This is a genomic window from Enterococcus sp. DIV0970a (genome assembly GCF_051711265.1).
GTDB classification, from domain to species: Bacteria; Bacillota; Bacilli; order Lactobacillales; family Enterococcaceae; genus Enterococcus_D; species Enterococcus_D casseliflavus.
Genome location: NZ_JBIOMF010000001.1, coordinates 3,030,767 through 3,088,437, shown reverse-complemented (window position 1 = coordinate 3,088,437; position 57,671 = coordinate 3,030,767). Strand labels below are relative to the sequence as shown.

Genomic DNA, 57,671 nt, shown 5'->3' with positions numbered 1-57,671 from the left:
GTACTTGATCGTCGTTAACAGCGTTAGCGTCCAAAAGACGAGCGAGACGCTGCCTAAGATAAAATCGGGTGTTAAGGTGCGTAGTCCGCCATTGTCCTCCACCAGGGCTTTCATTACGTAAAGCGGGCTCGTACCGATATCACCGTAGACCACCCCCATGGCGACTAAAAGTCCGCCGGCGGTCACTTTTTTCATTTTACTTGAACTCATTGACTGTTTTCCCTCCATTTTAAACTGCAAAAAGACCTAAGCGGCCCCTTGCCACTTAGGTCTTGCAAGAAACATCTTAAACCAGCGGATTCCCGCTTGCTGTTGATCTAAGATCATGGAACGATCCATGTGCTACTCCCCTAAAGTGCTCTTATTATCTTTGTTTTTGCAGCTCCTGTCAATTGATTTGTTAAAAATGGCAATAAACATTTTTCATTTCCTGCTTTTCAGCGTAAGATAACAATAGGTATGGAATAAGGAGGCAGGAAAATGATTGAGATCAAGAATCTGACGAAACAGTATGGACCAAAAAAAGCGTTGTCTGATCTTTCCCTGACGATCCGTCAAGGGGAGATCTTTGGCTTTCTGGGACACAACGGAGCAGGGAAGTCGACCACGATCAAAAGCTTAGTGAGTATTTTGCAACCGACGAGTGGGGAAATCTATTTTGATGGCCAATCCCTCGTGGAACATCGCGAAGCGATAAAAAAACAAATTGCTTATGTGCCAGACACGCCAGATTTGTTTTTACAGCTAACGGCAGGGGAGTATTGGGACTTGATTGCCGCAGCGTATGAGGTGCCAGCAGCGGAAAAGGCCGAGCGTTTGCAAAAATTAGGGCGCTTGTTTGATATGCTGTCTCATGAAGAAGAGACCATCGCCAGCTTTTCCCATGGAATGCGGCAAAAAACGCTGCTGATTGGGGCATTGATCCCCGATCCAGACATTTGGATCTTGGATGAACCATTACAAGGCTTAGATCCCCAAGCGGCGTATGATTTAAAAGAAATGATGAAACAGCACGCTGCCAAGGGCAAGACCGTGATTTTTTCCACCCACGTCTTGGACACCGCCCAGCAGTTGTGCGATCAATTGGCGATTTTGAAAAAAGGTGAGCTGCTGTACAATGGCTCAGTGGCAGATTTGCTGGCACAGCATCCGTCGCTTTCTTTGGAAACGATCTATCTGCAAATGACTGGGAGAAGTCAAGAAGAAGCGATTCTTGCAGAAGCGGAGGAAGCGTAGATGCGAAAACAACAATTTCTGACTCTGACCTCCGTTAATTTGCGGTATGCCAATCCCCAACTGACAGATAAAGCCCGCAAAAAAGGCAAGGCTGGTTCGACTTTGACCAGTTATTTGTTGTTTCAATATGCGTTTTCTGGGGTAGTATTTCTGCTAGTCTATGGGTTGACGATGATTACATTGGATTTTAGTCAGATGCCAGGCTTTTTTACCTATTATGTCGCTTTGTTCGGGATCTTAGGCTTTTCCCAAGGGATTTCGTCCATTTACAATGTCTTTTTCGAGAGTCAAGATCTGCCAGCGTATTTGCCGCTGCCTTTTCGACAGAGTGAAATTTTTCTGGCAAAGATCGTGGTGGTGTTTCTCACCGTTGCGCCGTTTATTTTTCCTCTGTTGGTCTTATTTCTCCTGACAGGGATTCGGGCAAACGTCTTTTTCTTGTTGACGATCTTATGGGCGTTCTTGCTGTTCGGCTTGTTTTTAGTCTTGATCTTCAGCATTTGCAGCTTGATCGTCTTCAGCCTGACCCGCACCAAGTTTTTCTTGAAGCATAAAAAATTGGTCACTAGTTTATTGCTAGGCGTGACGATGCTGGTTGTTGTGATCGGGGTCTTAATGATGAATCAGGTGAATACTTATGAGACAGACGTGGTAGATCGGGGAGCGATCAGCTTTTTATTGCCCTTTTATTATGTGATGGTGGCACCGTTTCAAACGACTGGTTTGCTTAGCTTGCTAGGGATCATCGTCACAGCAGGCGTGTTGCTTTTTGCCCTCTATCGATTGATCTTGCCGAAGTTTTATGAGCAAGTGGCAGCCGCGGCGCCCAACCAAGGGAGTGTTCGTCGGAAGCATAAACCCAACCAAGGATTGGGCCAGCTGTTGTTTAATTACAATTCGCAGTTGATCCGAGATCCGAATTTGATCATGCAAGTCTTTTCTTCTTCATTGCTGATGCCCATCATTTTCTTAGTGTCCTTTGTGTTTACAGGAGCGATTCAGTTAAGTGAATTGGATGAGCGGTTTATCGGTGTCGTTTTTGTGGCGGGGATCGCCTTGGCAGCATTGATGGTCAACCCGACTTCTTTTATCAGTAATTTGATCTCACTGGATCAGGAGAATTTCTTGTTTGTCCGCTCCTTGCCGCTATCGATGAAGCGCTACTTGCGGGAAAAATTCCGCTTTGGCGTCGTATTGCAGCTGAGCTTAACGGCAGTCATCGTGCTGGCAGCAGTCCTTCTCTTCAAAATGCCACTGATTTTGGCTGTCTCTTTTCTAGTAGGGGCACTTTGGAGCAGTTTTCTTTTGTGCTTGAAATATTTTGCTCGTGATTATCGGCTGCTGCTTTTGGACTGGACCAACATCAGTCAATTGTTTACGAGAGGGGCGGGGAGTCTTGGGCTAGCCATTGGAACGATCGCAACGCTGTTTCTTTCCATCATTGTTATCATCCTTTACGGCTTTGCTGTGACTTCGCTTGATTTTTGGTTATTGAATGGTCCGGTTTTCTTTGTGATTCTCTTGACCAGCGGCCTCTGGATAGCCCATTATCACCATAGATTTTGGCGTCGTTTTTCCTAAGGGAAGCGACGCTTTGCTTTTTTTATTTAAGGATGGGTAAATTAACTATTTATTCAGAAAATTCAGAAAAACTCTTTACAATCAAGCGGAAACATGGTTAGATAGGAGTACCTATTACTTTGCTTTCATTTTTTGCTGTACAAGTTTGGATAACCGACTTGTCAAAGAGCTGTGACCAAAGTCAAAAAGACCAATGAGACCTGAGCGCTCGTTGCATCTTTTGCTTTTGTCGCGGCTTTTTTTGTACAAAAAAACCTGCCAAGCAGCGGCAGGTCGTCTCACTATTAAGCTTTCGTGTGGTCTTTTGCTGGGACTTTGTTTTCTAGGTCTGTCCGTACAACTAACACATCACAGCCGGCATGGCGAATGACATATTCAGAAACGGAACCGATAAAGATTCGTTCCACGGCATTTAAACCAGTGGCACCGATCATAATCAAATCGATGTCGTGATCTTCGGGCAATTGTTTGGCAATGATCGGTTTTGGCGAGCCGTATTCGATCACAGTTTTGACCGCAGTTACTTGATGCTTGCGGGCATAATCCTCATAGTCTTTCAAGGTTTGTTTGGCCATTTCGGTTGCTTGTTCAGCAAGCATGCCGTCAAAAGAAGAAACGGTTTGAAAGGCACGAGTGTCGATCACATGTGCTAAAACCAATTCAGAATCATTCCGCTGTGCCACGTTCACGGCTTTTTTGAAGGCTAATTCTGACTCGCTAGACCCATCGACGGCTACCATGATTCGTTGATATTGTTGTAACATAAGAAACACTCCCATCTGTTATCTTCTACTTTTATTGTAATGCTTTTTTCTGGAAAAAGAAAACCTAATCTTTCTTTTTTTTCATTTTTTGTGCCAGCAAGATGCTGAAAGATGCGGAAGAGAGCAGCAATAAAGCCAAATAAAACAAGGCAATCAGCTCCTTATCGACAAAGCCCACAACCAATGCCACCACGCCTAAAAGGAAATGAATGAGACTATAGGTTTTTAAGAAGACCTTATTCGCCTCGGTGGTAGGGATCAAAGTGAAAAAAATCGCTTGTTTGGCATAAAGCAAATAACTGGTGCCGAATAATACGAGTGCCACGATCGTAAATAATAGAAGAATCATAAACATACGCCATCCTGTCCTAAGTTGATAAGTTTAGTATAGCGAACCCTAGAAAGAATAGCAAAAGCCACCCTTACTCTGATGTCAGGCAAGGACGTTTCACTGTTGCTAGCGGTTAGAAAACGCAAAAAAGCCATCTGTTAAAAACAGATGGCACATTCTAAAAAGAATGGGTAATATCCGTTGATGCCGTTCTTTTTCCCATAGTATTGATCCCGCAAATTCTAGCAGGTGGGTTCCACGGTCTAAGCTTCGAACTACCAAAGGAAAAGGCATGTTACCAGCATTGACACAAGACGGATCCCAAGATATCAATAAAAATGTTCGGTCAACACACAAAAGGGACAACTCGTACATCACAGAATTCCCACCCTTATAGTAGCATAGGAATGACGAAGGTGCAATAAAGTTGTTTGAAAACGATACCAAAAAGTCACTATTTTTTCTTCTTTCGCTGCTGCAATTGTTGGTACCGTTGACCTAAGGCTTGCTCATATTTACCAGTGGCTTTTGGTTGGTAATAATGAGTATTTTTCAGCTTATCAGGTAAGTATTGCTGATCGACCCAGGCATCATCAAAATTATGCGGGTATTGATAGCCGACACCCCGATTCAAGCTTTCTGCACCCTTGTAATGACTGTCTCGTAAATGATCCGGGACATCGCCAGCTTTACCGCTGCGAATATCTGCGATCGCTGCATCCAATGCCATGTAGGCAGAGTTGGATTTTGGTGACAGACATAGATCGACCACTGTATCGGCTAACGGAATCCGAGCTTCTGGCAAGCCCAAACGTTCAGCGGCTAACACAGCATTGACGGTTCGAGCAGCGGCTGCTGGGTTAGCTAAACCAATGTCTTCATAGCCGATGACCATTAAGCGCCGACAAATGATCGCCAGATCGCCTGCCTCTACTAAACGACCTAAGTAATGCAGCGCACCATCCACATCGCTGCCGCGAATCGATTTTTGAAAAGCAGAGATCACATCATAGTGCGCATCCCCATCTTTATCGTGGGTCAATGCTTTACGCTGGACGCACTCTTCGATGATCGCTAAGGTCAAATGAATAATGCCGTCTGGTCCTTTTGGGGTGGAACGAGCAGCGAGCTCTAAGCCGTTTAGCGCACTTCGTAAATCACCGTTGGTCGCTCGCGAGAGATGCAAGCGGGCATCATCGGTCAATACGATGGTTTCTGATCCAAGTCCGCGAGTTTCATCTGCTAAGGCTTGATCAATGGCGGTCAAAATGTCTTCTTCTTGGAGCGGTTTGACTTCAAAAATCTGTGTCCGACTGCGAATCGCTGGATTGATCGTAATGTAGGGATTTTCCGTCGTGGCACCGATCATAATGATCTTTCCGCTTTCTAAATGGGACAGTAAAAAGTCTTGTTTTGTCTTGTCTAGTCGATGGACTTCATCAAGCAATAAAATGACAGTACCGCTCATTTTGGCTTCCTCTGCCACGATCTGCAGGTCTTTTTTTGTATCCGTGGCGGCGTTCAGCATGCGAAACGCATAGCGTGTCGAGCCGGCGATCGCACTGGCAATGCTGGTTTTTCCGGTTCCCGGCGGTCCGTATAGGATCATCGAAGAAAGCATTTTGGCTTCGACCATTCGGCGAATGATTTTCCCCGGGCCAACCAAATGCTGCTGTCCGACGACTTCATCTAAGTTCCGTGGCCGCATTCGATAAGCAAGTGGCTGCTGCATAAAACGATCCTCTCCTTTTCCTGTAAGTATAACATAAGAACGTATATTCTCATAAACAAGCTGATTTGCGTCTTTACAGAAACAAAAGGGCGCTTATTTTCCACTCAGTCAGCAAAAATCAGGTTCGTTGAAAAGAAATCGTTGAGATCGTCGTAACTCTGTAGTCAAAGATAGTAAGTTCGCCGAGAATTGTGTAGAATAAAGAGGGTGATGAGAATGGATGAATTAATGGCACTTTTTGCGACACAGCCGACAACGACCATCGCACGTGCCTTATTAGGAATGTATTTGGAACATGAGACCCCAGAAGGAACAGTAGGTGGGTATATCGTGGATTGTGAAGCGTATCTAGGTCCCGATGATCTGGCGGCTCATAGTGTGGGCATGCGAAACACACCAAGGGTTCGGGCGATGTATCAGGAACCAGGTACGATTTATTTATATACGATGCATACGCATCGAATCGTCAACTTTATTACGCAGCCAAAAGGCATCCCGCAAGGAATCATGATTCGCGGGCTAGAACCGGTGGATGGGATCGCCTTGATGGAACAACAACGACAAAAAACAGGACCGGATGTAGCCAACGGCCCCGGGAAACTGGTACAGGCACTGCAGATCCCCGCTGAGCTTTATGGCGAATCGATTTTTACAAGCCCACTGCATTTGGTTCCTGAGCGCCGACGTACCCCAAAAGAAATTTTGGCATTGCCTCGGATCGGTATCCCAAATAAAGGGGAATGGACCCAGATGCCGCTTCGTTTTGCGGTGGCTGGCAATCCGTATTTGACAAATATACGAAAAACCGCTGTTCAGCAAGACCATGGATGGTGTTAAGAAAGAAGGAATAGTGATGGCGAAAGAAACGATATTGACTTACTTAGATCAGCGATTAACGAAAAAAATCACCGACTATGATGTGGCGATCGATTGGGATGCCAAAAATCATACGATCGAATTGGTGCTGCGCTTGTTTGCTGAAAATCCTCACCACGTGCAGATCGACGATGCACAAGGTGTGGCATCAGAAGAAGCGATCATTGAATTTGAAGATGGGATTTTGCTGTATGATCCACAAAAATCAACGTTTGATGAAGAAGATTATTTAGCGACGATCCCTTATGCAGGGAAAAAAGGGATCCAAAAAGCCTTGTTAGACGGATTGGTTGATTACATTCAAGAAATTTTAGAAGAAGGCCAAAGCGATCTGCTTGATTTCTTGAACGATGACAGTGAAGAAGCGATCTTTGAATTGCGATTCAACGAAGAAGAATTTGTGGAGAAAATGACGAACTATCAAGCGGGAGCTGGGGAAACCATGATCCCGTACCCTAGTTACTAAGGAGAACGAACATGAAATGGAATGAAGTAACCGTAGCGACAGCTAGCGAAGCAGTGGAAGCAGTCGCCAATATTTTAATGGAACACGGAGCAAGTGGGGTAGCGATCGAGGACGTTTTAGATATCGAAAATTTTAAAAGCGATGCGTATGGCGAAATTTTGGATAAAGAAACCTATACGACCTTAGAAGAAGGCGCCCAAGTCAGTGCCTATTTCCCAGAGACGATCTTTTTACCAGAAGTGCTGCCGACGATCAAAGCAGCCATCGACCGTCTGCCAGAATATGGTTTGGCGATCGGCAAAAACACCATCACAACGAGCGAGGTCGTGGAAGAAGCATGGGCGACGGCCTGGAAAAAATATTACCATCCAGTCCGTATCTCCCGCTATCTGACGATCGTGCCGAGCTGGGAAAACTATCAACCGCTGCAAGAAGATGAAAAGATCATCACCCTTGATCCGGGGATGGCTTTTGGAACCGGCACGCATCCTACGACACGCTTGACATTACAAGCCCTAGAAGTCTACTTGCGAGGCGGTGAAACCGTCTTAGATGTCGGGACGGGCTCAGGCGTGTTGAGTATCGCCAGTAAATATTTAGGTGCCAAAGACGTGTTCGCTTATGATCTAGATGAAGTCGCTGTGAGGTCCGCCCAAGAAAATATGGCGATGAACCCTATTGCTCACGATGTGACCGTGCAGGCCAATGATCTCTTGCAAGGAGTGACGGTCCCTGCTGATCTTATCGTTGCCAATATTTTAGCGGACATCATTCTATTGATGATCCCTGATGCGTGGCGTCTATTGAAGCAAGAAGGGACCTTGATCGTTTCTGGGATCATTGAGACGAAAAAACAATTAGTGATCGATGCCATGATCGCACAAGGCTTTGAGATCGATCAATTGTTCAATCAAAAAGACTGGTATGCGATCGCCTTTAAAAAACCAGAGGTAGAGTAAGATGCAGCGATATTTTTTACAGGAGCCTTATGAAGCAAAAGCGGTGTTTGCCGTTTCGGGAGAACCCTTCCACCATATGATCCGAGTGATGCGCATGACTCCCGGGGCAAAAGTCGGTTTAGTGTTTGAGGATCATTTGGCGATCATTGCCAAGATCAAAGAAGCCGATGAAGAAACGGTGTACTTAGAGGAAGTCGAAAAAGAACAGCAGGACAAGGAATTGCCGCTGCAGGTCACGATCGCTAGCGGCTACCCGAAAGGCGACAAGCTGGAATTGATCGTTCAAAAAGGAACGGAGCTGGGGGCGGCAGCCTTTATCGGTTTTCCTGCACAAACTTCGGTCGTGAAATGGGATCAAAAGAAATTACAGAAAAAGCAGCAACGGCTGCAAAAAATCGCCCAAGAAGCGGCGGAGCAGTCCCAACGGCAGATCGTACCAGCCATCACGCTGCTGGATAACGCCAAAGCATTTTGGCAAAGCCTCAGTCAGTATGATGCGGTCCTAGTGGCTTATGAAGAATCAGCCAAGCAAGGAGAAGCGGCGATGCTGCTGCAAGTGATCACCGCATTGCCTGTTGGCAGCAAAGTTTTAGCGATCTTTGGTCCAGAAGGCGGTCTGACCCCCTCCGAAATCGAAGAAGCCCAGCAAAACAATGCCAAATTATGCGGGTTAGGCCCTCGAATTTTACGAACAGAAACAGCCCCGTTTTATTTTTTAAGTGCTGTCAGTGTGCTAACGGAATTAAAGAGGATGTGAGTTGATGAATAAGAACCAAGAAGCAATCAGTGTCCGTTTGTTGACGGCCGATCTGACCGACTGGGTCTTGAAGGATTTTATCAATCAATATAAGACGACCTTAAAGGAAGTCGTCGTTTTGCCTAGTGCCATTCGGCGAGCGAAAATCTTGGCACAAGGCTCTTCCCTACAAATCGGCGCAGTGATCGATTACCCCCTTGCCCAAGGAACACTGGCAAAGGTGGCGTTTGAAATTGGTCGGGCGTTTATGGAAGGCGCCGATTTTTTGGAAGTCTGGCTGCCAGCTTCTTCCTTCATGGAAAATGATCGTGGCTTTGCGGAGCTGACTGAAACGATCCGCTCCTTGACCTTGACAGGAGGAGAGATCCGCTTAGCTGTGCAAACCGAGATCATGAATGAATTGACGAAGATCCAAGTAGCACAACGCTTGAAAGAAGAAGCTTGGCCAAAGATTGTGTTAGGGCAAAAACAACCACTAGCAGAAGCATTGCATGACGTGAGCTTGTTTTCCTTAGATGGCGGCAGTCAACTGTCGATCCAGATCAATCCTGACACAGTCGATGAACAAGCGCTGCAATCACTACAGGCTGCTGGCGCTGAGAAAATCGGGCTCTCGTATCATGTTTTTGAAGAATTGCTTAAGGACCAGCCGTCGCCCGATGTGCTTTGAACAACAGCGATTGAAAAATAGCTGAAAAATTTGTATAATAATACTACTAAATAAGAACTGCAGGTTAGACAGGAGTCCCATGCTTAGAACGTTTGTCCGCAAGGCTTTGGGTGCGTGACGAAACGTTAACAGCGACTTCTGTCTGCCTTTTTGATAGCACAAAAAAGAAAAGCAGGAGGCGGAATGAATGGCAAAAGAAGTTATATTGACCGGGCCCAATGTCATCAAATTGGTCGCTCATTATATGAGTGAAGAACATGTTGCCTTTGTCCAAAAAGCATTAGATTACGCGACAGAAGCCCATAAAGAACAATTCCGTAAATCCGGCGAGCCTTACATTATTCATCCAATCCAAGTTGCGGGGATCTTGGCAGAATTGCAGATGGACCCTCATACCGTTGCAACTGGTTTTTTGCATGATGTCGTCGAAGATACCGATGTGACGTTAGCCGATCTGAAAGAAGAATTCGGTGCCGATGTAGCGATGCTAGTGGATGGCGTGACCAAGCTGGGTAAGATCAAGTACAAATCTCATGAAGAACAATTAGCAGAAAATCATCGGAAAATGTTGATCGCCATGGCGCAAGATTTACGGGTCATCATGGTCAAACTGGCTGACCGTTTACATAATATGCGTACGTTGAAACATCTGCGGGAAGACAAACAACGCCGCATCGCCCAAGAAACGATGGAAATCTATGCCCCATTGGCTCATCGTTTAGGGATCAGCCGCATCAAATGGGAATTAGAAGATATTTCTTTGCGTTATTTGAATCCACAGCAATATTACCGAATCGTGCATTTGATGCAGACAAAGCGAGAAGAACGGGAATCCTACGTTTCTGAAACCGTAGAAGAGATTCGAATCGCCACCGAGGAACTAGATATCTATGCTGAGATCTATGGCCGACCAAAGCATATTTACTCAATCTATCGCAAGATGAAAGACCAAAAGAAACAGTTCAATGAAATCTATGATTTGTTGGCGATCCGAGTGATCGTTGACTCCATCAAAGATTGTTATGCGGTTTTGGGAACGATCCATACAAAATGGAAACCAATGCCTGGGCGGTTCAAGGATTATATCGCGATGCCAAAAGCCAACATGTACCAATCGCTGCATACGACGGTCATTGGTCCCAAAGGCAATCCTGTCGAGATCCAAATTCGGACCCATGAAATGCATGAGATCGCTGAATTTGGGGTTGCTGCGCACTGGGCCTATAAAGAAGGCAAGACCGAAAAAGTCAGAGCCGACAAGATGACCCAACAAGTTGGCTGGTTCCGCGAAATCTTGGAACTACAAGATGAAAGCTATGATGCTTCTGAATTTATGGAAGGTGTCAAAGGCGATATTTTCAGCGACAAAGTCTATGTATTTACGCCAAAAGGTGATGTGACGGAGTTGCCTCAAGGCTCCAGTCCCCTGGATTTTGCCTATAGCATCCATACCGACATCGGTAACAAAACCACCGGCGCCAAGGTCAACGGCAAGATGGTCCAATTGGACTACAAGCTAAAAAATGGGGACATTATCGAGATCTTGACCTCACCAAATTCCTTTGGCCCAAGCCGCGACTGGGTCAAACTAGTGGCTACCAGCAAAGCGAAGAACAAAATCAAACGATTTTTTAAAGCCCAAGATCGTGATGAAAACATCATCAAAGGGCATGAGGCAGTGGTTCGTACCTTACAAGATATGGGCTTTGTGCCGAAAGAATTTTTGACGAAAAGCAAAATGGCGGAAGCTTGCGAACGGTTCAACTACCAAACAGAAGATGATCTATTTGCCTCTGTCGGCTATGGGGAAGTTAGTCCCACGACTTTAGCCAACCGTTTGACCGAAGAAGAACGGCGCGAGAAACAAATCGAGAAGCAAAAGCAGCAAGTCCAAGAGATGATCAATCAACCAGCGAAAAAAGAACCAGAAAAAATGAAGGTTCGTCACGAAGGCGGCATTGTCATTGAAGGGGTCGATAACTTGTTGATCCGCATCTCCCGCTGCTGCAATCCGGTCCCTGGGGATTCGATCGTCGGCTACATTACCAAAGGCCGAGGAATCTCGATCCACCGCAGCGATTGTCCCAATGTTCAAAACAAAGACGCCGCGAACCGTTTGATCGATGTTGAGTGGGAAGATGCCACCGACATCAACAAAGAATACGATGCCGATCTTGAGATCTACGGCTATGATCGTTCTGGGTTGCTCAATGATGTCTTACAGACAGTCAACACTGTCACGAAGCGCTTAGTGAGTGTCGAAGCCAAAACCAACAAAGACAAAATGGCAACGATCCGCATCACGGTGGCGATTCAGAATTTGACTCATTTGAAATCGATCGTTGATAAAATCAAGCAGATTCCAGATGTTTACAGCGTCAGACGTACGAAGGGATGAGAAAGAATGCGGGCAGTGATCCAGCGAGTCAGTCAAGCAAGTGTGTCGATTGAGGAGAATATCGTCGGTGCGATCCAACAAGGGTTTATGGTTTTATTGGGGATCACCCATGAGGATACAGGCGACGATGTGGCTTATCTCGTAAGAAAAATCAAAAATCTGCGGGTTTTTGAAGACGAAGAAGGTAAAATGAATCGGTCACTGGAAAGTATAAATGGCGCCGTCTTGAGTATTTCACAGTTCACCCTCTATGGGGAGACCAAGAAAGGCAATCGCCCTAGCTTCATTCAAGCGGCACCGCCAAGTATTGCGATCCCGCTTTACGAAGCCTTTAATGAAGGTTTACAAGCCGAAGGCATCACTGTTGCTACTGGAAAATTTGGTGCAGATATGCAAGTCGCCTTGGTCAATGATGGCCCGGTGACGATCGTGATCGATACGAAAGAAAAATAAGTGATACAAAACGAAGGATTTTCTCGCTGGGAAAGAGTGAGAGAATTCCTTCGTTTTTTTATACTCTCGAAAGCGCCAAGCATTTTTGATGGAATTCAAGTAAAATTTAAGTTGAAATCGGGAAATCTTACAAAACTGTTAGCAAAAATACCATTCTTTTATTTGTTATTTAACATCTTTTTCTTGTTCTTTTATAAGGGTTTTTAAATGGAAATATCGTTTGTACTCGTTTTTTAATATTTAAAATTCGAAAAACGATCCTTTATTGCGATTGTTCTTGAGGGAGAAGTATGGAATAATTGTTAAAAAATAATGTCACTGGAGGAAAAAACAATGAACTTTTGGCAGCGTGCATTAAAAAGTATCACCAGAAGAAAAGGGAAATCATTTATTTTATTTTTAGTTCTATTTATTCTAGGCAATGTGATCGCTGGTGCTGTAGCAATTCAACAATCCACTGCCAACGTGGAGCGAGAGACGAAACGCAAAATGGGGAACGTAGCTACGGTGGAAATGGATTGGGAAGGTTTTGAAAAAGAGCATGCAGATGCTTCGGACGAAGAGCGGTCTCAAGAAGATTTTTATCCGAAACCACCAGCGCTGGATGTTTATGAGCAAATCGGTCAGTTAAGCTATGTGAAATATTTTGATTACCAAAATCAAGCTTGGTTAGAAACAACAAAATTGAAAGCCTATACGCCGGAGGATGGCTCGGTTGGCATGGGTGGCAACTATTTCTCTTTGAAGGGCGGAAATTTGGTTGAGCCATTAGACATGCAAGAAGGCTTGATTCGCTTGGAGGAAGGCGAGGGATTAACAGAAAAAGATGTCAGTGAGTTGACGAATGCGGTATTGATCAGTAAAGAGATCGCAGAATTGAACAACCTGAGTGTCGGTGATCAATTGGTATGGGATACACGGGCAGAAGTCATGATGGAAGGTGGTTCAAGCGAGGGAGTGAGTGACGATAGTGAGGATGCGACGGACGAAACGGCTGAAAGTGGCAATCGTGTCGCAACCTTTGATTATCCTGTGACCATTGCAGGGATCTTTTCTGTCGTTAAAAAGGATCAAAGCAATCAAGGCAGTTCATCAGATCAAAGCAATTCTCAAAATAGTGATCAGATATGGCAAGTGATGGATCAAATCAACACCTTTTATGCTAGCAATAATTTAGTGCAAGATTTTAACAAATTGCAGTCTGAAAAGCTTTGGGGTCAAGAAGTGATCGAAGAAGAGTCAGACGCCTATTATCAACCGATCTTTGTCCTAAATTCAACGGATGACGTCGAAGCCTTTAAACAAGAAGCCGGTGCGTTATTGCCGCAATACTACCGCGTCATTGCCAATACGGATCAATACGAGCAGATCGCCGGTGGTTTTACTCGTTTAGGGGTGATCGCAAATTACATCGTAATCATTGCATCGATCGCAACCATCTTTATCATTTCCTTAGTGGTCCTACTTTTCTTACGAGATCGGAAACAAGAATTAGGCATCTATCTCTCCTTGGGGGAAAGCCGTGGGAAAGTCATTGGTCAGATCGTGATTGAAGTCTTGCTGGTTAGTTTAGCCGCACTGCTATTGTCCTTAGTGACCGGGAACTTATTAGGTGGGGCCGTTTCAAATACTTTGATGCAAAACGATTGGATGAGCAATCAAAATGAGATGGGCGGTGTTTATTCTGGCGGTTTGATGGCAGCTAATATTGATTACATGGATATCAAGAATGCTTATCAAGTGTCCTTCTCAGCCGGCTACATCATCACGTATCTGCTGTTAGGTTTAGGAACTGTCTTACTCTCAGCGATTTTACCGCTATTGTATATTTTACGCTTGAATCCAAAGAAAATCATGATGTAGGAGGAACCACCGATGACTTTATTAGAAACCAAAGCAGTCGATTACTATTACCAAGACGGCGATCAGCGTCGCTATATACTGAAAGAGACTTCTGTTTCTTTTGAAAAAGGCCGATTTTATGCCATCTTAGGTCAATCTGGTTCGGGAAAAACGACGTTTTTGTCCTTGATCAGTGCACTGGATAGTCCGAAAAGTGGGCAAGTATTATATGAAGGCACCGATATCGAAAAAATTGGGCATGAGAATTACCGCCGCGACGACATCAGTATCATTTTCCAAAGCTATAATCTGATTCCCTATTTGAGTGCAGTCGAAAATGTCTTAGTGCCGATGGCGATTACGAAAAATCAGCTGCCAGACAATCAACGAGAAGTGGCGTACAATTTGCTGGATTATATAGGCATCACTAAAGAAAAAGCCGATCGTCTCGTCAATCAATTATCTGGTGGGGAACAACAGCGGGTAGCGATCGCCCGGGCGTTAGCCACCAATGTCGATATCATTTTAGCGGACGAACCAACCGGGAATTTGGATGAAGAAATGGAACAAGAAATCATCGATATCTTTAAAGAGCTGGCACACGTCCACAACAAATGTGTGATCGTCGTGACCCACGCCAACGAGATCGCTCAACAAGCGGATGAAGTCTTGTATTTACGTAAAGGTGTGTTGAGCAAACATGAGTGATTTTTTATCAAATTTTAGCCCGGACAACTATGATGGCAAAAAGAAACCCACGCCCGATCGCGAGAAAAAAACCAGCGAACCTGTCGGAGATCAAAACGCAAGTGGCGCGGAGCAAGCGGGCAAACCAGCAGAGCCGACGACGGTTCACCAATCAGAAGAGTCGACCGCTAGTGAGCCACTGAGTCGTTCGGCAGCCCGTCAACAAACACAGACGACTGAAGCAAAAGCGGCGAGTTCTTCGACGGAGAAGGTAGCATCAAAGGAACCAGTCAGCCGGTTTGGGAAAGAAGAAACGGAATTTGATCCGACCTACAAAAAGCGTAAGCAGAAAAAAATCTTGCTGATTGCCCTACTGACCGCCTTGGCGGTTGCCGTGATTGGGATCGTCTACTATCAAATGACCCATGTGAAGGTGCCAGATTTCACTGCCCAAGATCTGTCAGAAGCGCGGACGTGGGGCATGGAAGAAGGCGTCGCTATCAAAGTAGAGCAAGAATATGATTTTGACAAAGACGTCAACCAAGTGATTGACCAAAGTGTTGACCCTGACAAAAAGATCAAGAAGGGTGCCACATTGACACTGACGGCGAGTCTCGGGCCTGATCCTGAAGAACGCTTAGAGCTGCCAGATTTTTCAGCGATGCAAGTGACCGAAGCAAAAGAATGGATCGCCAGCAATAAAGCCGAGAACCTCTCTTTGATCGAACAATTTGACGACAATGTAGCAGCAGAAGCCTTTATTAAACAAGAGGCGGCCAACAAAGAGCTTGATTTGGCGGAATACAAACGCAAAGACCGTTTGAGTGTCTATTATTCAAAAGGGAAAGAAGTCTTTGAAAAAAATATTGAAGTACCTGATTTTACGGGCAAAGCCAAGAGTGAAGCTTCTGAATGGGCGAAAAAGAATGACTTGAAATACAAAGAAGAAACCGTCTTTTCTGACAGTGTCGCCCTGGATCTGGTGGTTTCACAAGAACCAGTCAAAGGCAGCAAACTCGCGAAAAAAGATGAATTTGTGGTGAAGGTCTCAAAAGGCCAAGCATTGACCGTTCCAGATTTTTCACAATACACGATCGAAGAAGCCCAAGGACTAGAATCGAAAATCCCGCTGCAAGTCAGCACAGTCTATTCCGATCAAGTGGCGTATGGTAGTTTCTTGAGCCAGTCGGAAGAAGCAGGCAAAGAATACAGCGAAAGCGATACTTTGCCAACCGTCAAAGTCGTCTACTCATTAGGCCGACCATATTTAAAAGACATCCGTTTTCAAGCAACGGAAGGCGACTTGCCAAAACTATTCTTTGATGAATACAAATCAAAAGGCGCCAACGTCTATTATGAAATCTACTATATCGATTCGGCGGAACCAAAAGGAACCGTTGTTGAAATGAGCCGCTACGGCGAGTTTATTCCCCTAGAAACGTGGATCACCATCGGGATCAGCCGCGGCAATCTGCAAGGCAGTACCCAAACACCGCCGGCAGATGATGGCGGTGACGATGTCGATGAACCGATCAGTACCGCTGGTTCAAACGCTACCGAATAATCCTTACTAAGTGCTTTTTCAAACCGCATCAAAAAAGCAAGCACCCTTCTTTTTGGAAGGGTGCTTTTTACTTACTAATTGTAAAAAAAACACAAGCGAGCCGCTTGAAATCGCTGGGTCGATAAAGTAAACTTGATGGTAACGATAAAAAATGGCTCCGCAGTGCCATCTATAGAAGGGACGAAACAAATGATAAAAAAATTACTCGCGAATGTTGGCAGCTATAAGAAGGACAGCTTGCTGACCCCTGTGTATGTAGCAGGAGAGGTTGCCTTAGATGTCATTATGCCCCTGATCATGGCCATGATGATCGACCAAGGGATCGAAAAAGGAGACGCCGGTGTGATTCTAAGAGATGGCGGCTTGCTTTTTTTATGTTCCTTGATCGCATTACTTTTAGGAACGCTTGGCGGACGAATGGCAGCGATCGCTTCGGCTGGTTTTGCCCGCAACCTGCGGCACAATCTGTTTCGCCGAATCCAAGATTTTTCCTTTTCAAACATTGACCGCTTTTCTTCCTCCAGTTTGATCACCCGCTTGACCACTGACGTGACCAACGTCCAAAATGCTTACCAAATGATTATTCGTATTCTGGTCCGTAGTCCGTTAGTTCTGATTTTTTCACTTGCAATGGTTAGCACCATCAGTCCAGAACTTATGACGATCTATCTGGTTGTTTTACCGATCTTAGCGATTGGTCTGGCTTTAGTTATACGTTTTGCCCACCCGCTGTTTCTAAAAGTATTCCGCATTTATGACCGCCTGAATAATGTGGTGCAAGAAAATTTACAAGGGGTTCGCGTCGTGAAATCGTATGTTCGGGAAGAACAGCAAGAAGAACTGTTTGGCGAAGTGTCCACCGATGTTTATCGGAATTTCACGCTTGCGCAACGAATCGTCTCTTTCAACATGCCATTGATGCAATTTTCTGTCTATACGTGTATGCTGCTCCTGTCATGGTTTGGTGCTCAGCTGATCGTGGAACAAAGCAGCCTGACCACTGGGGAGTTAGTCAGCATGTTCAACTACACGATGCAGATTTTGATGAGCTTGATGATGATGTCGATGGCTTTCGTGCAGATTTTGATCGCACGAACGTCGGCAGAACGGGTCGTAGAAGTATTAGATGAAGAAAGTGACTTGAAAAATCCCGCCGATCCAGTCAAAGAGATCAAAGACGGCTCCATCGTTTTTGAGAATGTCGGCTTTAGTTACGCCAATGACAAAAACAAGCTGGCGCTGACGGATGCAAATCTGCGTATCGAATCCGGGGAAGTCATTGGAGTCATTGGCGGGACCGGGAGCGGGAAATCCACCCTCGTCCAGCTGATCCCCCGCTTATATGATGTGATCGAAGGGCGTGTCATCGTCGGCGGTCATGATGTTCGCGACTATGATTTAGAAGCATTGCGGGACCAAGTAAGTATGGTCTTGCAAAACAATGTACTCTTTAGCGGCACTATCAACGACAATTTGCGTTGGGGCAATGAAGAGGCATCGGATGAAGAGATCCAGCGCGTGGCAACGATCGCACAAGCCGATCCTTTTATTCAAGAGTTTCCTGACAAGTATGAAACACAGATTTCGCAAGGAGGAAACAATGTTTCCGGTGGGCAAAAACAACGGTTGACGATTGCTCGCGCCTTGCTGAAGAAACCGAAAATCTTGATTCTCGATGATTCTACTAGTGCCGTCGACACCAAAACCGATCGCAGTATCCGCGAAGGCTTGAAACGAGAAATTCCGGGAACGACGACGATCATTATTTCTCAACGGATCAACTCGATCGAAGACGCCGACCGGATCATCGTAATGGATGATGGCAAAATCAATGGCATCGGTACCCACGAAGAATTGTTGGCAAACAATGCCATCTATCAAGAAGTGTACCATTCGCAGCAGAAAGGATTTGGTGAAGGTGAAGAATAGACAAGCAGCAAATCCCAAGCGCACATTGAAACGTTTATTGCGAACGATGTTTGGCGACTACAAAGGACAACTCCTGTTCGTCGTGGTCATGATCTTGTTAAGTGCCTTTGCCAACGTACGCGGTTCGTTGTTTTTACAAGTCGTGATCGACGATCATATCACACCCCTCTTAGGGCAAGCCAATCCTGATTTTGGCGGCTTGTTTCGGGCGATCGTTCAAATGGCGATCATCTACCTGATTGGAATCTTGGCCGCACTGACCTATAACTTTATGATGGTCAAAATCAGTGAAGGGACACAGAAAAAAATCCATGACCAAATGTTTACGCATATGCAGTCTCTACCCGTCGGTTACTTTGATGCCCGCTCAGATGGCGACATCATGAGTCACTTTACCAACGATACGGATACGTTGCGCCAAATGATCTCCCAAAGTATTCCAAACTTGATGATGGCGGCGGTAACCTTTTGTTCTGTCTTTATCGCCATGTTCTCCATCAGTGTCCCATTGACTTTGTTCGTGATGCTGTCGATTATTTTGATGCTGAATGTGATCCGCATCATTTCTCGCCGCAGCGGCCGCTTCTTTGGCGCACAGCAACGAGATTTAGGCGCTGTCAACGGGTATATCGAAGAAATGATGCACGGGCAAAAAGTCGTCAAGATCTTCAATCATGAAAAAATCGTCATGGAAGAATTTGATGCCTTAAATGACCAACTACAAGAAAGTGCCACTAAAGCCAATGTCAATGCCAATACCTTGATGCCGATCATGATGAACTTACTGAATGTCCAATATGTCTTGATCGCCATCATTGGGGGCTTGTTTGCCATCAATGGTGTTTCTGGCCTAACGGTCGGGATGATCGCTTCTTTCTTGCAGCTGAGCCGTTCATTAAATGGTCCTATCAGCCAGGTGTCACAACAAATCAACTTTGTGATCATGGCGTTAGCTGGTGCCGAGCGGATCTTCCATCTATTAGATGAAACGCCAGAAATCGATCATGGCTACGTCACACTGGTCAATGCCAAATGGTCGCAAGGTCAGCTAGTTGAAACCAAAGAACGAACAGGCACGTGGGCGTGGAAACATCCCCACGAGGATGGAACCATTACCTATACGGAAGTGACGGGAGACGTGCGATTTGAAGATGTTGATTTCGGCTATGTCGACAATCAACTGGTCTTACATGATATCAATCTGTATGCAGAGCCTGGGCAAAAAGTTGCTTTTGTCGGTGCCACAGGTGCTGGTAAGACAACGATCACCAATTTGATCAATCGGTTCTACAACATCCAAGACGGGAAGATTCGTTATGATGGCATCAATATTGAAAAAATCCATCTTGAATCCCTGCGCCGCTCCTTAGGGATCGTGTTGCAAGACACCCATTTGTTTACTGGAACGATTCGCGAGAATATTCGCTTCGGAAAACTGGATGCTAGTGATGAAGAAGTGCTGGCAGCTGCGAAATTAGCCAATGCCGACATGTTTATCAACCACTTGCCAGAAAAATACGACACCGTGATCACGGGCGATGGCGAAGGGCTTTCCCAAGGGCAACGTCAGCTGTTGGCAATTGCGCGGGCAGCGATCGCTGATCCGCCAGTGATGATCTTAGACGAAGCCACCTCAAGCATCGATACCCGTACAGAGCGGATCGTCCAATCAGGGATGGACCGTTTGATGTCTGGACGGACCGTGTTTGTGATCGCCCATCGATTATCTACGATCCAAAACTCCGATGCCATCATGGTGATGGATCATGGCCGTATCATTGAGCGGGGAACCCATGAAACGCTATTGGCGGAAAAAGGTACTTATTATCAGCTCTATACTGGAAAAATCGAATTGGATTGATCCTGCCATAGCTACGGCTTGAAGCTGCAGCGACTGGCGATCTGCCTATTTTTTCCCTTGTTTGCAACGACCGATTGGCAGTAAGCCAGTCGGTTTTTTTGCACAGCTCGAAAAAATGGTATACTGTCACTGAGACAGCCGCACAACGGCGGCAGCACATAAGCAGTTGTGCTGCGAAAAATGGATTCCATGAGGTGAAAACATGAAACTAGCATTGGCAAAGATCGTTTTAGATGATGAGTGGTATGAAGTGGTCCAATCGGAAAAAGGGCTAGTTTATTTTGGTCGGCAACAGGATCATCATGAATTACTCAAGTTCTTTCCATTGGCTAAAATCAGTAGTACAGCTGACCTTGATCCAGTAATTGAAGCGCAGCTGCAAGCTTATTTTGCAGGGGAACCAGTGACATTTACTTTTGCGTTTGATTTTGTCGGGACACCATTTCAACAAAACGTTTGGCAAGCACTGACCCAAATTCCTTATGGGCAAACCACTACGTATAGTGACTTGGCGCTGCGCATTCAACGACCGACTGCTGTCCGCGCTGTCGCAAATGCAGTGGGGCGTAACCCGATGATGATCGTGGTTCCTTGTCATCGGGTGTTAGGAAAAAACGGCCGCTTGACGGGGTACCGGGGCGGGTTAGCAACCAAACGCCGACTACTGCAACTGGAAGGGATTCCGTTTAAAGAGTAAGGGAAGCAAACTATTTATAGTAAAAAATACTAAAAAGCAATTTCATTTCCTTTTTTCTCTGGTATAATAAAATTGATTCCGGTTACAAGAAGGGGTGGAGGAAATGAACATCGTTGATTTGCAAAATGGTTCTGATATTCGAGGAATTGCGATCGCAACAGAAAAAGAGCAGGTGACACTGACAGAGCAAGCGGTTCGGCAAGTTGCTTCGGGCTTGCGCAACTGGTTGGCAACAAAGGGCAGCGGTCCTTTTCGCGTGGCAGTCGGTCGTGACAGTCGCTTGAGTGGCGAAGCACTGCAAGAAGTGTTGATGGCACAGCTGCAGCAAGAAGGTGTGGCAGTGATCGATTGCGGCTTGGCAACGACACCTGCCATGTTTATGAGTACACAGTTTGCGGATTTCGACTGTGATGCTGGTGTGATGCTGACAGCGAGTCATTTGCCTTATTACTTTAATGGAATAAAAATTTTCAGCCGCCAAGGCGGTGCCGAAAAAACGGATATCCACTATATTTTGTCCCACACTACCGTTCATGAGGCAGCGGAAAAAGGAAGCTATCAGCAAAAAGACTTGCTGACGCCTTATGCCCAAGATCTACTGCAAAAAATTCGCCAAGGGATGGGAACCAATGAGGAAAAACCTTTGGCTGGATTAAAGATCATTGTTGATGCAGGCAATGGTGCCGGCGGCTTTTTTGCTGAAAAAGTGTTGCTGCCGCTGGGAGCAGATACGAATGGCTCGCAATTTTTAGAACCGGATGGGCATTTTCCCAATCATATCCCGAATCCAGACAATAAAGAGGCAATGGCAAGTATTCGCGAAGCCGTCTTGCGGGAACAAACTGATTTAGGCATTATTTTCGATACCGATGTCGACCGCTCGGCGGTCGTGACCAAAAGCGGTGAGCCCTTGAACCGCAACAATATGATCGCTGTATTAAGCAAGATCATCTTAGCGGAACACCCTGGCACGCGTATCGTCACCAATTCGCCAACCTCTAATCATTTAAAAACCTTTATCGAAGCACTGGGAGGGCAGCAAGTACGCTATATTTCTGGCTACCGCAATGTGATCAACAAAGCGATCGAATTGAATGAAGCAGGACTGGACACACAGTTAGCCATCGAAACCAGCGGGCATGCCGCGTTTAAAGAAAATTTCTTTTTGGATGACGGGGCGTACGTGATCGCCAAGCTCTTGATGATGCTGCCTCAATTGCAACAGCAAGGCACGACACTGGATGAGCTGATCGCGGCGTTGCAACAACCCGCCGAGACCCAAGAATTGCGCTTTGCGATCCAAAAAGACGACTATCAAGACTATGGTCGCCAAGTGATCAAGGCGCTAGCCAATCATTTGCTGCCAGGATGGCAGATCGATCCAGAAAATGAGGAAGGCATTCGCATCAACTTGACAGCGCCTTATGGCCAAGGCTGGTTCTTGCTGCGAATGAGCCTGCACGAACCACTGCTGGTGCTGCAGATCGAAAATGATGAAGCGGGTCATCTACCGGCAGTCGTTCAAGCGATCGGTCGCTTTCTATCGCAGTATGAAGCCATCGATCAAAGCAAACTGACACAGTTTTTAGCACAGCAACCAAAAATTTGAAGAAAAGCAGGGAACTAAAATGGTGATCTTGATGCTGCTGATCATGGCAGTGACGTATGGTGTGAATTTTTTCTTGTTTCGTTACTTGAATAAACGACCAAAAATCGATGTCGTTGAACGGTTATCGATGTTATTAGGTGTCAACATGAGTGTGCTTTTTTTCGATGGGATCTTATTGTTTATCGGTAAATTACTGATCGAGACGGTAGAGATCATCGAATAACCCAATAGACATTTTTGCTTTGCCTCGCCACTGGCTTCTACCGTCAGTGGCGAGGTTTTTTAGGGTTTGCTAAAAACGGCGATTAATATTCGCATTCGTTTTTGATATTTGATAAAGTAAAGAGGAGAAAATTACACAAAGTGAGGGAATTCACGGATATGGCAAAAATAATGGTAGTAGAAGATGAAGCGGTGATTCGCCAACTGATTATCGAAGAACTAGAAAAATGGCAGTTTGAGACCTTTGGCACGACGGATTTCCATCATGTGTTGACTGACTTTGAAGAACAAGAGCCCCAACTGATTTTACTGGATATTAATTTGCCGGTTTTTGATGGCTACTATTGGTGTCAAAAAATCCGCGAAGCTTCCAAAGTACCAATCATTTTTATTTCTAGCCGCAACACCAATATGGATATGATCATGGCCATGAATATGGGAGCGGACGATTTTGTGACAAAACCTTTTGAGATCGACGTTCTGATTGCAAAAATCAATGCGCTGCTGCGCCGTTCCTACAACTATGTAGAAAGCAGCAGTGAAACGTTAGTGCATAACGGTTTGACCCTCAATATCGACAACAGCAGCATGTATATCAATGGCGAAAGCATCGATCTTAGCAAAAACGAATACCGCCTGCTGTATATTTTGATGAAAAATCACGGCAAGATTTTAAGTCGGGAAAAACTCTTGCGAGCCTTATGGGATGACGAGCGATTTGTAGACGACAATACCTTGACGGTCAATATCAATCGTTTGCGACGAAAAATCGAACAAGCGGGGATGAACGGCTACATTGAGACCAAGGTTGGTCAAGGGTATATCGTACCATGACAAAGTGGCGAGTTTTGCGCAGTTTTTTGAAAGATCGTTGGCTGCTGTTTATCGGTTGGCTAGTCTTTTTCGTGTTGACGGTCTTAGTTTTTTGGCTGACTCCTCATTCCCCGATGGATTGGGGCACAGTCGGCTATCTCTTTTTAATGCAAAGTGTCTTGATGGTATTCTTTTTAGCAGTCAGCTACTTATCTAAGCGGCGTTTTTGGCAAAAAATCACCCCCAAGCCTGGAGACAGCTTGCTGCAAAACTACTTGCAAGGAGCACGCTCGGCGGAAGAAGAACGGATCGAATCCTACATCAATCAGTTGATCCGAGAGCACCAAGAATTGATGCAGCAAGTCGTCAGCAATCAAGAAGAACAAAAGGAATACATCGATTCGTGGGTCCATGAGATCAAAGTCCCTTTAGCTGCATCACGATTGCTTTTGCATTCGATCGAATTTGATATTCCCGATGAAAAATTCATCTTACTAGAAAATGAATTGAACCGCATGAACGAATACGTCGAGCAAGTCTTATACGTCGCCCGCTTGGACAGCTTTTCAAAAGATTATCTGGTCCAAGAAATTTCATTGAAAGCCGTCATCCAGCCAGTTTTACGCAGTCAGGCCAATTATTTTATCCAAAAGAACCTGCACTATGCCGTTGAAGGCGAGGATCAGCAAGTGTTGACCGATGAAAAATGGCTCGGCTTTATCTTTCGACAGCTGGTCAGCAATGCCGTGAAGTACACACCACAAAATGGGCAGCTGACGATTCGGATCGAAAAAGATGCCCAAGGGACCTATCTCCACTTGCAAGATAGTGGGATCGGCATTCCTAAAGAAGACATGCGGCGCATTTTTGATAAAGGCTTTACGGGCGAAAATGGGCGCCAAACGGACACCCACTCGACGGGATTGGGGCTCTTTTTAGCGAAAAGTTTAGCGAAGGAATTAGGCATCGAGCTAACGGCTTCGTCGACAGTTGGAAAAGGAACCACCATGACGCTGTTCTTTCCGTTGTTGAGTTATTATGAGGAAAAACGCTAATCTGCTTTTTTTCGAGTATCTTTTTGTGTTTTTTGACAAAAATCACTTGTCCCTAGAACGTTTTCACTGATACACTAAAGCCTGTGTTTAAAATTGAATGGTAAGGATGAATGAAATGGAGATACTCGTTGCATTAGTACCAATGTTTGCGTGGGGCAGCATTGGTTTAGTAAGTGCCAAACTTGGCGGGGATGCGAACCAGCAAACGCTAGGAATGACGATTGGTGCCTTTTTCTTTTCTCTGGTCGTATTTTTTGTGACGATGCCAGTGATTGATGGAAAGGTGATTTTGATCGGTCTTTTGTCTGGTCTTTTTTGGTCCATCGGTCAAAACGGTCAATTCCATGGCATGAAATATTTAGGTGTGTCTGTTGGACTGCCGCTTTCAACCGGCATGCAGCTGATTTTAAATACAATCGCAGGTGCATTGTTTTTTGCAGAATGGACACAGACCCGCGATTATGCACTAGGTGTTAGCGCATTGATCTTGTTGGTGATCGGGGCGTATCTGACCGCTCGTCAAGATGGCGAAAGTCCGGTAGAAGCTGGCAGCAAGATGCTTGATTTTCCTAAAGGATTTCGGGCATTGATCTCATCAACGATCGGTTACGGTGCCTATACGATTTTGATTACTTGGGCAGGATTGGACCCCTTGGCGATCATTTTGCCACAAAGTGTCGGGATGCTGATCGGTGCCAGCCTATTTGCTTTAAGGAAGACGAAGGTCGACCGTTTTGTAGGGAAAAATACCTTGTCAGGATTGTTATGGGGCATCGGCAATGTCTGCATGCTGATCACGGTTCAGCAAGTCGGACTAGCGGTGGGCTTCTCATTGTCGCAGATGGGAATCATCATTTCAACGCTAGGCGGGATTTTTATTCTCGGCGAAAAGAAAACCAAAAAAGAACTGCGGTATGTGGTGATTGGTTGTCTGCTGGTGATTATCGGCGGTGTTTTGCTGGGGTATATGAAAGCAACATAAACTTATATTTTTGAGGAGGAGTTATGGATTTATTTCGAAAAAAAGTCATACAACGGGAAAGTGTGACGAATTTAAAAAAAGAGTTGAAGTTAAAAGATTTGATTATGTTGGGGATCGGCGCCATTATCGGCACAGGTATCTTTGTTGTTACAGGGACTGCTTCTGCTGAGTATGCCGGACCGGCATTGATTCTTTCCTTTGTTGTAGCTGGTATCGTTGTTGTGTTATCAGGGCTTTCTTTTGCGGAATTTGCTTCTCGGATCCCCGTTTTAGGGGGCGCCTATTCGTATCTGTATGTCGTTTTTGGTGAATTTACCGCGTGGCTGGCAGGCTGGTTTTTGATTTGCGAGTTCTTATTGGCCGTTTCTTCGGTGGCATCTGGCTGGTCAGGCTATGTGCAAGGCTTTTTGGCCAGTGCGGATATCCATTTACCAACCGCTTTGACGGGCGGTTATGACCCAAGCAAGGGGACCTACATTGATTTGATTGCTGGTTTAGTCATTATTTTTGTAACCTTGTGGGTCAGCCAAGAAGCGAAAAAAGCGTTACGTTTGAACAATGCTATGGTATGGGTCAAATTCGGCGTGATCCTCTTGTTTATCGTCTTTGGTGCCTTTTTCGTGGAACCAGACAACTGGCAGCCCTTTATGCCCTTTGGTTTTTCAGGCGTCTTTAATGGTGCAGCGTTAGTCTTCTTTGCTTTTCTTGGCTTTGATGCCGTCGCAATGGCGGCGGAAGAAGTTGAAGATGCAAAGAAAAATGTCCCTCGGGGGATCATTGGTTCCATTGCGATCGCAACAGTCCTTTATATCATTGTCACACTGATCATGACGGGAATCGTGCCGTTTACTGAATTAGGAGTCAATGATCCGGTGGCTTTTGCGATGCGTTATGTCGGTCATGGAGTGGTCGGATCAATCATTTCCGTAGGGGCGATCTTGACCTTATTAACAGTGACGATCGCTATGATGTACTCTTTGGCGCGTCTGTTATATGCCATCAGTAAAGATGGGTTATTGCCAAAAGCCATGCAAGCCATCGATCCTAAGCATAAAACACCAAAGAAAGCGACCTACATCGCTGGTGTTTTTGCCTTCTTTTTTGCGGCAGCTTTCCCGTTGAATATCTTGGCAGAATTGACCAACATTGCGGCATTGTCGTATATGATCTTAATGTCCTTAGGGATCATCAAGCTGCGGAAGATGATGGGGCCACCTGCTAAAGGTGAATTTAAAGTACCCCTGGTACCGTTATTGCCTTTGTTGTCCGTTGCCAGCTGTCTCTTCTTGATGACCCGTCTACAAACGGCGACCTGGATCGTTTTTGGGATCTCCTTAGTGATCGGAATCGCGATCTATTTTGTATATGGCTATCGTAACAGCGAATTAAATGAGAAAATTGACGAATAGGATTGTGAAAAGGCAAAGACCCAGATGTGGTCTTTGTCTTTTTTTGTTAACTATAGCAAAGCCTCCCAAAGAAATCTTTTGGGAGGTATGTTCTTTTGTCATTCACATTCTGATGATTGCTGGAGTCGATCATTGAAACAACAGTCTTTTTTATCAAACGTTCCCTAGGATTCTGCTTTTTTTGAAAAAATTTGCAAATGACAGATTCACTAAAGGTTCATCCAGTATGCTTTTGTTAGAGAAAAAAAGAGAGGATGTTGGCAAGTGAATTATATGAAACGAGCATGGCTGAGTGTGACGAGAAAGCGAGGGAAATCTGCGATATTGTTTGCTGTTATTCTGATATTAGGAAATGTGATCGCTGGCGCAATTGCGGTCAATCAATCGACTCAAAATGTCGAAAAGCAGATCAAAAATCAATTAGGCTCACTGGCCACGATTGAGATCGATTATGAAAAGTTGGCAAATAGTGATGGTGGTGCGAGTATGGAGGAGATTCAGCCGCTGTCAGAGGACCTGATCAAGCAGATCGGTGAACGGTCCGAAGTCAAACAGTATGACTATTTACGAGAAACAGCGATTGCTGTTGAAAACTTCAAACCTTATCGTTTCAGTCCTGAAGAGGACGACGACAATGTCATGATTGTCGGAGGAATATCTCCTTGGGTTTATTTAACAGGAACCAATCTCTTAAAGCCGTTGGATTTTGAAGAAGATACGGTGGATTTAACACAGGGACGCTTTTTTACTGAAGAGGAACAGCGTACCGGAAAACGTGTGGGCTTGATATCGGAAGAGATGGCTCAGGAAAACGGCTTGACCGTGGGAGACACTATGGTCTTAGATGGTCAGTTTGTCGATTATTCGTCAGGGATGGACCCTGAAAAGCAAAAAGGCAATGATTACTCCATCGAAATCGTCGGGATATTTAAAAATACCAGCTTAGAAAAAGCAAATAATCAAGGACAAGATGGCATGGCCAGCTCGTTTGCATTTGATGATCGGCCCTTCAATCGTATCTATATGCCGAATGATGCCGTGAAAACGATTGTTGAAGAGGAACGTGCGGGACAGCAAGCGGCGTTTCCAGCGACAGATTTCGGTTCTGATGAGGAGTTCTTCACTCCACAATTCATTTTGAACCAACCAGAAGATGCAGAGCAATTCAAACAAGAGGTGACACCGCTCTTGCCAAATGGCTATAAGGTCAATGCCTCTACGGATGAGTATGACCGTGTGGGGACCAGCATGAATCGCTTATCACAGATTTCCTCATATGTCGTAGTGATTGCGGTGATTGCTTCCTTGATTATTATCTCCTTGATCATTGTGCTGTTTACCCGAGATCGTAAATATGAGTTAGGTATCTACCTTTCGTTAGGAGAACGACGGAAATACGTGTTTGCACAGATCGTGCTCGAACTCCTGTTGATTGGTGTCAGTGCAATGTTGATCTCCTTGGTCACAGGGAATATGCTGGGCAAGATGGTTTCTGAATCTTTGTTATCCAGTAGTATGCTAGAGGCAAATCAAGCAGGGGTGGAGCAATTCTTTGTGGGTGTACCGAAAATCGATCAAGCAACGATCAACGAAGCGTTTCGCGTTCAATACACCCTGTCTTATATCATTGCCTTTTTAGCGACCGGGATCGTGACGATCTTGCTTTCGGCAGTGGTGCCGCTGTTATATATTTTACGTTTGAATCCGAAAAAAATCATGCTGTAAGGAGCGAAGAACATGGCAATTTTAGAAACCAAAGATATGACGTATTACTACCAAGATGGTGAGAATCGTCGGAAGATTTTAGATAAAACCAATATCTCCTTTGAAAAAGGTAAATTTTACACGATTTTAGGGAAATCAGGCTCAGGAAAGACCACCTTTCTTTCCTTGATCAGCGCATTGGATCAACCAACCGATGGGGAAGTATTTTTTGAAGGAAAAAATATCAAAACGATCGGCTATGAAGAGTATCGCCGCAACAAGATCAGTTTGATTTTTCAAAGTTACAACTTGATTCCTTATTTGACGGCATTAGAAAATGTCCTTGTTTCGATGGCGATCTCAGACAACAAGCTCCCCGATCAACATGATCAAATTGCGTATCGCTTGCTGGATTATATCGGAATCACCTCCACGAAAGCCGATCGTTTCGTCAATCAGCTCTCCGGCGGGGAACAACAGCGGGTCGCCATCGCTCGCGCCTTAGCGACCAATGTTGATATCATTTTAGCCGATGAGCCGACGGGAAATTTAGATGAAGGCATGGAGCAAGAAATCGTGGATATTTTTAAAGATTTAGCTACTTTACACAACAAGTGCATCATCGTAGTGACGCATTCGACTGAAATTGCCAAGCAGTCGGATCAGACCTTTTATTTGAAAAACGGCGAGTTGACGGCCTATGAGTGATTTTTTATCGAAGTTTGAAGAAGAACCGAAAGAGCCAGACAAGGAATCAGCTACAGCTAAAGCACCTTCTTCCCGTGTTTCCCGCAAAGAAAAAGGTTCAGCTTCTTTAGAAGAGGGGATCGAACACGATCCCTCCTTTAAAAAGAAACGGCGGAAAAAACGACTGCTAGGGCTTGGTGCGTTACTCGGACTACTTCTACTCAGCGGCTTTTTATTTTTCCAATTGGCGTACGTCCGACTGGATAACTTTGTGGACAAAGAGATCTCTGAAGTCAGGGAATGGGCGGCGGAACATGATCTTGCGATCGATGTGACGCCTGCCTATGATGAAGCCCCAGCCAATCAAGTGATCGCCCAAGAAGAAGCCGCCAGAAGTCGAGTCAGAAAAAGAAGCACCCTGCATCTAACGGTGAGCCAAGGCCCAGATCCAGAAGAGAAATTGGCATTGCCAGACTTTATGGAAATGACGAGGGACGAGGCAGCAGAGTGGATCGAAAAAAATCAAGCCAGCAATTTGACGATCGTCGATGAATACCACGATGAGATCGAGGAAAAAGCACCGATTCGAGTAGAATTTACCAATAAAGAAGTCTCGCAAGAAAACTATCATCGTCGAGATGTCGGACGAGTCTTTTATTCCAAAGGCGAAGAAACCTTTGAAAAAGATATTGAAGTACCAGACTTTCGTGATAAAACCCGTGCAGAGGTAGAAACATGGGGGAAAGCCCATGAGCTGGAGCTTGAAATCAAAGAACAGGCTTCGGATACTGTGGAAGAAGGCAAAGTCATTGAACAAAGCGTGGCACCAAAAGAAAAAATCGCGAAACGGGATGCGTTTCAAGTAACGATTTCTCTAGGGAAAGGGGTCACCGTACCAGACTTTTCAACGATTTTACCAGATGATGCCCAGGCCGCTGTTGAGGGTGTCACTGTGCGGATGCGGATGCAGTTTACTCAGAGTCTGCCTTACGGACAATTGATCTCGCAAAGTGAGACCGCCGGGACCGTTTTAACCAGCAAAGATGACCAAGGCATTGAAGTCGTCTATTCGGCAGGTCAACCGTATATCAAAGATTACCGTCGAAGCGAGCTCCTTGAAGGGGATCTGCAAAAACTCTTCTTTGATGAATTCCGTTCAAAAGGGGCGAACATCAGCTATCAAGTCCGTTATGTCAATTCAGCAGAACCCTACGGGACAATCGTGGGGATGAGCAAGTTCAATCAGTTTTTACCGTTAGAAGATACGATCACCTTCGATATCAGCTTAGGCAATCAGACAGCCCCAGCGGCTACTGATCCAGAATAACCGAGCGGATTTATCGATGACCTGCAAAAAGGAGGAAACCCATGCGTCATCAAGAGAATTTTCAAGACCTTAGGAAAAAGCTGTTTGTCTTTTTGTTAAGCGGTATGGTAGCATTGTTGCTACACATGTGGATTCATCAATCCAGCGAACACGTGCGGATCGTTTCAACAGAACGGTTTATTGGAGAACAATTGGAATGATCCTACAGGAATGATTGTGCTGACCGAAAAGTGATTGAAAAAAAGAAATGATGAGTGTAAAAGGGGGACTGACCGATGCGGATCTTATTTGTAGAAGATGAGCCATCGATCGCAGAAGCGATTGCCAGCTTATTGAAAAAACAGCATTATTCCGTTGATTTGGCGTATGATGGCGAGACTGGGTTGGACTACGCAGCAAGTGGGGTGTATGACCTTCTCGTTTTGGATATCATGCTGCCAAAAATCGATGGGATCACATTACTAAAGACGTTACGCAAGCAAAATATTCGCACGCCGATTATTATGTTGACGGCCAAAAGCGAAGTCGATGACAAAGTACTCGGCTTAGATGCAGGGGCAGATGATTATTTGACGAAACCCTTTCAAATGAAAGCGCTGCTGGCACGGATTCGTTCATTAAGTAGAAGAAAAGACTTGGATTATCAAGAAGACCAGTTAGCCTTTGGCAACGTGGTCTTGGCGCGTAATGAGCTGCAGTTGACTACAACGACCAATCAAGTGGTGCTGTCACCAAAAGAAATGAAACTGATGGAGCTATTTTTAGCCAGACCTAAAGTGATTTTATCAAAAGAAACTATCATCAATAAGATTTGGGGCTTTGATCCCGATGTGGAAGAAAACCGTGTTGAGATCTATGTATCTTTGCTGCGAAAAAAACTGACGCTGCTAGAAGCGGATATCGGCATTCGTACGATCCGCAATGCGGGGTATATTTTGCAGAGCAAGGAGCCGCCATGTTAAAAAAATTACGGAATAAAATGCTGTGGTTCAATATGGTGTTGATCTCAATCATTGTCTTAGGTGCTTTTACCTTTATCTATATTTTGAATGCCACCCAAATTGAAAACGAGATCCAATCATTGATCTCGCAAGAAGCCAACACCTTAGCTGCGGTACCGTTGGATGAGGAGGAGGCCCGACAGTCACTGACAGACCCAGAGTATCCAATGATATTGACCATCACGAATAGTACCAGTGAGTTCAGAGAGATCGCTCTAGTCGACGTGGATCAAATGGATGTCGTGATCCAAAGTATTGATGAGGGTGTCGATGAGAGTGATCTTTATGAAGCCTTGGTCGATGCCGCAACGAAACAAGAGGAGATTCCCAATGAAGTGAAGGTAAATGACCGAGACTGGCGGTATGCGCTCTTTTTGGTGACTTCCATTAGTCATTATTCGATCAATCATGATTCGACGGGGGAATATTCCACCAGTATCAATAATTACGAGCCATTTTATCAAGTGCTGTTCTTTGATGTCACCGACTATAAAACTAGTCTAAGCAACTTAAGAACCACGCTTTTGCTCATCGGGGTCTTAGCCTTAGTCAGTATTTATATCGCTAGCTTTTATGTCGCCAATCGGGCATTGCGACCAGTTGAGCTGGCTTGGCGCAAACAAAAAGAGTTTGTCTCTAACGCTTCCCATGAGTTGAAAACACCACTGGCGATCATTCAAGTCAATGCTGAGGTATTAGCTGGCAGTCCAGAAGAAACCTTGGAAAGCCAAATGAAATGGCTGGAAAACATCCAGTTAGGTTCCGAACGGATGGATGAGCTAGTAAATAGCTTATTGATGCTGACCAAATTCGAAAGTGCCGAGCAAGAAGTCGTGCGTTCGGTGATCGATGCCAGCCAAGTCGTGCAAAGTGTTTATCAAAGCATGGAGGCCATTGCGCTGGAAAAAGGGATCCACTATCAGGAACAGATCGCTAAACAGGTGAGTCTTGAAAGCAATGAGCAAGCCTTACGGCAATTGACCATGATTTTGGTAGACAATGCCTTGAAATATACACCTACTGGAGAAATCGTCACAGTGGCTCTCGTGGAACGCCAACGAAAAACGGTGCTGCAAGTGTCCAACAGTGGTTGCCCGATCCCTGAAGAAAAAATTCCCTATGTCTTTGATCGCTTCTACCGCGGGGATCCTTCTCGCAACCATCAAGACGGTGGCTATGGGTTAGGTTTAGCCATCGCCAAAGCCATCACAGAAATGCTGCAGGCGCAAATCAGTTTGACGGTGGATCAAGACGGCGTCAATCACTTTGAAGTTTCATTTCATTGAGATTTGATCGCTGCTTTCACTTAAATAAAATTTTTCAAAAAAAGAGGACTCCGTGAATGGAAGTCCTCTTTTGATAGGTGAAATTTACTTGTTGCTGGTTAAATCCAATAAGCGGTCTTTCAAGTCTTCTTCTAGATGACCCAATTCCACTTCGGCAGCACGACGTTTTTCTTTTCCTTCTTTTTGGATCCGTAATGTTTCTTGGATCGTTTCCACAAGGTCGTTTTGTGTTTTTTGTAATGTTTCGATATCGACGATGCCGCGCTCGTTTTCTTTCGCTGTTTCAATAGCAGAAACTTTCAACATTTCTGAGTTTTTCTTCAATAGATCATTGGTGGTCTCAGAAACTTGGCGTTGTGCCGTAACTGCATCTTTTTGACGCAATAAAGTCAAGGCAATGACCACTTGGTTTTTCCATAGTGGGATCGCTGTATTGACAGAAGCTTGGATTTTTTCTGCTAACGCTTGGTTCGTGTTTTGGATCAGGCGAATTTGCGGTGCCTGTTGGATCGTGATTTGACGTGCCAAGCGCAAGTCATGAGTCCGTTTGTCTAAACGATCAAGAAATTGCGTGTAATCGTTGGCGATCTGTACGTCCATTTGATCATTCGTTTCTTCTGCTTTTTTCATGGCTTCAGGAATGATTTTGGTTTGCAATTCTTGCATCTTCAACTCGCCAGCGGCAATGTAGATGTTCAATGCATCAAAGTAATCTTTGTTCTTTTGATACAACTGTTCCAACATCATGTTGTCTTTTAGTAAACCGTCTTTTTCTTTATCCAATTTGACGGCGATCTTGTCGATTTGGGCACCGATTTTTTGGTATTTAGCGGTGATTTCAAAAATGGATTGTTTTACTTTACCAAACATCCGCTTGAATAAGTTGCCTTCCCCTGCACGCAGTTCGTCTGGATTGGCTTCTTGCAAGCGATACATCAACTCCGTCAATGAGTCGCCCACAGGGCCGATATCAGCTGCTTGGACATGGTTCAACATGGATTGGGAAAACTCTCCAAGTTTGGTTTGGGCAGCTGCACCATAGGTGATGACCGCTTGCTGGTCGGTCGCATCGATCTTGCTGGCTAATTCTTGGGCCTGTGCTTGACGCTCTGGCGGTAATTTATCAATCAAACGCGGTGCCGTTTGCTGTTCTTTCAGCTGACTGATTTCCGCTTGTTGAGTGGTGGTCAAAGTGTCGACAGGGGTTGAAAATGGGTTGTTCAATAAATCGTCAAGCGTATCCGTTACGGGTTTTACTTGATTTGGTGTTTCACTCATAATAACTCCTCCTAATAATTGTCTGCTTTCGAAAAAAATCTAGCCTGGGCTAGATTTTTTTTTAGATTCTTTTCTTGTTGCCAATCAGAATCTATCCCTATTCATTATCTCGTTTTATGCTTTGTTTGGCAATGGATAACTCAACATCCATGTCATCAAGATCGTCTGCTACAAATTGGGAGTAGTCTTTGGCGATCAAGGAAGCCATTTGCTCGATGATTTGGGTGCTTTCCTCGATTTTATCATAGGTCTCACGACTTTTGATCTCATGGCTATTGATTTCAATGAACTTATCGGTCAAATCGACCATGTTGGGCAAGTGGGTATAAAGGAAATGACTTGCCAAAGGCAGTTTGGTCGGTTCTTTCACGAGTTCTTTGAAAAGAGCTTTTGAGGCACGCAAGGCATCGTGACGCAAGTCAATGGCTTTTAACTTGTTATTGCTAGTGATATTTTTTTGGTATTTATCGATTTGGTGTTTCGTCTGATTCATCGTTTCACGGAACAATTCGATCTCACGAGCAGTCATTCCGCTTTTCAAGTAATGGGCTTCTCGTTCTCTAGTTAAAGAAGGCAAAACTTGTGGATCGGCTGCTGGAACTTTACGCCCTCTAATACCGACGTAGACTAAAATTGCACCGACGATTAATAATAGGCTCGCAAATGAATCGCCTACTACGTTAAAAATAATACTGATGAGGACGATCGCACCAACGATCAGCCAGATGTTTTTTTTCATTTTTCCTCCTCCTAAAAATCTCTTGGACAAGTAGATTGGGTTATTCGACATCTTTATTTTAGCATGTTCACTAAAAGAAAAATATCAGACTTGGGGTGGATTTTCCGATTTTTAGTAAATTCATAAGCTTTCTTGCTATTTCTTAAGAAGATATTTTTTCTAAATTATGCTAAAGTGTTTGATAGATAAGACGTATGAGGAAAGTTAGGTGTCGATAGATGTTAGAATTTAAAGATTTTGAAGAAAAAACGATCCAACGGAATGAAATTTTCCATGGCAAGATCATTGATGTGGTCGTTGATGATGTCTCCTTGCCAAATGGCGGGACCAGTAAACGCGAACTAGTCTTTCACCCTGGTGGTGTTGCCGTGATCGCCTTGACAAGTGAGAACAAAATGCTGTTCGTTCGCCAATTCAGAAAACCGTTAGAGCGAGTGATTTTAGAGATACCAGCAGGAAAAATCGATCCAGGAGAAGGCGCTCGTCCAGATTTGACTGGCGCCCGGGAATTAGAAGAAGAGACCGGCTATCGTGCAAAAACGCTGGAGCACGTTTCTTCTATGTACCTTTCACCAGGCTTTGCTAATGAGCTCTTGCACGTCTATTATGCCAAAGAGCTGGAAAAAGTGACAAATCCCTTACCGCAAGACGAAGATGAAGTGCTGGAAGTCTATGAATTGACCTTAGAGCAAGCACAAGCCGCTATCGCTGATGGAACGATCTGTGATGCGAAGACCGTGTTTGCGATCCAATTTTGGGAGTTGCTGGAATTGAAACGGAGGAACGGACTTGCCTAAAGAACCATTGATCACCCGCAGTGAGCTTCGACGCAGACGCGAAGAAGAACAAGCGGCAGCTGAACGCAATCAGCAAATCGTAGAAAAGCAAAGCAAGAAAGAATGGAAACAAAAAGAAAAACAAATTGATAACCACTACCGAAAAGTGCGCAAGAAAAACAAAGAAATCACGAAGACCCGTGCCGGTGAGAACCAAAAATCTCGGGATCTGAACCGTTTTTTAATGAAAGCCATTGTGATCGTCACTTTATTGTTAGTCGTCGTCGGTTTGGCGATCTTTTTGTTGTGATTCTTCTAGTACTAAGAAAAAGCCGCCCCTGCATCTTCTGCAAGTGCGGCTTTTTTTGTTATTCGGTCGGCTTTTTCAAAATAGCTAAAAACATGGCCGCTGGCTGATTCATGAACAAATGATCCGCTTCATGAAAAACGGTAAAGGAAGTGGCAGTAAACCCAGTCGTCTCTGCCAGTTGAGTCAATGCGGCAGGATCGAACCCATTATGAACCAGCGGGTGAGACACGGCGGGATTTTTGAGGAAATCCACTAGATAAAGGGTTCCTCCTGGCTGTAGCAAGGCGTATAGTTTTTCCATCATAGCGGCTGTGTCAGGAATATGCAGCAAGACGAGAGATAGCAGCACCGCGTCTGCTTTTGCTTGTAAGGATTCTTGCAGCAGATCGTGGACAGTTGCAGAAGCATTGGCCAGCTGCAGTTGGTTGATTTTTTTTTCAGAAACCTCGATCATGTTAGGGGCAGTATCCCAGATGGCTAAGTGCTGGATATAAGCTGCTAAGGGCAGACTTACTAGGCCGGTACCGCCGCCGATATCGATCAGAGTTTGATGCTGGTTGTCTTTAAAATAAGGTTCAAGGGTTTGGGTGACTAATTGTGCTAACGCGATCCGTTCAGGGGTATCGTATTTTGCTGCCATGGCGTTGAAAATTTCAGACATAAGTGCCTCCTTTTATAATGACAAAAAACTGTTCGTTTCGTCAAAACTAGTTTATCATGAAAGGAGAAAAACACGTCAGTAGATACGTGGGAATTTCTGTTGTTTTTCATTTTAAAGGATGAAAAATAAACGAGAAGTAGGAGGCAAACACATGAAAATTGGTATTATTGGTGCAATGGAGGAAGAAATCAAGGCGTTGCGGGAACAGTTGATTTCACCGCTTTCTTGGGAACGCGGCGGCGCACTATTTATTTCAGGAAGTATCGGCAATCATGAAGTGATCGTCGTTCGTTCAGGTATCGGCAAAGTTCTGGCATCGATCACCACTAGTCTATTGATCCAACAATACGGGGTCAATATGGTGATCAATACTGGATCAGCTGGTGGGATCGGTGCCGGCTTACAAGTAGGGGATTTAGTGATTTCAGATAAAGTGGCCTATTTTGATGTCGATGTGACGGGCTTTGGATATGATTATGGCCAGCTGCCTGGCGGGATGCCTTTGTATTATGAAGCCAGCCGCTATTTGATCAGTGAGATGACGAAAGCCGCAGAAGCGACTCATCATACCGTGAAAAAGGGACTGATCGTTACCGGTGACAGCTTCATTCATGACCCGCAAAAAGTACAAGAGATTTTAGGACATTTTCCAGATGCCTTGGCTTGTGAGATGGAAGGCGCCGCGATCGCACAGACCGCGCAGCAATTCAATATTCCTTTCTTGATCGTGCGCGCGATCAGCGACACCGCCGACCACGCAGCAACCGTCTCTTTTGATGAGTTTATCTTAGAAGCTGGCAAGCGTTCCGCTGAAATGGTCTTGGCATTCGTTGAAACATTAAAGTAACTTAAAAAACAGGAGAGCCGATCCGTAAGAGGAGGAAGGAAGCATGAGAGCATTACTATCCATTGATTATACGTTTGATTTTGTTGCAGATGAGGGACGATTGACCACGGGTGCTGCTGGGCAAGCGATTGAAGCTGCCTTAGTGGCTCGGACGCAAGCCTTTATCGAAGCTGGTGAATTTGTCGTTTTTGCCATCGATCGTCATGAGGAAACAGACAACTATCATCCTGAAAACCGCTTGTTCCCACCCCACAATCTTGCGGGCAGTGCGGGGCGACATCTTTATGGTCGTTTAGCCCCGCTATATGAAAACTATCAGGAAGCGCCAAATGTCTATTGGATCGACAAGCGCCATTACTCAGCCTTTAGCGGTACCGACTTGGACATCCGACTGCGGGAAAGAGGGATCACGGAATTGTACCTGACCGGCGTTTGTACCGACATCTGTGTCTTGCATACAGCAGTGGATGCCTATAATTTAGGCTACCAACTGGTGATCGATGCAGATACCGTTGCCAGCTTTGACGCGGTCGGACATGAATGGGCACTACGCCATTTTGAAAATACCCTGGGCGCGAAAATCATTTCTGCGAAGGAGGAAGCATAAATGGGATGGATGGATCAATTAAAAGAAAATTTCAGTTTCAGTGAACTGACTAGCCTTTATCAAGCGTATCAAAAAGGGGATCTTGATGTAAAGGCGTTGTTGAACAATGACTTCTTACAAAAGTATACGGATTTTCAGAACTTGGATGAGTTTATGGCTAAATTAGGCATCCAGAATGAAAACCAAATCTTTGACTTTCTAAAAGACCGCCCCAATCGACAAAAAGCCGATCAAGTCGTCAATGAGCATTCCCAATTCGACTCTGTGATCAGTATGATGAAAAAAGCTTTGCAGAAATAAACAATTGGCTAAGAAAAAGCGCAAGCAGAAAAATCTGCTTGCGCTTTTGTTTACCAGATCTGCACACGATCTTCTGGTGCACGATACATAGGGTCACCAGGTTTGATATCAAAGGTTGTATAGAATTCATCGATGTTTTGGACTTGGATATTGGCACGTAGTTTCGCTGGTCCGTGGACATCGATCGACAGTAAGAGCTGTTGGTATTGTTCTTTGGCTTTTGTACGCCAGATCTTTGCCCAATTGGTGAAGAAGTCTGCTAAAGAAACGTCGCTTTCTTTTTGCGCTGCTTCTAGCGCACAGCTTAGTCCGCCTGCATCGGCGATGTTTTCAGAAACAGTCAACGTTCCATTTACGGTACCGCCGGCAAAGGGCAGGCCATCAAACTCGTCGATCATCGCTTGAGCTAAGCGTTCAAAGTGGGCCAAATCTTCTTCTGTCCACCAATTGTTTAAATTACCATATTCATCAAATTTTGCCCCGTTGTTGTCAAAGGCGTGGGAGATCTCATGAGCAATGACCGCGCCGATCCCCCCATAATTTGCGCTGGTGGATTGCTCCAAACTATAAAAGGGCGCTTGTAAGATTGCCGCTGGGAAAACGATCACGTTTTTAAATGGGTGATAGTAGGCATTCACGGTAGCGGCGGACATTTCCCATTCCTCGCGATCCACGGGCTGCTGCCATTTTTTGAAGGCATCTTCTCGGAACAAACGATTGAAATGCAGGGCATTTGCCAGCAGACTTTTCTCTTCATCGGTATGCAATTGGTCATAAATGGCAGGAACTTGATCAGGGTACCCGATATGGATGCCTAAACGATTCAATTTGATGATCGCTTTTTGGCGGGTTTCTTCACTTAACCACGTGTTGTTGCGCAAACGATCTTGGTAGACAGCAATCATTGTTTCCACCATGTGTTTGACGTCTTTTTTCGCCGTTTCCCCAAAGTACTTGCGTCCATAATAATCACCGATCACTTGACTAAAATGACCCATCGTTAAGTAATAAGCCGCTTTTTGTTGGGGAGCCGCTTCATCGATCCCTGATAAGTAGCGGCTGTAGGTTCCGCCTAACTGACGCAATTCTTCACTCAGATAGCTAGTATAGCGCAAGCTTTGGTTGACGATCATCCAGCCTTTCAAGAGTTCAAAATGGCTATCAGAAACAATAATGTCAAAGGCTTCAAAGTAAGCGGGTTCCGTTACGATCAGCTCTTCTGGTGTCCCTGGTAAAAGGGCCGTCAAGAGTTGTGTAAAATCGATCTTGCTGGCTTGCTTTGCAAATTCTTCCAAGGAGCGAGGATTGTAATTTTTGCTATAATCCGCACTTTCTTCCGCACTGCGGACGTGAGGGGCGATCAATTTATCAAAAGCGATCGCTTGCTCTACCAGCGATTCCGCTTCTGCTTGGTCTTTTCCATAAGCAACTAAAACGTTGACGGCCATCTCAAAGTAGACTTGCAGCATTTCGCTTGCTTGGGGATTTTCTGTGTAATAAGTTTTATCCGGTAAAATAGTAGCAGGCGGATAGACCGACAAAGTATTCATTTGCGCATTTTTCATGTCTGCATCGACATCTAGTTGGAAAGGCAAGGCAATGCCATCTAAAACGAAACTTGCCAGTTGCTGATTCAATTCCTCATAAGAACGCAACGCTTCGATTTTTGCTAATAGTGCATTTGCTTCAGTAGCGCCAGCTGCCTCTCGTTGGGCAAAATCGCTGGCTAAGCGGTAAAAAGCCACAGCATCCCTCATGCGGCCTTTTGGCGTAGCATGGGGATCGTGTGCCATATTTTCAAATTCTGCGATCATTAAGGAATCGATTCCGTCAACGAGATCTTGGAATCCACCCGTAGCGGGTTTATCTGCTGGAATAACAGCGGTCTCCAGCCACTCGCCATTTACATAGTCATAAAAATCATCTTTTAACAAGGTTGTCATGTCTTTCGCTCCTCTCGCTTTCTACTATTATGAAACAAAATCTGTAAGGACGCAAAGAAAAGTTTTCTAGACGAAAAAGGGTTTTGATCCAAGTAGGAGGAGAATCTAAGGTATAATAAGAAAAAAGGCAGGTGAACGAGATGGAACAAGTAGAGTGGAAAGGGATCGCCGAAGAGCGGTTTCGTCCGTATAAGCAGTGGGTCACTCCTTCAGGGTATTTATGCGGCACCTATGCGGCAGCCGTCTTTTTGGCCTACTATCAAGATTATATCGATGAAACGATCATCCCGAAAGCGTTTCGCCGAAAAAAACAGCGGGATCTGACAGTAGTGACGGAAATGCTGCGGGTGCTGATTCAGCCTCATGGGTTGCCGACGATCGCTTGGCAAGTCAGTCATGGTTTGACTCGGTTTTTCGATCAATTCCAATTGCCTTACCGCGGACGTGCGACCGTTGTTGGCGGTTGGCATCGAGCGTGCAAACGAATCGACGAAGGCAAACCGGTTATCATCGGTATTTTGAAGCCTTTTGGTAGCACATATGGCAATCATTGGGTCGTGGCTTACGCCTACGCTGAAACCGCCAGCGGAGAACGTTATTTTAAAGTTCATGACAACTGGGGCAACTACAAAAAAGTGATTCCCGCCAGTTGGGTAAACGGTACCGTCACACTTCCTTGAACGAGACGGTTAAAAAAACAGTCACTTTGTGCTAGAATAGAAGAAAACAACCACATTCATTGGAGGCAATCATGGGCGAAAGTTATAAAGATAGTTCGTTGAAAATTTTTAGTTTAAATGGAAATTTACCATTAGCAGAAAACATTGCGAAAGTTTTCGGTACAGAACTAGGGAAGTCAAAAGTGACACAGTTTAGTGATGGAGAGATTGCCATCAATATCGAAGAAAGTGTGCGGGGCGACCATATTTATATCATTCAATCGACGAATGAACCCGTCAATGATCACTATTTAGAGCTATTGATCATGATCGATGCGATGAAACGGGCTAGTGCGAAGACCATCAATGTCGTTTTGCCTTATTATGCATATGCACGGCAAGACCGAACCGCCAACCCGCATGAGCCGATCACTGCAAAATTGATTGCCAATATGCTGGTGGAAGCAGGGGCTTCTCGAATCTTGACGCTTGATCTGCATGCCGTCCAAGTTCAAGGATTTTTCGACATCCCAGTGGATAATCTCTTTACGATCCCATTGTTTGCCCATTACTATCGCGAACAAAAAATGACGGGTGACGACTATGTCGTGGTTTCACCAAAAAACAGCGGTGTCCAACGGACCCGTAGTTTGGCAGAATATTTAGATACAGCGATCGCGATCGTCGATCAAGATGAAGCCGATGGCGGCTATGTGATCGGTGATGTCGTTGGGAAAAAATGTATTTTGGTTGATGACATTTTAAATACCGGCCATACATTGGCAAAAGCGGCAGACTTGTTGAAGGAAGCTGGTGCCAGTGAAGTGTATGCATGTGTCTCTCACGCCTTGCTTTCGCCGCCTGCTAAAGAAATTTTGGATCAATCAGCGATTGAAAGTATTTGTGTCACCGATTCTTGTTGGACCAGCGAAGAACGCCATCCAGAAAAACTGCACTACATTTCTTGTGCCGAATTGATGGGGGAAGCCGTTCGCCGTATCCACGAAAATACACCAATGAGTCCATTGTTCCGCCTGGAAAGCAAAGAGTATAAATAAAAATATGAAAAGCACCCGCTATCCTTAGGGACAGCGGGTGCTTTTGCATGTAAGGGGAAGTGGATCAGACCCAGCGGATCAGTTCAACTGGTTTCGGTTTAAGACCGTTTCTCGTTTGATCAGCTTATGTGGTACGACCAGCTGTACGCCGTTTGAATCTTCATGATTCAATTGCGCCATCAGCCGTTCGGTAGCGATTTTTCCTAAGGACAACACGTTGATATCGATACTAGTCAAATACGGATGGGTCAAAGTAGCAAAGATCGAATTGTTGAAACTGATGATGGATAAGTCGTCGGGGACTTTGTAGCCATACATCGTCGCTAATTGAATGATCCGCACAGCGAACAGATCATCGATCACGACGATGGCCGTTGCTTGGGATTCTTTGATCGTTTCTTCAAACGTGACGTAATCTTCCGCTTTTTCAAAGGTCAATGCTGGATAAAAGGGGAGATTTGCCAGCATCATGGCTTTTTGGTAGCCGAAGAAACGCTCGAAATACAGGTTTTCATGGGTCGTATTGGTAGCAAATAATATCTTCGTATGCCCTTGGGCGATCAGATGCTCGGTTGCTTGCTTGCCTAACAACTGGTTGTCATTATCGACAAAAACGATTTTGTCTTCATTGCTGTATGGTTGACCAATCAAAGTAAAAGGGACTTCTTTTTCGACCAGATAGTCGATGATGGGGTCTTTTTCATCGGAATAGACCAAGATAAAGCCATCTACTTGTTTTTGCAGGTGCATCCGTTCCACGTTTTTTAGTAATGTAGCAAAGTCACGGGCGGAGGCAACGGCAACCGTCATTTGATGATGGCGGGCCTCTTCATTGATGGCTTCGATCGTTTCTAAATAAAAGGGGTTTCCTAGTCGTTCTTTCGAATCAAGAGGCGGCAAGATCACGCCGATGGCACTGGATATCTGTTTGCCGAGATTTCGAGCCGCAAGATTGGGGACATAGCCCATTTCTGCCATTACTTTGCGCACTTTCTTCTTGGTATCTTCAGAAATGCTGGGATGATCGTTTACGACACGAGAAACCGTGGATGTAGCGACGCCAGCCTTTTTGGCGACATCTTTGACCGTAATGCTCACTGATTTCCCTCCTTTTTTAGCTTATAGTATCACAAAGTGTCGGCACAAGGGTAGAGCCAATCAAAAGAAAGAAGAAATGCAGACATTTCTTCTTTCAGAAGGCTTGTTTAGTTGATCGCTGCACTGATTTCGTCTTCTAAAACATAGTCTTTGCCATACAACTTGATTGGCAATGCCTCACCGCTGATTTTCTTCAATGTCACCGTCGAGTCATTGACGGAAACAAAGAGCAGACGTCCACGATAGTTGATGTGGAAGGCATAGCGGCTCCAAGTTTTAGGTAAGAATGGCGCAAACCCTAAGTGGTCGTGATCGGTTTTCATTTGAGCAAAACCTTGAACGATCGCTAACCAGCTGCCGGTCATAGAAGTGATGTGCAAGCCATCATCGGTATCATTGTTGTAATTGTCCAAATCAAGACGAGCAGTCCGCTCATACATTTCCAACGCTTTTTCTTCCATGCCTAATTCCGCTGCTAAAATCGCATGGATACTTGGAGAAAGGGAAGATTCATGCACTGTCATCGGCTCATAGAAATCAAAGTTCCGTTGTTTTTCTTCTTTGCTGAATTGATCGCCGAAGAAGTAGATACCTTGCAAAACATCGGCTTGCTTGATAAAGCAAGAGCGCAAGATATGATCCCACGACCAATTTTGGTTCAACGGCAAATGTTTTGGATCAAGATCGGAAACGGGCATCAAGTCTTTGTCTAAGAAGGTATCATGCTGGACGAAGACTCCAAGCTCTTGGTCTTCTGGGAAGTACATATTGTCGATGATGTCTTGCCATTTGGCTTGTTCTTCGTCAGAGATCGTGACAGTCGCTTCGTCTTTGAAGGCTTCATAGCTGGCTAAGGTATAAGCTAAGACCCAAGTAGCCATTTTATTGGTGTACCAGTTGTTATTGATATTGTTTTCGTATTCGTTTGGTCCTGTAACGCCATGGATCATGTATTTTTGCTGGCGTTTCGAATAGTGGACACGATCTGCCCAGAAACGTGAGATCGCACTTAACACTTCTAATCCTTCTTTTTTCAGGTAACTTGTATCGCCAGTATAATTCGTATAGTTGTAGATGGCATAAGCGATGGCACCATTTCGGTGGATTTCTTCGAAAGTGATCTCCCACTCATTGTGGCATTCGATCCCAGTGAAGGTCACCATTGGGTAAAGGGCACCTGCTAAGCCTTGTTTTTGCGCATTGATATGGGCCTGCGGCAATTGGTTGTGACGGTATTTCAACAAGTTACGGGTCACTTCTGGTTTTGCTAATGCCAAATATAATGGAACTGCATAGGCTTCGGTATCCCAGTAAGTCGCACCGCCATATTTTTCGCCAGTAAAGCCTTTCGGTCCAATGTTCAAGCGCTCGTCTTCGCCATAATAGGTTGAAAACAATTGGAACAGGTTGAAACGAATCCCTTGTTGCGCCGCAGCATCGCCTTCAATGATCACATCAGCTAAATCCCAGCGGGCTTTCCAAGCAGCAACTTGTTCTGCACGCAACGCATCATAATCTGCTTTGTATAAAGTGCCTAATTCGGTGACTTTTGCTGGATGATCATGAGCGGGAACATCACGACTCGTAACGATCAAGACTTCTTTGATCAATGAGAAGGTGTCACCGGCTGTTCCAGAAAAGGCAAAGGTATCAGCAACGCAAAGCTCGCTTTTCACGGAATCGATCGGTGTTTGGCTATGACGCATAGCAGAAGTGACAGTAAAGCGTTCAATGTCAAAATTATTTTCTACAGTCCGAGTGGTCAAGTAATGGAAGGTTTCGGTTTGGCCATGAGCCAATTCTTCCCAGAAACGTTCGTCGTAGTTGCTGTCTTCGTTATGGACATTGTTATCTAGTTTAGAAACGACTTTGATCTCAGCGTCGCCTTCAATGATCTCAGCGTCCATCTTAATGAGGGCAAGTTCACGTTTTACGATGCTCAAGAAGCGTTCAAAAGAGAATTTTACGGTGGCGCCTGCCAAAGTGACAGTAAAGTTGCGGCGTAAAATCCCGGTTTCCATGTCTAGTTCTAAACGGAAGTCACTTGGGCTGATTTTTGCTAAGTCGACTAATTGGTCATTGACAAATAGGTCCATTGCAATAAAGTTGACCGCGTTGATCACTTTGCCAAAATAGTCAGGGTAGCCGTTTTTCCACCAGCCGACACGGGTTTTGTCTGGGTACCAGACACCAGCGATATAAGTACCTAAGTGATGATCGCCGCTGTATTGTTCTTCAAAGTTGCCGCGCATTCCCATGTAGCCATTCCCGATACTTGTTAGCGACTCTTGCAGTCGACGATTTTCTTTATCTAAGGTAGATGTCGCGATTTTCCATGGATCGATCTCGAACAATCGTTGGATTTTTTTCATGAAAGTCCCTCCAGAATCTTTTTGATATCTCTATCATAAGCGCAAACGATTGCATCGTCAAGTGAAAGTTGTTGCGTTTAAAGAATTTCCTATTAGGAAACATCGAGAAAGAGAGATTCAGTTATATAAAGGTGAAAAGCGAATAGAATCCCTTTTGATATTTCTGGGTTTACAAAATCTTTTTTCTCCGTTAGAATGAAATCATTAAGAAACCGATTGCGTAAATCGATTCAGGGAAGGAAGAAGGAAGATGAAAAAATTATTGAGCTTCGAATTTTGGCAAAAATTCGGAAAAGCGCTAATGGTGGTTGTCGCTGTTATGCCAGCTGCTGGTTTGATGATCAGTATTGGGAAAACGATCCCAATGATCAATGCCGACTGGGCATTTTTGATCACTACAGGAGGCGTCATTGAAAACATTGGTTGGGCAATTATTGGTAACTTGCATTTATTATTTGCATTAGCTATTGGTGGTAGTTGGGCAAAAGAGCGAGCTGGTGGGGCATTTGCTGCTGGGATCGCCTTTATTTTGATCAACCGAATCACTGGTTCGATCTTTGGCGTGACGAGCGCGATGTTAACCGAAGAAGGTGCCTTTACCCATACGTTATTTGGGACGAAGATCATGATCGACGGCTTCTTTACTAGTGTATTAGAAGCACCTGCTTTGAACATGGGTGTCTTTGTTGGGATCATCGCCGGTTTTGTGGGAGCAACAGCTTACAACAAATACTATAATTTCCGCAAATTACCGGATGCGCTTTCCTTCTTTAACGGCAAACGCTTCGTACCTTTCGTAGTGATCGCCCGTTCAGTAGTCGTCGCATTAGTGTTATCGATCGTTTGGCCCTACATTCAGGCAGGCATCAACAACTTCGGTTTATGGATCGCGCAATCACAAGAAAGTGCGCCCGTTTTAGCACCGTTCTTGTTTGGAACCTTGGAGCGGCTGCTCTTACCATTCGGGCTGCATCACATGTTGACGATCCCGATCAATTACACCGAATTAGGTGGAACTTACACGATTCTTTCTGGCGCACAAGCCGGCACCCAAGTCTTTGGACAAGACCCATTATGGCTTGCTTGGGCAACGGATCTAGTGAACATGCGCAATGCTGGCGATACGTCACAATATCAATTTTTATTGGAAAACTTTGTTCCTGCCCGCTTTAAAGTTGGACAAATGATTGGTTCATCTGGGATCTTGATGGGCTTGTCTTATGCCATGTATCGCAATGTCGATGCGGACAAACGGCACAAATATACCTCTATGTATTTATCAGCTGCTATCGCTGTCTTCTTGACAGGGGTAACGGAACCGTTGGAGTTCATGTTTATGTTTGCTGCCGTACCGCTTTACATCGTTTATGCAGTCGTACAAGGGGCGGCGTTTGCGATGGCGGATATCGTCAACTTACGGGTCCACTCTTTTGGGAATATCGAGTTGTTGACCCGTACCCCAATGGCGATCAATGCCGGCTTAGGACAAGATTTGATCAACTTTGTGTTAGTGACCATCGTCTTTGGTGTTGGGATGTATTTCTTGGCCAACTTCTTGATCAAAAAATTCAACTTTGCAACACCAGGTAGAAACGGCAACTACGAAACAGAAGGAGCCAGCGATGCGCCAGCAACAGCTTCGGCGGATGGAAATTTGAACCCAGATTCGCAAGTCGTGAAAATCATTCATTTATTAGGCGGACGTGAAAATATCGCCGACGTTGATGCATGTATGACCCGTTTACGGGTCTCTGTGAAAAATCGAGAAGCGGTCGGCGATGAAAAAGCATGGAAAGCCGCAGGGGCTTTAGGCTTGATCGTAAAAGACAACGGTGTGCAAGCAGTGTATGGACCGAAAGCAGATGTCTTAAAATCAGACATTCAAGATATCTTAGATTCTGGTGTCACGATTCCCGAACCGACGGCTAGTCAAGCACCAGTAGAAACCACTACCCACCAAAGCCAAGGCGTGACAGCTGAACTAGCTGCCGTTGCCACTGGAGAAGTGATGCCGATCACCTCTGTCAAAGACCAAGTGTTTGCTGAAAAAATGATGGGTGACGGTTATGGCGTGCGTCCAGAGCAGACGACAGTTGTCGCACCAATCAGCGGGAAAGTCACCAACATCTTCCCAACGAAACATGCTATTGGCTTGCTTTCTGATGAAGGCATCGAAGTATTGGTTCACATGGGCTTAGATACCGTTGACTTAAACGGTGCCCCCTTTACGGTAGCTGTCACTGAAGGACAACAAGTGGCGGCGGGTGACAAGTTAGCGGAGATGGATCTCGCTGCAGTAAGTGCTGCTGGCAAAGACACCACCATCGTTGTAGTGTTGACCAACAGCAATCAAATCGATTCCTTTGAATTGACCCAAATCGGCAAGCAACAAGCAGCCGCAGTTGTTGGAATCGTAAAACTATAATAAAATGACAAGCGGGTCGACTCTTTTGTTGACCCGCTCTCTTTTATTTTTAAAAGGAATCGTACAAGCAAACCGAGAGAAGGAGCCTTATTCATGAAGGTATTAACATTGAACACCCATAGCTGGTTAGAAGAAAATCAGCTAGAAAAATGCAAAATGATCGCACAAGAGATTGCAACAGGCGACTATGACATCATCGCCTTGCAAGAAGTCAACCAAACGATCGCTGCTCAAGCCATCGTTCCTGATGGGCTATATTGCCCCACAGATACGCTGGTGGAAATCAAGGAGGACAATTTTGCTTTACGCCTAGTGGAAGAACTGCAACTGTTAGACTGTGATTACTACTGGTCATGGACCTACAGTCACGTAGGCTATGACATTTACCACGAAGGCAATGCCTTATTGTCCAAACAGCCCATCATTGCCAAAGAATATCTTGCTTCACAAGCCACGGATGTCTGGGATCATACCACGCGCAAAAACCTGAGCGGCGTGACTGAAGCCGATGGACAGATCGTACAAGTCGTTAGCTGTCACTTTTCTTGGTGGCAAGACGGTAAATTTGCCTACGAGTGGCAACAGACAGAAGCATTTTTAGCAGAACGGTCAGATACCTTATTGATTCTAGGAGATTTCAACAACGATGCGGCCAGTTCTGGTCATCAACTCGTCCTTGACAGCTCCTTACAGCTGCAAGACAGCTTTTTAACGGCTGCCGAAACGATCGGTGAAGCCTCTGTCGTTAAAGCCATTGATGGTTGGCAAGACAATCGAGAAGCATTGCGGATCGATTATGTTTTTGCATCCAATGACCTGCAAGCAACGGAATATGAAGTGGTTTTTGACGGAACGCGTACTCCGATCGTCAGCGATCACTTTGGAATCAAAGTGGTTTTTGCTTCAAAAACAGAGCCAAACTAGCAGAAGCGACAGCAAAAAAGTAGTGCCAATCGGCACTGCTTTTCTTTTTGGGGAAGTTAAATCGCTGATCGAACAAGGAGGAAAAAGAATAAACTCAATAAAAGAATGAATGCTAATGCCCCATAGGTAAAACTCTTTTCGCCCCAAGTTGCGTTTTCCTCCTGACTTGAAAGACTTCTTCTTGTAAAAAAGACGAGTCCTGCGCCGATGACATTCGCTGTCAGCAACTGCTGGAAGAAGATCAGGAATAAATACTGACCCAAAAGGCCCTTTTTACTCATGGAAAACCGTTGAATAAAGTACAGGCAAGCCCCTTGCAGCAAAAGGAGACTACTTAACAAGACCCCTAAAGCGGCTAACGGTTGCGAGTTGAGGTACTGGGCAAAGGTCATCCCATGGTTGAAGGCAGTCAAGGAAAGATAAAGATAGTAAGCACCGGCGATCAAAAGCCAATAACTCAGTAAAATCAATGGAAACGCCCATTTTCGTTTAGTCATGGTTGCCCTCCTGTAAAGTGAATAGTCCGTAGGAACGGATCAAATAATCAATCAAGCAGCTTAGTCCAATCAAAGACTGGCTAGGGATTTTCTTGCGACCGATTTGAAAAAAATCGCAATAATAGGTCAGGTGAAACGTTGAATGGCGAGCAAAATAATTATCTCCTGGCGCACTCAATGTCAAAACGGGAATCTGACGAATCGCAAAAGTCGTCAGATTCTCTTTGACGTTTTCTGTTTCGCCGCTCAGTGAGGCGATGATCACACAATCTTCGGCAGTGATCATCGGCATGACCATATCAAATTCCGTTTTGTTCGGCAATACGATCACTCGTTTTTCCATAGAAAGCATCATTTTGGAAAACTCCTCCAGTGCTTTCTTTTGGGAAAACCCAGTTGGGTAGCAGTAGATGGTTTTGCTGCGGTCAAACAAGCGGTTGAGGGCAGCTAAGTCTACCGTTTTTACATAGTTGAGGGTGGCGAAAATATCCTCTTGTTGCTTTTCAAAAATCGTTTTTTGTTGCGAAATCGTTGTTGCCTGTTCTTGCTGATGCCGTAGAAAATATTTGAACTCGGAATAGCCAGAAAAACCAAGTTTTTTCGTCAACCGTAAAATAGAAGACTTGGAGACGTGAACCTGCTCGGATAGCTCGACGATCCCCATAGATAGAACGGTGTCGCCGTTGGAAAGAATGTAGTTTAGAATGCCACGATCAAGTTCACTTAACTCTGATTGGTGCTGTTGAATCAAATACTGTAATTTCACAAAAACCCCTCCTTATTGATTAAGTATAGCTGAAAAGCCAGGAGGGGAGGCGAAGAACGCTGGCTAGTGTAATTCTGGCCAAAAGGCTTGATTTGCTTCAATCAATTCATCGAGTAATTCTTTGGCTACACGGGCATTTGGAACCACTTTTGAAAGAATCAGTGCTTGCCATAATTTCTGGTAAGAACCCTCTGCCCAAGCTTCCACGACTAATTTTTCTACGGCGACTTGTTGTTCCATCAATCCTTTTTGGAAGCGAGGGATCTTGCCTTGTGTGATTGGTTCTGCCCCGTTACTGCCGACGATACAAGGCACTTCCACCATTGCCTGTTCATCAAAGTTGACGATCGCTCCTTCGTTAGGCACGATCAACAGCATCCGTTCTTGCGTGTTATAAGCAATCGCTCGTGCAAGGTCCACGATGTAGCTGGCGTGTTCATCCACTTCAAGCGTGGTGTCAGTCGCTGTCTGGTTTTCTACGATGCGTTGGCATTCACCAAAGACGTGTTTTTCGCGGCCAGCCATGACTTCATTTGCCCGTGTAAAAGATGGGTTGGTGTGCGCCACTTCATCTTGAGGGAAAAAGTAATATTTCAAGTAGGTATTTGGCAAAGTGGATGGATCAACTTCGTACACTTCTTTTGCTTTGGCAAAGGTGTGCATCCAGCTGGCATCAGCATGTTGGCTCGCTTCGATTTCTTCTGGCAATGAATAGCCGTATTTTGCCACATGCGCCTGGATCTGCGGCAGCAAATCATTGCCAGCTTTGTCTCGTATATCTGTCCACCAGCCAAAGTGATTCAAGCCATAATAGCGAACGACCAATTCTTTGCGAGAAGCTAAACCGATCGCTTGCGCCATCCGTTCTTCGATTCCCACTGGCATATCACAAATATTAATGATCTTAGCATCAGGGCGCAATTTACGAGTCGCTTCTGCGACGATCGCTGCAGGATTGGAATAATTCAACATCCATGCATCAGGGGAATATTTTTCCATGTAATCGACTAACTCCAATACACCGCCGATAGAACGCATCCCATAAGCGATCCCGCCAGGACCACAAGTTTCTTGGCCGACCACACCATATTTCAAAGGGATTTTTTCATCCTTTTCGCGCATCGCATACAAGCCAACTCGGATATGCGCCATCACAAAATCGACATCCTGAAATGCGGTTTCGGGATCAGTGGTTGCTAAAAAGCTGATTTCTGGTGCGCGTTCTTTCAATAAAATATCGCAAGCTTGTGCCACTTTTTCTTGTCGTTCTTCCAAATTGTCGTAAAACTTGATTTGGCGAATCGGGAAACGATCCAAGTGTTCCAAAAGCATCAAGACGATTCCTGGGGTAAAGGTACTGCCGCCTCCGGCGATCACGATTGAAAATTTTTTCATTTTTGTTTCCTCCTTAGTCTGATACAGCTAATAATTTTTCGAATTGTTCTCTCACTTGTGGCACATCCAGACCAACGATCACTTGGAAGGCGTTGCCGTTGCGAACAACACCATGGGCACCAGCGCCTTTAAAGATGTCATCTGGCAGCACTTGGTCTTGATCTTTGACGGTGATTCTTAGGCGAGTGGCACAATTAGTGACTTTATCGATATTATCGCGTCCGCCAAACCCTTCTAAGTAGACTGCGGCTTGTTCGGTGTAGCGATTGGCACCAGCCATCACTGGCGTTCCAGTGTTGGCTTGTTTTTCTTTGTAATCTTTTTTGGTGTACAGTTTGACTTCGCTATTGTTTTCTTCCCGTCCTGGTGTGGCTAACTTAAATTTGAGGATCAAGAAGCGGAAAACAAGGAAATAAAGGGCAGTAAAGGCTAACCCGATCACCAGCTGCGTGAAGATCATACTGCGATGATTTTGAAATAGCGGAATCCAGACCTTCGCCAACAGATCGATCAAGCCGCCCCCCATATCTCCAACAACCCCGAAGGCAAACATCGTTGCCGCCATGGTCGCTGCTAAAACAGCGTGCACCGCAAAGAGGGGTGGTGAGATAAAGAGGAAGGTGAATTCCAATGGCTCAGTGATACCAGCTAAAACGGCAGTTAAAGTGGCAGGGATCAAAATCGCTAAGACCTTCTTTTTGTTCTCAGGCTTGGCTGTGAAATAAAAAGCAGCAGCGATCCCTGGTGCAGCAAAGATCTTAGAATTGCCATGTAAAGCAAAGCCCCCTTCAGGGAAAAGCTCTTTCAATGGTCTGGTGGATTGGGCAAATTCTTGTAAATGTGCCATCCAGTATTTGGAGATTCCTTCTTCGACGACAGCGGGACCAAAAACAAAGGGGGTATACACGAAATGATGGAGACCTGTGGGAATCAATATTCGCTCTAAGAAAGTATAGAGCCAGACCCCAAAGACCCCAGCACTTGCTAAAAACCCTTGCATGGACCCAATGCCAGCTTGGACTTTCGGCCAAATCAATGCGATCAAGAAAGCAACTGGTAGCATTAAAAAGAAACCGAGGATCACGACAAAGGAAGAGCCTTGGAAAATTCCGAGAAAATCAGGCAGCTTCGTATCGAAAAACTTGTTGTGAAGATAGACGACGATCGCCGAAATAAAAATTGCTCCGATAATACCAGTATCTAATGTTTTAATGCCAGCGATCATTTTCAAGCCACTCTCACCGCCGGGATCAGCTGCAAAGTTGACACCGAAGAAGCGACCAAAGTACTCGATCATGCCAGAAATAAAATAATTACAAGTAATATAGACGACAAAGGCTTCCATTGCCGCTCGCGCATTGGCTTTTTTTGCGAGACCGATCGGTAATCCAATGACAAATAATAATTCCATTTGGTTGAAGACCGTCCACGCACCGTTTTCAATGATCGTCCAAATGTTGTACCACGTAGAGCCTTCAGTGGCGATGCTCCCCACAAGCATCGGATTTTTAAAGATAATACACAGCGCGACCATGATCCCTGAAAAGGAAAACAAGAGGACCGGGGTAAACATCGCACCGCCAAACCGCTGAACTTTTTCCATCATAATTTCTTAACATCTCCTTTCAATTTTTACTACAACCCCAGTATAGAAAAGAAAGATAGCGGTTACAATAAAGCGAGGCAGCATAGGAACGTAGAAGCAAACAAAGAGAAAAAGTGGCAACTGCGGGGAAATTTCCCATAAAAAAACAAACCTGTGAAACACAGGTTTGTTTGCTACGTACGTGTATTTAAATTTCGACGTTGCCATAACGATTGGCAAGGGCGGTGCGGATCAAGCGCTCTGCCAAATGCTCATTTCTTGCAAGGAGCGGTCCGTGGAAGTAAGAGCCGAACACATTGCGGTAAACCACGCCTTCGGTTTGGTCTTCGCCATTGTTTCCTTGTCCTTGGATGACTTTCCCCAATGGTTTTTCCCCTTTACCTAAGAAAGTACGGCCATTATGGTTTTCAAAGCCATAATAGGTCTCATCGAATTCTTCATTGTGGATCACGATGTCACCGATGAACCGGTTGTTTTCTTGGCTCAAGGTGTAATGATCCAAGGCGCCGATCCCCTTGATTTTCTCGCCGTTGGCACCGATGTAGTAATGACCCAGCAATTGATAGCCGCCGCAAATTGCCAGCATCACGCCATCATTTTCGATATAGCTTGTCAAGGCTTCTTTTTTTGATTGGATATCTTGTGAAACGATCACTTGTTCAAAATCTTGTCCGCCACCGAAGAAGACGAGATCATATTTTTCAGGATCGAAGGGCTCGTGAATGCTGACGACTTCTGCGTTGAAGGTCACGCCTAGTTTTTCGGCCACGTAGCGCAGCATCAAGAGATTGCCGTTGTCGCCATAAGTATTCAAAAGATTTCCATACAAGTGGGCAACATTCAGTTGATACTTAGTCACGACTCATTCCTCCTTTGATATAGCCTTTTTCCGCAAGCTTTTTGCGTAGCTGCAAGACTGCAGTGTAAGTCGCTAAAATATAGACTTTTTCTGTTGGTAAGTCTGCGATTTGCTTGATGACGTCATCAAGTTCAGGGGTTTCAATGATTTTTTTTTCAGGGATTCCCGCAACTTTTAGCCGCAACGCCATATCTTTGTGACGATCACCACCAGCGATCACTTGAGGAATTCCCATATCGGCAAACGCTTCATGGTCGCCATCCCAAATCCAGCTGACGTCGATCCCATCTGCGTAGTTGGCATTCAACAAGCTGACTAGCGAGAAAGGATAGGGCGACAGGCCGATCATATCGATGACTTGGTTCAAACCAACAGGGTTTTTAACTAAGACTAACGTACATTCTTTGTCCCCGATGCGGATCACTTCTTGGCGACCAAAGACTTTTTCGTCATAGGCCAAACCAGATTTGATTTTTGCAGGTGCTACGCCATAATATTCCGCAATCGCAGTTGCCGCCAGCGCATTGTAGACATTGTACATCCCACCAACTTCGATGCGATAGTCATTGCCATCGATCACAAAATCAGCAGAGGTGTTGTCCATTGCGGTCATTTCCGTCAGTTTATAATCCAATTCTGGACGATGGAAGCCACAATTTGGGCAGTAGTATTTTCCAAGGTTGGCATAGGTGATCATTTTGTAGTGCAAAATGTGATGACACTCAGGACACAACACGCCATCCGTATTGTAATGGGCCATCTGCTCTTCATCTGGCAAATGATCAAATCCATAGTATTTCCGCGGATTGACAGTTGCTACCGAATTGAACAGTGGCGAATCCCCATTGCAGAGGATCGTAGCTTCTGGTGAGTTTGCGGCACCTTCAACGATCATTTTATAGGTCGTATAGATCTCGCCATAACGGTCCATTTGATCGCGGAAAATATTAGTGAAAACGAACAATTCCGGTTTGATGTACTTCGTTACTTTGCTGAGACTGGCTTCATCGATTTCTAAAACCGCGAATTTTTTGCCTTTTTTAGGGCGTGCCGATAGAAAGGTTGAAACGATCCCTTGGACCATATTGGCGCCGGTGGGGTTCGTCAATACTTCATCAAATTCTTGGCGCAAAATATTGACAGTCAAGGCAGTCGTCAATGTTTTGCCGTTGGTGCCTGTGATCACGACGACTTGGTAATCTTTCGCCAAATGATCTAATATATGTGGATCAACTTTTAATGCTAATTTACCAGGCAGGCTTGAGCCGCCTTTGAAAAAGTTCTTTAATACCCATTGAGAGGTCTTACCGACTGAAACAGCCAGATGACTTCGTATTCCCATAATGTAACCCTCCATTAGAGCGAATGCTTTCATTGTGCAAATTCAATTTATCATACCATATACCAAGAAAAAGGTTAAATTGCTTTTGCGATTCTTTAAATTTCTGCAAAGACCATTCTGATAAATGGCTCTTTTACTTGCGATGATCAAAGGCTTGAAAAGCAAAACAGCAAACCTTCTGCCAGGTTTGCTGCTGCTTTAACCGATAATGATTTTTTCCGTTGGGTACTCGTAACCTAAGTCACGTGTTTCTTTTGGTACGAATAACATCAAAGTGTACAGCATACCGACACGGCCAATAAACATCAAAAGAGCAATCACGAGTTTGCCAATAGTTGATAAATCGCCCGTGATTCCTAAAGAAAGTCCTGTGGTTCCAAAGGCCGAGGAAACTTCAACAATGATGGCAATCAAAGGGATATCCTCGATGGCGGTCAAGAATAAGACACAAAAGAAGCACATGCCCATCGAAAGCATGAAGACTACCACCGATTTGCGGACGTCATCTTGATCGATGCGGCGACCAAAGATATTGATATTATCCTCACTTTTTAAGAAGGCATAGAGGTACAGCCCAATGATGGCAATGGTCGTCGTCCGAATCCCCCCACCAACAGAGCTGGGACTACAACCAATAAACATCAGCAAGGAGAAAACGATCAACGTCGTGGTTTGAAAGTTGCCTAAGTCATGGATCTGCAGGCCAGCATTCCGCGTTGTCATGGAATAAAACATGCTGTTCATCCACATACCGCTAAAGCTGTAATCTTTGAACAAATAATCTTTCTCAAGGAAAAAGATCGCTAATGTACCGCCGACAAAGAGGATCACGAAAGCCAAAACAGCAATTTTTGTGAATAATGAAAAGCGAAACGGCAAGCGGCGGCGTTGTTTTTTCATTTTAAAAAGAACCCATTCTCGAAAGTCCATGATCACTGGAAATCCGATCCCCCCGATAAAAATCAAAATCATGATACACGTCAGGAAGAAATAATCATGGGAAAACGGCAAGATGGAATTGCCCGTCACATCAAACCCTGAGTTGGTCACAGCAGAGATCGCTTGATAAAACCCATAAAAGATCGCATCTCGCCAATTGTCATAATAGCCGTAAAGATGAAAATAAACAGCGAAGATCGTACCTGCTACCAACTGACAAACTAAAATGATTGTAAACGTCGTTCGAATCATCCGAACGATCCCACTAAGCTTTGGCTGATTCATATCCGTCATGATCAACTGGCGCTGCTTTAAACTGATTTTGCGCCGTGAGACGATCGCAAAAAAGGTCGAGATCATCATGATCCCTAAACCGCCGACTTGAAAGAGGACTTCCAATAAGATGACCCCGTGGTCGTTAAACACGTCATTGATCGGGAAGGTAGTCAGCCCAGTGACACTGACCGTGCTGACCGCCATAAAGAACAGATCGATAAACGCGACATGAGAGCCGGGTTCTCGAAAGAAGGGGAGTGAAAAAAGCCCCAAAGAGACCACCGTCATCACGATATAATAAAAAACAATCACTTGGATTGAAGACACGTTCTGGGAAATAAACGTCTTGCTCCTGCGCTGCGTCAAGCGGGCAAAGCGGGTAAAGTTCATTACAAAAAACCCCTCACTAAATAAACTATCCCCAGTATACCAAAGAACCAAGTAGATTTGAAAGAAAGCAGGATAGAATTCATGGGAACAGAAATTGTGTAAGGAAAAGCTTTTGGAAAGGGCCGTTGGGTTAGAGGAAACGATCAGGCTGTGGTTCTTGCGGCAGCTTGATTGCTTAAGAAACTTAAAAACTCGAAGCAAATCAGTAAGGATTTCGCGATTTCAGAAGAAAACGCTGGCAATTTATGAGAAGATAAAAGAAGAAAAAGATAGCAGCGACGATCCGCACGGAACAATAGCGAGAAAGCGAACAAAAAAAAGCGCATCAAATTTTTTGAAAATCGAGACGGAAATGGGGAGTATCATGAAGAACGTGAAAATTATTTTTTTCGATGTTGATGGCACACTGATCGATATGAGCAAAAAGCAAATCTCTGAAAGAATGTTAGCCACATTAAAAGCCTTGAAGAAGCAAGGGATCCTGTTGTGCATTGCGACTGGCAGAAGTCCCATCGCGTTGCCGCAATTTGAAGGCGTGACCTTCGATGCGTTTTTGACCTTTAACGGATCGTATTGTTTTAATCAAGCCGAGGGGATCTACCAAAACCCCATTCCTAAAAAAGATATTCAGCAAATCATTGAAAATGCCACGGCACTCAAGCGTCCAGTAGCGATCGCTACGAAGGACCGAACGGTTGCCAATGGC

The 57,671-nt window shown here is 44.9% G+C and carries 54 protein-coding genes and 1 other RNA gene (2 of these 55 running past the window's edge); 37 read left to right on the top strand and 18 right to left on the bottom strand.

Translation table 11 applies throughout. The features are described from left to right. A protein-coding gene (locus IGK14_RS14915) for a KUP/HAK/KT family potassium transporter (protein WP_005227748.1) crosses the window boundary here: on the bottom strand, positions 1–210 show its beginning. It extends 1,791 nt beyond the left edge of the window; 210 of the gene's 2,001 nt are visible here — the first part of the coding sequence; it begins with the start codon at positions 208–210; its stop codon lies beyond the left edge, outside the window. A 270-nt stretch (positions 211–480) separates the two neighbouring features. Between IGK14_RS14915 and IGK14_RS14910 the strand changes: the two genes are divergently transcribed. Then, positions 481–1,236, top strand: a complete 756-nt coding sequence (locus IGK14_RS14910; protein ID WP_005227750.1) for an ABC transporter ATP-binding protein — start codon at positions 481–483, stop codon at positions 1,234–1,236. Next, positions 1,237–2,817, top strand: coding sequence for a hypothetical protein (locus IGK14_RS14905; RefSeq protein WP_010749032.1), 1,581 nt, complete (start codon positions 1,237–1,239; stop codon positions 2,815–2,817). It begins immediately after the preceding gene. A 284-nt stretch (positions 2,818–3,101) separates the two neighbouring features. On the opposite strand, the gene IGK14_RS14900 is transcribed toward IGK14_RS14905, so the two are convergent. The 4 genes from IGK14_RS14900 to IGK14_RS14885 all read right to left on the bottom strand — a co-directional run bounded on the left by IGK14_RS14900 (position 3,102) and on the right by IGK14_RS14885 (position 5,644). Beyond that, on the bottom strand, positions 3,102–3,581 hold the full coding sequence (locus tag IGK14_RS14900; RefSeq protein ID WP_010749033.1) for a universal stress protein: 480 nt from the start codon (positions 3,579–3,581) through the stop codon (positions 3,102–3,104). A 64-nt stretch (positions 3,582–3,645) separates the two neighbouring features. Then, on the bottom strand, positions 3,646–3,936 hold the full coding sequence (locus IGK14_RS14895; protein ID WP_010749034.1) for a hypothetical protein: 291 nt from the start codon (positions 3,934–3,936) through the stop codon (positions 3,646–3,648). Positions 3,937–4,103: 167 nt separating this feature from the next. Next, a non-coding RNA gene (gene ssrS, locus IGK14_RS14890) (6S RNA) lies at positions 4,104–4,298 on the bottom strand. A 68-nt stretch (positions 4,299–4,366) separates the two neighbouring features. Next, complete coding sequence (locus IGK14_RS14885) at positions 4,367–5,644, bottom strand: replication-associated recombination protein A (protein ID WP_010749035.1); 1,278 nt, start codon at positions 5,642–5,644, stop codon at positions 4,367–4,369. A gap of 216 nt (positions 5,645–5,860) precedes the next feature. Between IGK14_RS14885 and IGK14_RS14880 the strand changes: the two genes are divergently transcribed. The 25 genes from IGK14_RS14880 (at position 5,861) to IGK14_RS14760 (ending at position 32,898) form a co-directional block, all read left to right on the top strand. Next, positions 5,861–6,481 carry a DNA-3-methyladenine glycosylase gene (locus tag IGK14_RS14880; protein WP_010749036.1) on the top strand — a complete coding sequence of 207 codons (621 nt, stop codon included), beginning with the start codon at positions 5,861–5,863 and terminating at the stop codon, positions 6,479–6,481. A gap of 16 nt (positions 6,482–6,497) precedes the next feature. Continuing rightward, on the top strand, positions 6,498–6,986 hold the full coding sequence (locus tag IGK14_RS14875) for a DUF3013 family protein (RefSeq protein ID WP_005227763.1): 489 nt from the start codon (positions 6,498–6,500) through the stop codon (positions 6,984–6,986). Positions 6,987–6,997: 11 nt separating this feature from the next. Further along, on the top strand, positions 6,998–7,945 hold the full coding sequence (gene prmA / locus IGK14_RS14870; protein WP_010749037.1) for a 50S ribosomal protein L11 methyltransferase: 948 nt from the start codon (positions 6,998–7,000) through the stop codon (positions 7,943–7,945). Between the two features lies 1 nt (position 7,946). Continuing rightward, entirely contained in the window at positions 7,947–8,702 is a 756-nt protein-coding gene (locus IGK14_RS14865; protein WP_005227767.1) for a 16S rRNA (uracil(1498)-N(3))-methyltransferase, read from the top strand. Between the two features lie 4 nt (positions 8,703–8,706). After that, positions 8,707–9,372, top strand: a complete 666-nt coding sequence (locus tag IGK14_RS14860; protein ID WP_005227769.1) for a hypothetical protein — start codon at positions 8,707–8,709, stop codon at positions 9,370–9,372. Positions 9,373–9,559: 187 nt separating this feature from the next. Then, the gene (locus IGK14_RS14855) at positions 9,560–11,770 is read left to right on the top strand and encodes a RelA/SpoT family protein (RefSeq protein WP_010749038.1); all 2,211 of its coding nucleotides are present in this window, start codon (positions 9,560–9,562) and stop codon (positions 11,768–11,770) included. A 6-nt stretch (positions 11,771–11,776) separates the two neighbouring features. Further along, positions 11,777–12,223: a D-aminoacyl-tRNA deacylase gene (gene dtd / locus IGK14_RS14850; RefSeq protein ID WP_010749039.1), complete on the top strand. Its 447-nt coding sequence runs from the start codon at positions 11,777–11,779 to the stop codon at positions 12,221–12,223. A 312-nt stretch (positions 12,224–12,535) separates the two neighbouring features. After that, positions 12,536–14,086: an FtsX-like permease family protein gene (locus IGK14_RS14845; RefSeq protein ID WP_142962449.1), complete on the top strand. Its 1,551-nt coding sequence runs from the start codon at positions 12,536–12,538 to the stop codon at positions 14,084–14,086. A 12-nt stretch (positions 14,087–14,098) separates the two neighbouring features. After that, positions 14,099–14,773 carry an ABC transporter ATP-binding protein gene (locus tag IGK14_RS14840; RefSeq protein ID WP_010749041.1) on the top strand — a complete coding sequence of 225 codons (675 nt, stop codon included), beginning with the start codon at positions 14,099–14,101 and terminating at the stop codon, positions 14,771–14,773. Then, a complete protein-coding gene (locus IGK14_RS14835; RefSeq protein WP_005227778.1) occupies positions 14,766–16,316 on the top strand; it encodes a PASTA domain-containing protein in 1,551 nt (516 codons plus the stop codon). Before IGK14_RS14840 ends, IGK14_RS14835 begins: the two co-directional genes overlap by 8 nt. A gap of 189 nt (positions 16,317–16,505) precedes the next feature. After that, positions 16,506–18,245, top strand: a complete 1,740-nt coding sequence (locus IGK14_RS14830) for an ABC transporter ATP-binding protein (protein ID WP_438712552.1) — start codon at positions 16,506–16,508, stop codon at positions 18,243–18,245. Next, positions 18,184–20,106, top strand: a complete 1,923-nt coding sequence (locus tag IGK14_RS14825; RefSeq protein WP_438712680.1) for an ABC transporter ATP-binding protein — start codon at positions 18,184–18,186, stop codon at positions 20,104–20,106. The genes IGK14_RS14830 and IGK14_RS14825 overlap by 62 nt, the downstream gene beginning before the upstream one ends. A 202-nt stretch (positions 20,107–20,308) precedes the next feature. After that, complete coding sequence (locus tag IGK14_RS14820; RefSeq protein WP_438712550.1) at positions 20,309–20,803, top strand: methylated-DNA--[protein]-cysteine S-methyltransferase; 495 nt, start codon at positions 20,309–20,311, stop codon at positions 20,801–20,803. A gap of 103 nt (positions 20,804–20,906) precedes the next feature. Next, a complete protein-coding gene (locus IGK14_RS14815) occupies positions 20,907–22,412 on the top strand; it encodes a phosphoglucomutase/phosphomannomutase (protein ID WP_010749045.1) in 1,506 nt (501 codons plus the stop codon). Positions 22,413–22,431: 19 nt separating this feature from the next. Then, entirely contained in the window at positions 22,432–22,635 is a 204-nt protein-coding gene (locus IGK14_RS14810) for a hypothetical protein (protein ID WP_005227790.1), read from the top strand. 158 nt (positions 22,636–22,793) lie between these two features. Further along, positions 22,794–23,468 carry a two-component system response regulator SapR gene (gene sapR, locus IGK14_RS14805; protein WP_034696295.1) on the top strand — a complete coding sequence of 225 codons (675 nt, stop codon included), beginning with the start codon at positions 22,794–22,796 and terminating at the stop codon, positions 23,466–23,468. Continuing rightward, positions 23,465–24,502 (top strand): two-component system sensor histidine kinase SapS, encoded by a 1,038-nt coding sequence (gene sapS, locus IGK14_RS14800; RefSeq protein ID WP_010749047.1) that lies wholly within the window; start codon positions 23,465–23,467, stop codon positions 24,500–24,502. Before sapR ends, sapS begins: the two co-directional genes overlap by 4 nt. 115 nt (positions 24,503–24,617) lie before the next feature. Next, a complete protein-coding gene (locus IGK14_RS14795; RefSeq protein ID WP_010749048.1) occupies positions 24,618–25,484 on the top strand; it encodes a GRP family sugar transporter in 867 nt (288 codons plus the stop codon). 23 nt (positions 25,485–25,507) lie between these two features. Then, on the top strand, positions 25,508–26,893 hold the full coding sequence (locus IGK14_RS14790) for an APC family permease (protein WP_010749049.1): 1,386 nt from the start codon (positions 25,508–25,510) through the stop codon (positions 26,891–26,893). A 273-nt stretch (positions 26,894–27,166) separates the two neighbouring features. Continuing rightward, entirely contained in the window at positions 27,167–28,618 is a 1,452-nt protein-coding gene (locus tag IGK14_RS14785) for an ABC transporter permease (protein ID WP_034696316.1), read from the top strand. A gap of 12 nt (positions 28,619–28,630) precedes the next feature. Beyond that, entirely contained in the window at positions 28,631–29,305 is a 675-nt protein-coding gene (locus tag IGK14_RS14780) for an ABC transporter ATP-binding protein (RefSeq protein ID WP_010749051.1), read from the top strand. Beyond that, positions 29,298–30,611 carry a PASTA domain-containing protein gene (locus tag IGK14_RS14775; protein ID WP_010749052.1) on the top strand — a complete coding sequence of 438 codons (1,314 nt, stop codon included), beginning with the start codon at positions 29,298–29,300 and terminating at the stop codon, positions 30,609–30,611. Before IGK14_RS14780 ends, IGK14_RS14775 begins: the two co-directional genes overlap by 8 nt. Positions 30,612–30,652: 41 nt before the next feature. Beyond that, a complete protein-coding gene (locus IGK14_RS14770; RefSeq protein ID WP_005233508.1) occupies positions 30,653–30,811 on the top strand; it encodes a hypothetical protein in 159 nt (52 codons plus the stop codon). A 75-nt stretch (positions 30,812–30,886) separates the two neighbouring features. Further along, on the top strand, positions 30,887–31,573 hold the full coding sequence (locus IGK14_RS14765) for a response regulator transcription factor (protein WP_438712546.1): 687 nt from the start codon (positions 30,887–30,889) through the stop codon (positions 31,571–31,573). Beyond that, positions 31,567–32,898, top strand: coding sequence for a sensor histidine kinase (locus tag IGK14_RS14760; protein ID WP_010749054.1), 1,332 nt, complete (start codon positions 31,567–31,569; stop codon positions 32,896–32,898). The genes IGK14_RS14765 and IGK14_RS14760 overlap by 7 nt, the downstream gene beginning before the upstream one ends. A gap of 84 nt (positions 32,899–32,982) precedes the next feature. Here the strand turns inward: IGK14_RS14760 and IGK14_RS14755 are convergent, their stop codons facing one another. Together IGK14_RS14755 and IGK14_RS14750 are read right to left on the bottom strand one after the other, a co-directional pair. Further along, positions 32,983–34,176: a toxic anion resistance protein gene (locus IGK14_RS14755; protein ID WP_005227814.1), complete on the bottom strand. Its 1,194-nt coding sequence runs from the start codon at positions 34,174–34,176 to the stop codon at positions 32,983–32,985. A 97-nt stretch (positions 34,177–34,273) separates the two neighbouring features. Continuing rightward, a complete protein-coding gene (locus IGK14_RS14750; RefSeq protein ID WP_010749055.1) occupies positions 34,274–34,915 on the bottom strand; it encodes a 5-bromo-4-chloroindolyl phosphate hydrolysis family protein in 642 nt (213 codons plus the stop codon). A gap of 218 nt (positions 34,916–35,133) precedes the next feature. Here IGK14_RS14750 and IGK14_RS14745 point away from each other — a divergent pair, with 218 nt between their 5' ends. Together IGK14_RS14745 and macP are read left to right on the top strand one after the other, a co-directional pair. Further along, positions 35,134–35,712 carry an NUDIX hydrolase gene (locus IGK14_RS14745; protein ID WP_005227818.1) on the top strand — a complete coding sequence of 193 codons (579 nt, stop codon included), beginning with the start codon at positions 35,134–35,136 and terminating at the stop codon, positions 35,710–35,712. Further along, positions 35,705–36,001, top strand: coding sequence for a cell wall synthase accessory phosphoprotein MacP (gene macP, locus IGK14_RS14740; protein ID WP_005227820.1), 297 nt, complete (start codon positions 35,705–35,707; stop codon positions 35,999–36,001). The genes IGK14_RS14745 and macP overlap by 8 nt, the downstream gene beginning before the upstream one ends. Positions 36,002–36,059: 58 nt before the next feature. Here the strand turns inward: macP and IGK14_RS14735 are convergent, their stop codons facing one another. Beyond that, positions 36,060–36,662, bottom strand: a complete 603-nt coding sequence (locus IGK14_RS14735; protein WP_010749056.1) for a class I SAM-dependent methyltransferase — start codon at positions 36,660–36,662, stop codon at positions 36,060–36,062. Positions 36,663–36,813: 151 nt separating this feature from the next. On the opposite strand from IGK14_RS14735, the gene IGK14_RS14730 reads away from it, so the two are divergent. Genes IGK14_RS14730 through IGK14_RS14720 form a run of 3 tightly spaced genes read left to right on the top strand, consistent with a single transcriptional unit; the run spans position 36,814 to position 38,416 of the window. Further along, the gene (locus IGK14_RS14730; RefSeq protein ID WP_010749057.1) at positions 36,814–37,509 is read left to right on the top strand and encodes a 5'-methylthioadenosine/adenosylhomocysteine nucleosidase; all 696 of its coding nucleotides are present in this window, start codon (positions 36,814–36,816) and stop codon (positions 37,507–37,509) included. Positions 37,510–37,552: 43 nt separating this feature from the next. Beyond that, positions 37,553–38,116, top strand: a complete 564-nt coding sequence (locus IGK14_RS14725) for a cysteine hydrolase family protein (protein ID WP_010749058.1) — start codon at positions 37,553–37,555, stop codon at positions 38,114–38,116. Beyond that, complete coding sequence (locus tag IGK14_RS14720) at positions 38,117–38,416, top strand: hypothetical protein (protein ID WP_438712543.1); 300 nt, start codon at positions 38,117–38,119, stop codon at positions 38,414–38,416. It abuts the gene before it with no gap. Between the two features lie 50 nt (positions 38,417–38,466). Here the strand turns inward: IGK14_RS14720 and IGK14_RS14715 are convergent, their stop codons facing one another. Beyond that, positions 38,467–40,359 (bottom strand): M13 family metallopeptidase, encoded by a 1,893-nt coding sequence (locus IGK14_RS14715; protein WP_010749059.1) that lies wholly within the window; start codon positions 40,357–40,359, stop codon positions 38,467–38,469. Positions 40,360–40,499: 140 nt separating this feature from the next. On the opposite strand from IGK14_RS14715, the gene IGK14_RS14710 reads away from it, so the two are divergent. Continuing rightward, the gene (locus IGK14_RS14710; RefSeq protein WP_438712541.1) at positions 40,500–41,039 is read left to right on the top strand and encodes a C39 family peptidase; all 540 of its coding nucleotides are present in this window, start codon (positions 40,500–40,502) and stop codon (positions 41,037–41,039) included. Positions 41,040–41,110: 71 nt separating this feature from the next. Continuing rightward, entirely contained in the window at positions 41,111–42,076 is a 966-nt protein-coding gene (locus IGK14_RS14705) for a ribose-phosphate diphosphokinase (protein ID WP_010749060.1), read from the top strand. A 78-nt stretch (positions 42,077–42,154) separates the two neighbouring features. Here IGK14_RS14705 and IGK14_RS14700 read toward each other — a convergent pair whose 3' ends face one another. After that, complete coding sequence (locus IGK14_RS14700; RefSeq protein ID WP_005227844.1) at positions 42,155–43,174, bottom strand: LacI family DNA-binding transcriptional regulator; 1,020 nt, start codon at positions 43,172–43,174, stop codon at positions 42,155–42,157. Between the two features lie 107 nt (positions 43,175–43,281). Beyond that, positions 43,282–45,546 (bottom strand): glycoside hydrolase family 65 protein, encoded by a 2,265-nt coding sequence (locus IGK14_RS14695; protein WP_142962452.1) that lies wholly within the window; start codon positions 45,544–45,546, stop codon positions 43,282–43,284. Positions 45,547–45,796: 250 nt separating this feature from the next. Between IGK14_RS14695 and IGK14_RS14690 the strand changes: the two genes are divergently transcribed. Together IGK14_RS14690 and IGK14_RS14685 are read left to right on the top strand one after the other, a co-directional pair. Beyond that, complete coding sequence (locus IGK14_RS14690; protein ID WP_010749062.1) at positions 45,797–47,971, top strand: PTS transporter subunit IIBC; 2,175 nt, start codon at positions 45,797–45,799, stop codon at positions 47,969–47,971. Positions 47,972–48,064: 93 nt separating this feature from the next. After that, positions 48,065–48,895, top strand: a complete 831-nt coding sequence (locus tag IGK14_RS14685) for an endonuclease/exonuclease/phosphatase family protein (RefSeq protein ID WP_010749063.1) — start codon at positions 48,065–48,067, stop codon at positions 48,893–48,895. 56 nt (positions 48,896–48,951) lie between these two features. Here the strand turns inward: IGK14_RS14685 and IGK14_RS14680 are convergent, their stop codons facing one another. The 7 genes from IGK14_RS14680 to IGK14_RS14650 all read right to left on the bottom strand — a co-directional run bounded on the left by IGK14_RS14680 (position 48,952) and on the right by IGK14_RS14650 (position 57,016). After that, on the bottom strand, positions 48,952–49,392 hold the full coding sequence (locus tag IGK14_RS14680) for a hypothetical protein (protein WP_005233546.1): 441 nt from the start codon (positions 49,390–49,392) through the stop codon (positions 48,952–48,954). Next, on the bottom strand, positions 49,385–50,158 hold the full coding sequence (locus IGK14_RS14675; protein WP_010749064.1) for a MurR/RpiR family transcriptional regulator: 774 nt from the start codon (positions 50,156–50,158) through the stop codon (positions 49,385–49,387). The genes IGK14_RS14680 and IGK14_RS14675 overlap by 8 nt, the downstream gene beginning before the upstream one ends. A 63-nt stretch (positions 50,159–50,221) precedes the next feature. Beyond that, on the bottom strand, positions 50,222–51,553 hold the full coding sequence (locus tag IGK14_RS14670) for a 6-phospho-alpha-glucosidase (RefSeq protein WP_010749065.1): 1,332 nt from the start codon (positions 51,551–51,553) through the stop codon (positions 50,222–50,224). Between the two features lie 13 nt (positions 51,554–51,566). Next, a complete protein-coding gene (locus IGK14_RS14665; RefSeq protein ID WP_010749066.1) occupies positions 51,567–53,159 on the bottom strand; it encodes an alpha-glucoside-specific PTS transporter subunit IIBC in 1,593 nt (530 codons plus the stop codon). 187 nt (positions 53,160–53,346) lie between these two features. Further along, a complete protein-coding gene (locus IGK14_RS14660) occupies positions 53,347–54,018 on the bottom strand; it encodes a type 1 glutamine amidotransferase (protein ID WP_005233555.1) in 672 nt (223 codons plus the stop codon). Beyond that, on the bottom strand, positions 54,011–55,360 hold the full coding sequence (locus tag IGK14_RS14655; protein WP_010749067.1) for a Mur ligase family protein: 1,350 nt from the start codon (positions 55,358–55,360) through the stop codon (positions 54,011–54,013). Before IGK14_RS14655 ends, IGK14_RS14660 begins: the two co-directional genes overlap by 8 nt. Positions 55,361–55,558: 198 nt before the next feature. After that, complete coding sequence (locus IGK14_RS14650) at positions 55,559–57,016, bottom strand: TrkH family potassium uptake protein (protein ID WP_228074059.1); 1,458 nt, start codon at positions 57,014–57,016, stop codon at positions 55,559–55,561. A 313-nt stretch (positions 57,017–57,329) separates the two neighbouring features. Here IGK14_RS14650 and IGK14_RS14645 point away from each other — a divergent pair, with 313 nt between their 5' ends. Further along, positions 57,330–57,671 carry the 5' end (the start) of an HAD family hydrolase gene (locus tag IGK14_RS14645; RefSeq protein WP_325167323.1) on the top strand. Its footprint extends 453 nt past the window's final position, so only the first 342 of its 795 coding nucleotides appear in the window; it begins with the start codon at positions 57,330–57,332; its stop codon lies off the right edge, out of view.

Bases quoted from the DNA above. Each gene is read 5' to 3' on its own strand.
- IGK14_RS14880 (WP_010749036.1), top strand. From the start codon at position 5,861: ATGGATGAATTAATGGCACTTTTTGCGACACAGCCGACAACGACCATC.
- prmA (WP_010749037.1), top strand. From the start codon at position 6,998: ATGAAATGGAATGAAGTAACCGTAGCGACAGCTAGCGAAGCAGTGGAA.
- IGK14_RS14775 (WP_010749052.1), top strand. From the start codon at position 29,298: ATGAGTGATTTTTTATCGAAGTTTGAAGAAGAACCGAAAGAGCCAGAC.
- IGK14_RS14655 (WP_010749067.1), bottom strand. From the start codon at position 55,360: ATGGGAATACGAAGTCATCTGGCTGTTTCAGTCGGTAAGACCTCTCAA.
- IGK14_RS14765 (WP_438712546.1), top strand. From the start codon at position 30,887: ATGCGGATCTTATTTGTAGAAGATGAGCCATCGATCGCAGAAGCGATT.
- IGK14_RS14710 (WP_438712541.1), top strand. From the start codon at position 40,500: ATGGAACAAGTAGAGTGGAAAGGGATCGCCGAAGAGCGGTTTCGTCCG.
- IGK14_RS14860 (WP_005227769.1), top strand. From the start codon at position 8,707: ATGAATAAGAACCAAGAAGCAATCAGTGTCCGTTTGTTGACGGCCGAT.
- IGK14_RS14865 (WP_005227767.1), top strand. From the start codon at position 7,947: ATGCAGCGATATTTTTTACAGGAGCCTTATGAAGCAAAAGCGGTGTTT.
- IGK14_RS14705 (WP_010749060.1), top strand. From the start codon at position 41,111: ATGGGCGAAAGTTATAAAGATAGTTCGTTGAAAATTTTTAGTTTAAAT.
- IGK14_RS14885 (WP_010749035.1), bottom strand. From the start codon at position 5,644: ATGCAGCAGCCACTTGCTTATCGAATGCGGCCACGGAACTTAGATGAA.
- IGK14_RS14780 (WP_010749051.1), top strand. From the start codon at position 28,631: ATGGCAATTTTAGAAACCAAAGATATGACGTATTACTACCAAGATGGT.
- IGK14_RS14855 (WP_010749038.1), top strand. From the start codon at position 9,560: ATGGCAAAAGAAGTTATATTGACCGGGCCCAATGTCATCAAATTGGTC.
- IGK14_RS14895 (WP_010749034.1), bottom strand. From the start codon at position 3,936: ATGTTTATGATTCTTCTATTATTTACGATCGTGGCACTCGTATTATTC.
- IGK14_RS14735 (WP_010749056.1), bottom strand. From the start codon at position 36,662: ATGTCTGAAATTTTCAACGCCATGGCAGCAAAATACGATACCCCTGAA.
- IGK14_RS14730 (WP_010749057.1), top strand. From the start codon at position 36,814: ATGAAAATTGGTATTATTGGTGCAATGGAGGAAGAAATCAAGGCGTTG.
- IGK14_RS14750 (WP_010749055.1), bottom strand. From the start codon at position 34,915: ATGAAAAAAAACATCTGGCTGATCGTTGGTGCGATCGTCCTCATCAGT.
- IGK14_RS14715 (WP_010749059.1), bottom strand. From the start codon at position 40,359: ATGACAACCTTGTTAAAAGATGATTTTTATGACTATGTAAATGGCGAG.
- IGK14_RS14745 (WP_005227818.1), top strand. From the start codon at position 35,134: ATGTTAGAATTTAAAGATTTTGAAGAAAAAACGATCCAACGGAATGAA.
- IGK14_RS14810 (WP_005227790.1), top strand. From the start codon at position 22,432: ATGGTGATCTTGATGCTGCTGATCATGGCAGTGACGTATGGTGTGAAT.
- IGK14_RS14795 (WP_010749048.1), top strand. From the start codon at position 24,618: ATGGAGATACTCGTTGCATTAGTACCAATGTTTGCGTGGGGCAGCATT.
- IGK14_RS14785 (WP_034696316.1), top strand. From the start codon at position 27,167: ATGAAACGAGCATGGCTGAGTGTGACGAGAAAGCGAGGGAAATCTGCG.
- IGK14_RS14830 (WP_438712552.1), top strand. From the start codon at position 16,506: ATGATAAAAAAATTACTCGCGAATGTTGGCAGCTATAAGAAGGACAGC.
- IGK14_RS14725 (WP_010749058.1), top strand. From the start codon at position 37,553: ATGAGAGCATTACTATCCATTGATTATACGTTTGATTTTGTTGCAGAT.
- IGK14_RS14670 (WP_010749065.1), bottom strand. From the start codon at position 51,553: ATGAAAAAATTTTCAATCGTGATCGCCGGAGGCGGCAGTACCTTTACC.
- IGK14_RS14685 (WP_010749063.1), top strand. From the start codon at position 48,065: ATGAAGGTATTAACATTGAACACCCATAGCTGGTTAGAAGAAAATCAG.
- sapR (WP_034696295.1), top strand. From the start codon at position 22,794: ATGGCAAAAATAATGGTAGTAGAAGATGAAGCGGTGATTCGCCAACTG.
- IGK14_RS14770 (WP_005233508.1), top strand. From the start codon at position 30,653: ATGCGTCATCAAGAGAATTTTCAAGACCTTAGGAAAAAGCTGTTTGTC.
- IGK14_RS14905 (WP_010749032.1), top strand. From the start codon at position 1,237: ATGCGAAAACAACAATTTCTGACTCTGACCTCCGTTAATTTGCGGTAT.
- IGK14_RS14720 (WP_438712543.1), top strand. From the start codon at position 38,117: ATGGGATGGATGGATCAATTAAAAGAAAATTTCAGTTTCAGTGAACTG.
- IGK14_RS14875 (WP_005227763.1), top strand. From the start codon at position 6,498: ATGGCGAAAGAAACGATATTGACTTACTTAGATCAGCGATTAACGAAA.
- IGK14_RS14690 (WP_010749062.1), top strand. From the start codon at position 45,797: ATGAAAAAATTATTGAGCTTCGAATTTTGGCAAAAATTCGGAAAAGCG.
- IGK14_RS14825 (WP_438712680.1), top strand. From the start codon at position 18,184: ATGCCATCTATCAAGAAGTGTACCATTCGCAGCAGAAAGGATTTGGTG.
- IGK14_RS14755 (WP_005227814.1), bottom strand. From the start codon at position 34,176: ATGAGTGAAACACCAAATCAAGTAAAACCCGTAACGGATACGCTTGAC.
- IGK14_RS14820 (WP_438712550.1), top strand. From the start codon at position 20,309: ATGAAACTAGCATTGGCAAAGATCGTTTTAGATGATGAGTGGTATGAA.
- sapS (WP_010749047.1), top strand. From the start codon at position 23,465: ATGACAAAGTGGCGAGTTTTGCGCAGTTTTTTGAAAGATCGTTGGCTG.
- IGK14_RS14910 (WP_005227750.1), top strand. From the start codon at position 481: ATGATTGAGATCAAGAATCTGACGAAACAGTATGGACCAAAAAAAGCG.
- IGK14_RS14845 (WP_142962449.1), top strand. From the start codon at position 12,536: ATGTCACTGGAGGAAAAAACAATGAACTTTTGGCAGCGTGCATTAAAA.
- IGK14_RS14790 (WP_010749049.1), top strand. From the start codon at position 25,508: ATGGATTTATTTCGAAAAAAAGTCATACAACGGGAAAGTGTGACGAAT.
- IGK14_RS14900 (WP_010749033.1), bottom strand. From the start codon at position 3,581: ATGTTACAACAATATCAACGAATCATGGTAGCCGTCGATGGGTCTAGC.
- IGK14_RS14840 (WP_010749041.1), top strand. From the start codon at position 14,099: ATGACTTTATTAGAAACCAAAGCAGTCGATTACTATTACCAAGACGGC.
- IGK14_RS14665 (WP_010749066.1), bottom strand. From the start codon at position 53,159: ATGATGGAAAAAGTTCAGCGGTTTGGCGGTGCGATGTTTACCCCGGTC.
- IGK14_RS14695 (WP_142962452.1), bottom strand. From the start codon at position 45,546: ATGAAAAAAATCCAACGATTGTTCGAGATCGATCCATGGAAAATCGCG.
- IGK14_RS14760 (WP_010749054.1), top strand. From the start codon at position 31,567: ATGTTAAAAAAATTACGGAATAAAATGCTGTGGTTCAATATGGTGTTG.
- dtd (WP_010749039.1), top strand. From the start codon at position 11,777: ATGCGGGCAGTGATCCAGCGAGTCAGTCAAGCAAGTGTGTCGATTGAG.
- IGK14_RS14680 (WP_005233546.1), bottom strand. From the start codon at position 49,392: ATGACTAAACGAAAATGGGCGTTTCCATTGATTTTACTGAGTTATTGG.
- IGK14_RS14835 (WP_005227778.1), top strand. From the start codon at position 14,766: ATGAGTGATTTTTTATCAAATTTTAGCCCGGACAACTATGATGGCAAA.
- IGK14_RS14815 (WP_010749045.1), top strand. From the start codon at position 20,907: ATGAACATCGTTGATTTGCAAAATGGTTCTGATATTCGAGGAATTGCG.